57 protein-coding genes and 4 tRNA genes (2 of these 61 cut by a window edge) are annotated in these 56,039 nt (G+C 67.5%); 23 read left to right on the top strand and 38 right to left on the bottom strand.

What is annotated here, in order from left to right:
* The 16 genes from G6N26_RS18925 to G6N26_RS19000 all read right to left on the bottom strand — a co-directional run.
* Positions 1-2,238 carry the 5' portion of an arabinosyltransferase domain-containing protein gene (locus G6N26_RS18925; RefSeq protein WP_083016757.1) on the bottom strand. Its footprint begins 1,089 nt before the window's first position, so 2,238 of the gene's 3,327 nt are visible here — the first part of the coding sequence; the start codon lies at positions 2,236-2,238; its stop codon lies off the left edge, out of view.
* Positions 2,239-2,303: 65 nt separating this feature from the next.
* Entirely contained in the window at positions 2,304-2,927 is a 624-nt protein-coding gene (locus tag G6N26_RS18930) for a maleylpyruvate isomerase family mycothiol-dependent enzyme (protein ID WP_067173418.1), read from the bottom strand.
* A complete protein-coding gene (locus G6N26_RS18935) occupies positions 2,924-3,412 on the bottom strand; it encodes an SRPBCC family protein (protein WP_083016754.1) in 489 nt (162 codons plus the stop codon). The genes G6N26_RS18930 and G6N26_RS18935 overlap by 4 nt, the downstream gene beginning before the upstream one ends.
* The gene (locus G6N26_RS18940; RefSeq protein WP_067173412.1) at positions 3,409-3,732 is read right to left on the bottom strand and encodes an ArsR/SmtB family transcription factor; all 324 of its coding nucleotides are present in this window, start codon (positions 3,730-3,732) and stop codon (positions 3,409-3,411) included. The genes G6N26_RS18935 and G6N26_RS18940 overlap by 4 nt, the downstream gene beginning before the upstream one ends.
* Positions 3,733-3,787: 55 nt before the next feature.
* A complete protein-coding gene (locus G6N26_RS18945) occupies positions 3,788-7,066 on the bottom strand; it encodes an arabinosyltransferase domain-containing protein (protein ID WP_083016751.1) in 3,279 nt (1,092 codons plus the stop codon).
* Between the two features lie 6 nt (positions 7,067-7,072).
* Entirely contained in the window at positions 7,073-8,965 is a 1,893-nt protein-coding gene (locus G6N26_RS18950; protein ID WP_083016747.1) for a galactan 5-O-arabinofuranosyltransferase, read from the bottom strand.
* A gap of 2 nt (positions 8,966-8,967) precedes the next feature.
* On the bottom strand, positions 8,968-9,732 hold the full coding sequence (locus G6N26_RS18955) for a decaprenylphospho-beta-D-erythro-pentofuranosid-2-ulose 2-reductase (protein ID WP_067173406.1): 765 nt from the start codon (positions 9,730-9,732) through the stop codon (positions 8,968-8,970).
* Positions 9,733-11,115, bottom strand: a complete 1,383-nt coding sequence (locus G6N26_RS18960) for an FAD-binding oxidoreductase (RefSeq protein ID WP_067173403.1) — start codon at positions 11,113-11,115, stop codon at positions 9,733-9,735.
* A 32-nt stretch (positions 11,116-11,147) separates the two neighbouring features.
* Positions 11,148-11,570 carry a GtrA family protein gene (locus G6N26_RS18965; protein ID WP_067173401.1) on the bottom strand — a complete coding sequence of 141 codons (423 nt, stop codon included), beginning with the start codon at positions 11,568-11,570 and terminating at the stop codon, positions 11,148-11,150.
* Positions 11,571-11,621: 51 nt separating this feature from the next.
* Positions 11,622-12,101 (bottom strand): GreA/GreB family elongation factor, encoded by a 480-nt coding sequence (locus G6N26_RS18970; RefSeq protein ID WP_083016744.1) that lies wholly within the window; start codon positions 12,099-12,101, stop codon positions 11,622-11,624.
* Positions 12,102-12,192: 91 nt separating this feature from the next.
* Positions 12,193-13,653 (bottom strand): HNH endonuclease signature motif containing protein, encoded by a 1,461-nt coding sequence (locus tag G6N26_RS18975; protein WP_083016742.1) that lies wholly within the window; start codon positions 13,651-13,653, stop codon positions 12,193-12,195.
* 42 nt (positions 13,654-13,695) lie between these two features.
* Positions 13,696-14,526 carry a galactan export ABC transporter permease subunit Wzm/RfbD gene (gene wzm / locus G6N26_RS18980; protein WP_083016739.1) on the bottom strand — a complete coding sequence of 277 codons (831 nt, stop codon included), beginning with the start codon at positions 14,524-14,526 and terminating at the stop codon, positions 13,696-13,698.
* Positions 14,523-15,557, bottom strand: a complete 1,035-nt coding sequence (gene glfT1, locus G6N26_RS18985) for a galactofuranosyltransferase GlfT1 (protein ID WP_163648841.1) — start codon at positions 15,555-15,557, stop codon at positions 14,523-14,525. The genes wzm and glfT1 overlap by 4 nt, the downstream gene beginning before the upstream one ends.
* Complete coding sequence (gene wzt, locus G6N26_RS18990) at positions 15,550-16,377, bottom strand: galactan export ABC transporter ATP-binding subunit Wzt/RfbE (protein ID WP_067173388.1); 828 nt, start codon at positions 16,375-16,377, stop codon at positions 15,550-15,552. The genes glfT1 and wzt overlap by 8 nt, the downstream gene beginning before the upstream one ends.
* A 20-nt stretch (positions 16,378-16,397) precedes the next feature.
* On the bottom strand, positions 16,398-16,847 hold the full coding sequence (locus tag G6N26_RS18995; protein WP_225323312.1) for a bacterial proteasome activator family protein: 450 nt from the start codon (positions 16,845-16,847) through the stop codon (positions 16,398-16,400).
* An 82-nt stretch (positions 16,848-16,929) separates the two neighbouring features.
* On the bottom strand, positions 16,930-18,915 hold the full coding sequence (locus tag G6N26_RS19000; RefSeq protein WP_083016731.1) for a DUF6541 family protein: 1,986 nt from the start codon (positions 18,913-18,915) through the stop codon (positions 16,930-16,932).
* A gap of 129 nt (positions 18,916-19,044) precedes the next feature.
* Between G6N26_RS19000 and G6N26_RS19005 the strand changes: the two genes are divergently transcribed.
* Positions 19,045-20,241, top strand: a complete 1,197-nt coding sequence (locus G6N26_RS19005) for a cysteine desulfurase-like protein (protein WP_067173591.1) — start codon at positions 19,045-19,047, stop codon at positions 20,239-20,241.
* 75 nt (positions 20,242-20,316) lie between these two features.
* Here G6N26_RS19005 and G6N26_RS19010 read toward each other — a convergent pair whose 3' ends face one another.
* The gene (locus tag G6N26_RS19010; RefSeq protein ID WP_139799105.1) at positions 20,317-21,285 is read right to left on the bottom strand and encodes an NAD(P)H-quinone oxidoreductase; all 969 of its coding nucleotides are present in this window, start codon (positions 21,283-21,285) and stop codon (positions 20,317-20,319) included.
* Positions 21,286-21,322: 37 nt separating this feature from the next.
* On the opposite strand from G6N26_RS19010, the gene G6N26_RS19015 reads away from it, so the two are divergent.
* Positions 21,323-21,409 (top strand) — tRNA-Ser (locus G6N26_RS19015).
* 3 nt (positions 21,410-21,412) lie between these two features.
* Here G6N26_RS19015 and G6N26_RS19020 read toward each other — a convergent pair.
* The 4 genes from G6N26_RS19020 to G6N26_RS19035 are packed head-to-tail and all read right to left on the bottom strand — an operon-like array spanning position 21,413 to position 24,879.
* Entirely contained in the window at positions 21,413-22,534 is a 1,122-nt protein-coding gene (locus tag G6N26_RS19020; RefSeq protein ID WP_083016727.1) for an Rv2629 family ribosome hibernation factor, read from the bottom strand.
* 39 nt (positions 22,535-22,573) lie between these two features.
* A complete protein-coding gene (locus tag G6N26_RS19025) occupies positions 22,574-22,762 on the bottom strand; it encodes a hypothetical protein (RefSeq protein ID WP_038534797.1) in 189 nt (62 codons plus the stop codon).
* Between the two features lie 28 nt (positions 22,763-22,790).
* Positions 22,791-24,029, bottom strand: a complete 1,239-nt coding sequence (gene lipE / locus G6N26_RS19030; RefSeq protein ID WP_083016724.1) for a lipase LipE — start codon at positions 24,027-24,029, stop codon at positions 22,791-22,793.
* Positions 24,030-24,054: 25 nt separating this feature from the next.
* Complete coding sequence (locus G6N26_RS19035) at positions 24,055-24,879, bottom strand: crotonase/enoyl-CoA hydratase family protein (protein ID WP_067173370.1); 825 nt, start codon at positions 24,877-24,879, stop codon at positions 24,055-24,057.
* Between the two features lie 23 nt (positions 24,880-24,902).
* On the opposite strand from G6N26_RS19035, the gene G6N26_RS19040 reads away from it, so the two are divergent.
* Positions 24,903-25,487, top strand: coding sequence for a TIGR03086 family metal-binding protein (locus G6N26_RS19040; RefSeq protein WP_082991495.1), 585 nt, complete (start codon positions 24,903-24,905; stop codon positions 25,485-25,487).
* Positions 25,488-25,625: 138 nt separating this feature from the next.
* On the opposite strand, the gene G6N26_RS19045 is transcribed toward G6N26_RS19040, so the two are convergent.
* Both G6N26_RS19045 and G6N26_RS19050 read right to left on the bottom strand, forming a co-directional pair.
* The gene (locus G6N26_RS19045; RefSeq protein WP_083016721.1) at positions 25,626-26,087 is read right to left on the bottom strand and encodes a DUF4334 domain-containing protein; all 462 of its coding nucleotides are present in this window, start codon (positions 26,085-26,087) and stop codon (positions 25,626-25,628) included.
* 10 nt (positions 26,088-26,097) lie between these two features.
* Positions 26,098-27,165, bottom strand: a complete 1,068-nt coding sequence (locus tag G6N26_RS19050) for a pyridoxal phosphate-dependent aminotransferase (RefSeq protein ID WP_067173365.1) — start codon at positions 27,163-27,165, stop codon at positions 26,098-26,100.
* Between the two features lie 84 nt (positions 27,166-27,249).
* Here G6N26_RS19050 and G6N26_RS19055 point away from each other — a divergent pair.
* Positions 27,250-27,338, top strand: a tRNA-Ser gene (locus tag G6N26_RS19055).
* 42 nt (positions 27,339-27,380) lie between these two features.
* Positions 27,381-27,453 (top strand) — tRNA-Arg (locus G6N26_RS19060).
* A gap of 275 nt (positions 27,454-27,728) precedes the next feature.
* Here the strand turns inward: G6N26_RS19060 and G6N26_RS19065 are convergent.
* Both G6N26_RS19065 and G6N26_RS19070 read right to left on the bottom strand, forming a co-directional pair.
* The gene (locus tag G6N26_RS19065) at positions 27,729-28,220 is read right to left on the bottom strand and encodes a hypothetical protein (RefSeq protein ID WP_083016719.1); all 492 of its coding nucleotides are present in this window, start codon (positions 28,218-28,220) and stop codon (positions 27,729-27,731) included.
* An 18-nt stretch (positions 28,221-28,238) separates the two neighbouring features.
* Positions 28,239-29,237: a phosphotransferase family protein gene (locus G6N26_RS19070; RefSeq protein WP_263644052.1), complete on the bottom strand. Its 999-nt coding sequence runs from the start codon at positions 29,235-29,237 to the stop codon at positions 28,239-28,241.
* Between the two features lie 194 nt (positions 29,238-29,431).
* Between G6N26_RS19070 and G6N26_RS19075 the strand changes: the two genes are divergently transcribed.
* From G6N26_RS19075 to G6N26_RS19090, 5 genes are all read left to right on the top strand, one after another.
* Positions 29,432-30,376 (top strand): class I SAM-dependent methyltransferase, encoded by a 945-nt coding sequence (locus tag G6N26_RS19075; RefSeq protein ID WP_083016716.1) that lies wholly within the window; start codon positions 29,432-29,434, stop codon positions 30,374-30,376.
* A 277-nt stretch (positions 30,377-30,653) separates the two neighbouring features.
* Entirely contained in the window at positions 30,654-30,893 is a 240-nt protein-coding gene (locus tag G6N26_RS19080) for a hypothetical protein (protein ID WP_067173360.1), read from the top strand.
* 22 nt (positions 30,894-30,915) lie between these two features.
* Positions 30,916-31,071: a DUF6131 family protein gene (locus tag G6N26_RS25850; protein ID WP_008263106.1), complete on the top strand. Its 156-nt coding sequence runs from the start codon at positions 30,916-30,918 to the stop codon at positions 31,069-31,071.
* A gap of 153 nt (positions 31,072-31,224) precedes the next feature.
* Positions 31,225-31,929 carry a two-component system response regulator TcrX gene (gene tcrX, locus G6N26_RS19085; RefSeq protein ID WP_008263107.1) on the top strand — a complete coding sequence of 235 codons (705 nt, stop codon included), beginning with the start codon at positions 31,225-31,227 and terminating at the stop codon, positions 31,927-31,929.
* A complete protein-coding gene (locus G6N26_RS19090; RefSeq protein WP_083016714.1) occupies positions 31,907-33,421 on the top strand; it encodes a sensor histidine kinase in 1,515 nt (504 codons plus the stop codon). Before tcrX ends, G6N26_RS19090 begins: the two co-directional genes overlap by 23 nt.
* Here the strand turns inward: G6N26_RS19090 and G6N26_RS19095 are convergent.
* Positions 33,418-33,909, bottom strand: coding sequence for a lipoprotein LpqH (locus tag G6N26_RS19095; RefSeq protein WP_067173356.1), 492 nt, complete (start codon positions 33,907-33,909; stop codon positions 33,418-33,420). The genes G6N26_RS19090 and G6N26_RS19095 overlap by 4 nt on opposite strands.
* A gap of 163 nt (positions 33,910-34,072) precedes the next feature.
* Between G6N26_RS19095 and G6N26_RS19100 the strand changes: the two genes are divergently transcribed.
* A complete protein-coding gene (locus tag G6N26_RS19100; protein ID WP_163648940.1) occupies positions 34,073-35,953 on the top strand; it encodes an alkyl/aryl-sulfatase in 1,881 nt (626 codons plus the stop codon).
* 16 nt (positions 35,954-35,969) lie between these two features.
* On the opposite strand, the gene G6N26_RS19105 is transcribed toward G6N26_RS19100, so the two are convergent.
* The 6 genes from G6N26_RS19105 to G6N26_RS19130 form a co-directional block, all read right to left on the bottom strand.
* Complete coding sequence (locus G6N26_RS19105; protein WP_067173354.1) at positions 35,970-36,941, bottom strand: NADPH:quinone oxidoreductase family protein; 972 nt, start codon at positions 36,939-36,941, stop codon at positions 35,970-35,972.
* Positions 36,941-37,564: a TetR/AcrR family transcriptional regulator gene (locus tag G6N26_RS19110; protein ID WP_083016712.1), complete on the bottom strand. Its 624-nt coding sequence runs from the start codon at positions 37,562-37,564 to the stop codon at positions 36,941-36,943. The genes G6N26_RS19105 and G6N26_RS19110 overlap by 1 nt, the downstream gene beginning before the upstream one ends.
* Entirely contained in the window at positions 37,545-38,828 is a 1,284-nt protein-coding gene (locus G6N26_RS19115) for an acyl-CoA dehydrogenase family protein (RefSeq protein WP_067173348.1), read from the bottom strand. Before G6N26_RS19115 ends, G6N26_RS19110 begins: the two co-directional genes overlap by 20 nt.
* An 18-nt stretch (positions 38,829-38,846) precedes the next feature.
* The gene (locus G6N26_RS19120) at positions 38,847-39,611 is read right to left on the bottom strand and encodes an SDR family NAD(P)-dependent oxidoreductase (protein WP_083016710.1); all 765 of its coding nucleotides are present in this window, start codon (positions 39,609-39,611) and stop codon (positions 38,847-38,849) included.
* An 11-nt stretch (positions 39,612-39,622) separates the two neighbouring features.
* A complete protein-coding gene (locus tag G6N26_RS19125) occupies positions 39,623-40,681 on the bottom strand; it encodes a phosphotransferase family protein (RefSeq protein WP_083016708.1) in 1,059 nt (352 codons plus the stop codon).
* Between the two features lie 66 nt (positions 40,682-40,747).
* Positions 40,748-41,410 carry a class I SAM-dependent methyltransferase gene (locus tag G6N26_RS19130; RefSeq protein WP_083016706.1) on the bottom strand — a complete coding sequence of 221 codons (663 nt, stop codon included), beginning with the start codon at positions 41,408-41,410 and terminating at the stop codon, positions 40,748-40,750.
* A gap of 74 nt (positions 41,411-41,484) precedes the next feature.
* On the opposite strand from G6N26_RS19130, the gene G6N26_RS19135 reads away from it, so the two are divergent.
* Positions 41,485-42,123, top strand: coding sequence for a histidine phosphatase family protein (locus G6N26_RS19135; RefSeq protein WP_067173332.1), 639 nt, complete (start codon positions 41,485-41,487; stop codon positions 42,121-42,123).
* A gap of 63 nt (positions 42,124-42,186) precedes the next feature.
* Complete coding sequence (locus G6N26_RS19140) at positions 42,187-43,239, top strand: phosphotransferase family protein (protein WP_067173329.1); 1,053 nt, start codon at positions 42,187-42,189, stop codon at positions 43,237-43,239.
* On the opposite strand, the gene G6N26_RS19145 is transcribed toward G6N26_RS19140, so the two are convergent.
* The gene (locus tag G6N26_RS19145) at positions 43,236-43,586 is read right to left on the bottom strand and encodes a LapA family protein (protein ID WP_067173588.1); all 351 of its coding nucleotides are present in this window, start codon (positions 43,584-43,586) and stop codon (positions 43,236-43,238) included. The two genes, G6N26_RS19140 and G6N26_RS19145, sit on opposite strands and share 4 nt — an antisense overlap.
* Before the next feature lie 99 nt (positions 43,587-43,685).
* On the opposite strand from G6N26_RS19145, the gene G6N26_RS19150 reads away from it, so the two are divergent.
* Genes G6N26_RS19150 through G6N26_RS19170 form a run of 5 tightly spaced genes read left to right on the top strand, consistent with a single transcriptional unit; the run spans position 43,686 to position 47,728 of the window.
* Entirely contained in the window at positions 43,686-44,633 is a 948-nt protein-coding gene (locus G6N26_RS19150) for an ABC transporter substrate-binding protein (RefSeq protein WP_083016704.1), read from the top strand.
* A gap of 1 nt (position 44,634) precedes the next feature.
* The gene (locus G6N26_RS19155) at positions 44,635-45,729 is read left to right on the top strand and encodes an ABC transporter ATP-binding protein (protein WP_083016701.1); all 1,095 of its coding nucleotides are present in this window, start codon (positions 44,635-44,637) and stop codon (positions 45,727-45,729) included.
* Positions 45,729-46,415: an ABC transporter permease gene (locus G6N26_RS19160; protein ID WP_083016697.1), complete on the top strand. Its 687-nt coding sequence runs from the start codon at positions 45,729-45,731 to the stop codon at positions 46,413-46,415. The genes G6N26_RS19155 and G6N26_RS19160 overlap by 1 nt, the downstream gene beginning before the upstream one ends.
* On the top strand, positions 46,412-47,128 hold the full coding sequence (locus tag G6N26_RS19165; protein WP_083016693.1) for an ABC transporter permease: 717 nt from the start codon (positions 46,412-46,414) through the stop codon (positions 47,126-47,128). Before G6N26_RS19160 ends, G6N26_RS19165 begins: the two co-directional genes overlap by 4 nt.
* On the top strand, positions 47,129-47,728 hold the full coding sequence (locus tag G6N26_RS19170; protein ID WP_008263137.1) for a putative glycolipid-binding domain-containing protein: 600 nt from the start codon (positions 47,129-47,131) through the stop codon (positions 47,726-47,728).
* On the opposite strand, the gene G6N26_RS19175 is transcribed toward G6N26_RS19170, so the two are convergent.
* Positions 47,691-48,635, bottom strand: a complete 945-nt coding sequence (locus G6N26_RS19175) for a prephenate dehydrogenase (protein ID WP_232067614.1) — start codon at positions 48,633-48,635, stop codon at positions 47,691-47,693. The two genes, G6N26_RS19170 and G6N26_RS19175, sit on opposite strands and share 38 nt — an antisense overlap.
* A 129-nt stretch (positions 48,636-48,764) precedes the next feature.
* Here G6N26_RS19175 and G6N26_RS19180 point away from each other — a divergent pair, with 129 nt between their 5' ends.
* The 5 genes from G6N26_RS19180 (at position 48,765) to G6N26_RS19200 (ending at position 51,671) form a co-directional block, all read left to right on the top strand.
* Entirely contained in the window at positions 48,765-49,286 is a 522-nt protein-coding gene (locus G6N26_RS19180) for a tRNA adenosine deaminase-associated protein (protein ID WP_067173312.1), read from the top strand.
* Between the two features lie 43 nt (positions 49,287-49,329).
* Entirely contained in the window at positions 49,330-49,833 is a 504-nt protein-coding gene (locus G6N26_RS19185) for a nucleoside deaminase (RefSeq protein ID WP_083016690.1), read from the top strand.
* Between the two features lie 29 nt (positions 49,834-49,862).
* Positions 49,863-49,952 (top strand) — tRNA-Ser (locus G6N26_RS19190).
* 110 nt (positions 49,953-50,062) lie between these two features.
* Complete coding sequence (locus tag G6N26_RS19195) at positions 50,063-51,067, top strand: glycoside hydrolase family 6 protein (protein WP_067173306.1); 1,005 nt, start codon at positions 50,063-50,065, stop codon at positions 51,065-51,067.
* 130 nt (positions 51,068-51,197) lie between these two features.
* On the top strand, positions 51,198-51,671 hold the full coding sequence (locus tag G6N26_RS19200; RefSeq protein ID WP_179960232.1) for a CAP domain-containing protein: 474 nt from the start codon (positions 51,198-51,200) through the stop codon (positions 51,669-51,671).
* 42 nt (positions 51,672-51,713) lie between these two features.
* Here G6N26_RS19200 and G6N26_RS19205 read toward each other — a convergent pair whose 3' ends face one another.
* The 4 genes from G6N26_RS19205 to G6N26_RS19220 form a co-directional block, all read right to left on the bottom strand.
* Positions 51,714-52,235: a hypothetical protein gene (locus G6N26_RS19205; protein WP_139799104.1), complete on the bottom strand. Its 522-nt coding sequence runs from the start codon at positions 52,233-52,235 to the stop codon at positions 51,714-51,716.
* Between the two features lie 710 nt (positions 52,236-52,945).
* A complete protein-coding gene (locus G6N26_RS19210; RefSeq protein WP_083016686.1) occupies positions 52,946-54,436 on the bottom strand; it encodes a putative alpha/beta hydrolase in 1,491 nt (496 codons plus the stop codon).
* Positions 54,437-54,572: 136 nt separating this feature from the next.
* The gene (locus tag G6N26_RS19215; RefSeq protein WP_067173300.1) at positions 54,573-55,706 is read right to left on the bottom strand and encodes a cellulase family glycosylhydrolase; all 1,134 of its coding nucleotides are present in this window, start codon (positions 55,704-55,706) and stop codon (positions 54,573-54,575) included.
* 256 nt (positions 55,707-55,962) lie between these two features.
* A protein-coding gene (locus tag G6N26_RS19220; protein ID WP_083016684.1) for an NINE protein crosses the window boundary here: on the bottom strand, positions 55,963-56,039 show its 3' portion. The gene runs 409 nt beyond the window's last position; the window shows 77 of its 486 coding nt (coding positions 410-486); its start codon lies off the right edge, out of view; its stop codon occupies positions 55,963-55,965.

A 56,039-nucleotide genomic window follows, 5' to 3' on the forward strand; every position in this document is an offset into this window, starting at 1 on the left:
GCTGCTGGGCGACAGCCCGGAACTGAGGGCGGCGAGGTTGGCCTTGCCGGTGGTGTACAGGGGGTAGCGGAACACCGCGCCCTTAGTCAGCGACGCGACCTCGCCGACGACCATGATGGTCGCGACCACCAGCAGCGGGGTCGACGCCAGGACGCGGTTGCGCCGCTTGTCCTTGACCTCGGTGTGGCCGGCGTAGTCCATCCGGAAGTGCTGCCAGGCGGCCAGCAGGCCGGTGATGATCGACAAGGTCAAGAACATCGACGTCACCGGGTGGCTGGCGACGACGGGCTGGATGTCGTACCACGGCACCCCGTAGTTGCCCACGTAGAACCATCCGTTGATGCCGGAGGTGGCAACCGCCAGCACGAACAGCAGCGCCGTGACGTACAGCGTCAGGTTGCGGCGGTTGTGCAGGCCGATCCGCGAGCACGCGAATGCGGTGACCGCGCCCAGCGCGCCGGCCAGTCCGGCGAAGGCGCCGAACTGGATCGCCCACTTCGTCGGGGTGAACGTCAATAGCAACAGGCCGATCGCGGTGGTGCCGATCAGCCGCCAGGCCGGACCGCGGGCCACGCCGGGAACGCGGCCGCGGCGCAGCAGGATGACGAGCATCCCGAACAGGCACAGCAACAGGATCAGCACCGCGAACCGCCGCGCCATCGACCCGTCGGGGTTGGATTCGACGGTGAGGAAGTAGTAGCGCAGCCAGTCCTGATACCAGGCGATCGTCGGCCCGACCTTGTATTTGATGCGAGCGGACTCCAGCACCGTGGCCAGTGTCTGGCTGCGGAACACCACCACGAGGATCACCGCGAGCGACGCCGCCAGCACCGCCAGGGGTGCCAGCAGGCCGTCGGTGGCCCGGCGGCGGCGGATGGTCTGGGCGACGGCGCGCGCCCCGGTCAGCAGGGCGGCGACGGCGATCAACCCCTGCGGCGCCAGCGTCGCGCTCAGGAGCGCCACGATGATGGAGACCGCCGCCGGGGCGAGTCGTCGCAGCGCGATCGCGCGTTCCACCAGCATCCAGGTGACCAGCACCCCGAGGGCGATCAGCGGTTCGGGCCGCAGCCCGTTGTTGAACGGCAGCCAGGCCGCCACGAACACCGCGCCCGCCGTGAAGACGGCGACGCGGTTGGCCGCCAGGCCGCCCCTGCCGGGGCCCAGGCGGCGCAGCATCCAATGGCTGATGATCAGCCAGCAGGCGATGGCGGCCAGCGTGGCGGGCAGCCGCATCCAGACGCCGGCCGTGCTCACCGAGGCGAGCTTGGACAGCACCCCGAGATACCAGTCGAAGGGGGCATCGGTGGTGCCGAAGTAGCGGTAGTAGTTGGTGACGTAGCCGGCGCCGGGGGCGACGCGGGCAATGGTCAGGTTGTAGCCGTCGTCCGACGTGGTGGCGCCAATGATGTGCCACAGCAACAGGGTTGCGATCACCGCGGCGTCGGCGATCCACGTCGCCGGCCCGACGCGCCGCCAGTTGGCCAGGTGCGTGCCCGGTCGGTACCTGGACAACCAGGCGATGGGGGAGCGCCAGTTGAGCAGCGCGCTGCCGCCTCGGCTGCGGCGGTCCAGCACCGCGAGCGCGATGATGGCCGTCAGCACGGCCAGGACGCCGAGCACCATCACGATCTTCTTGGCGACGGTGGGCGCCGTGATGAATCGGGTGTCGATGTCGACGCGGGCCGATAGCCCCGGGCCCGCGGGCACCTTCAGATCGGTGAAGATCCCGCCGACCTGCGGCTTCTTCTCGGCCGGCAGGACCCCGGACGCGCCGGGAAGGCCGACGAACTCGGCGCCGGCCGCCCCGATGCCGGCCCAGGCGTGCAGCACGGTGCAGGCCCCGGCGGCGATGGCCGAACGCTGCGCCACCGCCGCGACGGTGTCGCGGAACGCCACGACGACGACGTCCTTGTTGGCCCGCACGAACAGCCCGTTCTTGCCGGCGTCCATCCCGCCGGGGGGCAGCGTCGAGACCACCAGGCCGCCGTCGGCGGGCAGGGTGGCGATGTCCGAGCAGGGAATGGAGATGTCCAGCGCGCGGGGCGCCCCCGACACCAGGGGCGCGGTGATCTGGCTGACGTGCCCGTCCACGGTGCCCTGCGGCCACAGCACCGTCGCCGTGGTCTGCCGTGCCGGAAGCACCGGCACGAGGAGGCACAACAACAGCCCCGCGATTCCCGCGACCGCGGCCACCGATCGTGGGATCCGCTGCGATCGCTCATTACGGTCGTGGGGCACGAGGCTCGATCGTAAGCGACGCGGCTATGTCCGATGAGGACGCGGGGCCGCGCAGCGGTCAGCCGCTATGCGCCGAGCCGGGCCGCGAAAGTGGCGTGCCCCGGGCCGGCGAGGTCGGCGAGTGCGGCCGGGCGCCCGGACATCGCCATGAGAAGCGCCTCGCCCGGCCCGGTCACTTCGGGCCCGTCGCCGTGCGTCCACTCGAGGTCGGTGGCGCGCAGGCGCAGACCCCTGACTCGCCGTCCGGCGCCGAGCCTGGGGTTCCCGGGCACGAGCGAGAGGACCCGCTGTAGCCGGTCGGGCGGGACCTGGCGGGGCCGGTCAAGCGCGCGGCGGATGTCCTGGTGGTGGATCGTGCCGTCGACGAGGGCGATCATTCCCCCGAAACCCGCTGTCAATCCGCGGGGTTGGAGGTGACTGCGCAGGAATTCCAGCAATTGCGGCGGGGTCAGGTTGGCGAATTCGTCGACGCCCACCTGGTTGGCCCGGACCACCCGGCCCTTCGCAAAGCGCTTCAGCAGTCCCACGGCGCCGAGCTCTTCGTAGCTGACCACATGTGCGACAACGTCTTTCACGCTCCACTGTGTGCAGAGGCTGGGCGCCTCCCAGTCCTGGGGCGCCAGCGTGGCCAAAAATTCCGCGAGGTCGGCCCGTTCCGCGCGGGCCATGGGCATCAGGTCGGCGGTCATCGCGGGTCACCACCGCTCAACAGGTCGGCGTAGCGCCCCAGGTAGAGCGGCCAGCCCGCGTCGCCGTCGACCCCGTCGGCCACGGATGGCCACCCCGGCCCGTGCCGGTCGAGATGGCGGTGTTCGAGGTCCACCCGGGTGCGCCGGTCGGTCTGCGCGGTAAAGCGGACTTCGACCTCGCTGGTCTTGACCGGATCGGTTTCCAGCTGCCAGGTCGGGCCGATGTCCCAGCTGAAGACGACCCGATGCGGGGGCTCGTAGACCAGGATTCGCGCCCATCGGCAGACGCTGCCGTCGACGCCGCGGTCGTAGATGTGGCCACCCACGCGGGGCTCGAACACGGTCTCGGCGATGGGGACCGCCAACAGATTGTGCTCGCGCGGCTTGAATGCGCCGAATCGTTGGGTGAAGACGGTGAACGCGCGCTCGAGCGGGGCGTTGACGACGACGTGGTGGGTGACGTTGGGCGTCCGCTGTGGTGTCATGTCGGTCCTTCGTTGGTTTCGTCGATGGTCTGCGCGTAGCCGGCGAGCGCTTGGGTCCAGAACCGGTCGAGGTCGGTGCGGAGTGCCTCGAGACCGGTGGGGTCGAGCTGATAGACGCGACGGGTTCCGACGGCGCGGTCGCGCACCAGCCCGGCGCATTTGAGCACCTTGAGGTGTTGCGACACCGCGGGCCTGCTGACCGGGAGGTCGCGCGCCAACTCGCCGACCGCCGACGGGCCATGCGCGAGGCGTTCCACGATGGCGCGTCGCGTGCCGTCCGCCAATGCCAGCCACACGTCACCGGTTTGGTAAGTGACCACGAACCGTAAGCATAGACTTACCGAATTCGGCCTTCAAGGGCCGCGGCCAGGGCGTCTAGGTCTTGCGCAGCGGCGCCGGGTTCCACAGACCGCTGCGCGTTGCCGTCCCCAGGAGCAGGTCGGCGGGCTGGGCGCCCGGGTAATAGGGCGTCAGCCGTTGCAGCGAGCCCCAGTCGCGGGACCAGTCGTCCTTCAAATAGGTGGCCACCGTGGTCGCTTTCACCAGCAGCTCGGTGACACCTAGCGGGCCACCGCCGTTGTTGTCCATCACGGGCGAGTTGGCCTCGGCGCCGAACCGGTCGGGCAGGATGCGCCATTTCGGTGTCTCGTCGACGCCGCTCTGATGGCCGAACGGCCGCTGACACGGGAACGCCAGCCCGACGAGCCAGTCCAAGAACACCGGGTCGGCCGAGCCCACCACGTCCTGCAGCGTGCGCAGCTGCGGAATGCGCGGCGACGTCAGCGCGATCCAGTGCTGCGGCGCCAGGTCTTCGTCGTCGGCGACCAACCGAATCTGGGTGGCGGAGCTGGGGATCGCCGACAGTGCCAGTCGCAGGTTGCGCCAGGCCGGGGAGGCCCCCACGTCGGCGAATTGGAACGAGCCGCCGGGGTGTCCACTGGCCGCCTGCTCGTCGGTGGCCCACTGCACCTGGACCTCGCGGGGGTCGAAGCGCCCGGACGCGCTGACCACCAGCAGCGGCCCCGCCTTGTCGCGCGCGGGCAGCCGATACCAGCCGGACCGCAGGTGCGCGGGAATCTGGATGCCCGAGCGCCAGCTGCCGAGCACCGGTGTGCGCGCGGGGTCGAGGTTGAAGGGCAGCTGGGCCGACGATCCGTTGATCCCCGGCGCGGGGGTGGTGCCGCCCTCGGTGCCCGGCTGGTTGCTGCCGGTCTTCTCCTCGTCGTTGACGAAGCTGCGGTCACCCGGCCGTTCCATCACCGGGTCGGCGCGGACGTCGGCGGGAATTCCGTTGGGCGTGAAGGCTTCCGACATGCCGGCGCCGAGGGCGTCCGCTGCCGAGCCGGTCACCGGCGACAGCATGCCCGCGTTCGGGTCCTGCTCCACGAGCACGTCCTCGGCCAGCCCGCACGACTTGCCGGTCAGAGCTTGCAGGTTGGAGCGGCCGACCGACCATGCCGGGTACTGGTCGGTCATCGCCAGAGTCAGCGACGCCACCTCGAATACCACCAGCACCCACGTCGCAATTGCCAACGGCGACTGGATGATTCCGGCCACCCCTGCGCCCAGACGGGTTTTGGGCGGCCCGTTATCGGGGGCGACGAAGTGGAACCATGCCGCCAGCAGCAACACCACCACGGTCAGCCCGAGCAGCGCGGTGGCAAAGGCGTAATGCCACGCCGGGAACGCATTCGACCATGGCACACCGAAATTCGACACGTACCACCAGCCGTTGACGCTGGCGAACGACAGCGCCACCAGGAACAGCACGACGGCGGCGTACACGGTGCGGTTGCGCCGCGACCGCATGGCCACCGCCGTCACGGCGACCGCGGCCAGCGCGCCCAGCGGCCCGGCCAACCCGGCGAACACGCCGAAGTGGTGGGTCCACTTGGTGGGCGTGAACATCATCGCGATGAAGGAGATGATGGTGATCCCGACGATGCGGCGGCTCGGCCCGGCGGCGGTGCCGGGAATTCGGCCCTTGCGCAACGACATTGCGACCGTGACCCCGAGCGCGAGCACCAGCGCCAGCACGGCGAACCGGCGGGCGACCGACCCGTCAGGGCTGGCCATGAACAGCCGCTCGTAGCGGATGTGTTCGTCGAACCAGCTCAGGCTGGGGCCGACGGCGCGCTTGAGCATGGTGGCCTGGACCTCGCCGGCCAGCGTCTGGTCGCGGAAGATCAGGATGGCGGTGACGGTGACCGCGGCCAGCAACGGCAGCACCAACGGCAGCGCGCCGAACCGTGTGATCCTGCGGTGCAGGATGGTGCGCAGCGGCCCGATCGCGACCAGCAGGGCGCCGATCGAGGCGATGCCCGTCGGCCCGGAGAACAGGGTCAGCGCCCCGATGATGCACGCGATCGCCACCGGTAGCAGCCGGCTGGTGGCCACCGCGCGCTCCACCGAACACCACGTCAGCAAGATGCCCAGGGCGATGATCGGCTCGGGGCGCAGGCCGTTGTCGAGCGGGAGCCAGACCGCCAGGAACGTGCCCGCCGCGGTCCAGGCCGCCGCGCGGTTCCGCTTGACCGCATGACCCAGGCGCGGCATGACTTCCCGGCTGATCACCCACCAGCACGTCAGCGACATCACCAAAGTCGGCAACCGCATCCAGATGCTGGTGGTGCTCACGTGGGCCCACAGCGCCAGCAGGTCGTAGTACCAGCCGAAGGGGGCCTCGGGCGTGCCGAACCAGCGGTAGTAGTTGGCCATGTAGCCGGCGTGCTCGGATACCCGGGCCATGGTCAGGATGTAGCCGTCGTCGGAGGTGTTGGCCCCGACGAAATGCCACCACACCAGTACCGCGATGACCAGGGCGTCCAGGCCACCGACGGACCACCAGCGCGCGGGCAGGAAGCGGCGGTGCCGGGTGCCGTCGGCGGTGTCGAGCCGGTGCAGCGCGATCAGGGAGGCGGCGGTCAGCACCAGCCCCAGGATCATCGCCGCCATCTTCAGCGGGGTGGGGCTGCTGCTGTAGCGGGTGTCGACGGTGGCCGAGAAGCTCAGCCCGGGTGGGGTCGGCCCACTCAGATCGGTGAAGACGCCGACGATCTGCGGGCGGAAGTCGTAGCCGCTCTTCTCCCCGCGCAGCGGCGAGCCGGGATGTTCGGAGTTGGGTCCCTGGGTCAGCCCGACGAACTCGGCGGTCACCCGGTCGGCGTGCGCGGTGAACGTCAGCCGCTGGCAGGCCGGGCTGAGCACCTGGCTCAGTGGGGCGCTGACCACCGGGACGTTGCGCACCACCAGCACCAGCTCGTCGTTGGCCCGCACGATCAGCAGGCCCCGGTCGACGGCCTTGGGCGCCTGTTTGGGCACCGTCGACAACAACACCGTCTTGCCCGCGTTGCCTCCTCCGGTCAGCCCGGCGGCGGCCTGACACGGGACGGTGATGTTCAAATCGGTGGCCACGTAGCCGATGAGGGGCGCCTCGACACTGCCGAAGGTGCCGTTCTGGGGCCAGTTCAGCTCGGCGGTGGTCTGGTCCACCGGCAGCAGCGGGGTGGCGATCGCCAGCAGCACGCCGAGCAGGCCGGCGACGGAAGCAACCAGCCGGGCGATCCGGTGATTGGCTTCCCTGTCTGGCACGGTGCTAGATGCTAGTTCTTCCGCCGGGTGCGGACCCGTTTGAGGCGTGGTCTCGGTGCTCATCAGCCGTTACGCCGCCGGTTTGCGGATGGCCAGCACGAAGGGGCCGACGCTGCGGACGTCGAAGCGCGGGCTGTCGAACAGGGCGCCGCGCAGATCGACGGTGTAGCGCCGCACGTTGGGCTGGTTGGGGTAGACGTCCTCGGCCAGCCGCAGGGTGTAGTTGCCGTTCGCGCCGCGGCGCATCAGGAAGACCGTCGGCGGCGGCCACGGGCAGGCGTCCAAGGCGTGCATCAACTCGTCGGCGGTCTTGAGCTTGGACCACTTGTTGATCTGTGCGGCCCGCAGGTCGAACTGCGCGAGCGGGTTGGCGTAGTGCGACGTGAGCCCCTGGAATCCCCAATAGGGGTAGAAGGACAAAAAGCTGTAGTCGGCCGTCATCACCACGGTCTGGTCGCGGGGCTTGCCCGTCACCTGCGTGATGGCGTGATCGATTGTGGCGTAGAACTTTTCGGCGCTGGGTGGCCGCCGGTCGCCGCGCTGGCCGTTGCCGTCGGTGTCGGTGTAGGCGATGGTGAGGTCGGGGCGCAGCACGTCGGGGATGTCCTGGCTGAACGCGATCGCGGCGGCCAGGCCGATGGCGCCGCCCACCGGGACGATCGCGCGGCCGCCACCCCAGTTTCTGCGCGCCAACGCGTGCAGGCCCTCGAGGAATCCGAACGCCCCGGCGGCCACCAGCAACACGCTCAGGGTCGGCTGCAGCCGGAACGACAACAGCGTGACGCGGGCCAGCGTGGTGAGCATCGACAGCAGCGACCACAGGTAGATCGCCAGCACCCCGATGGCCAGCGCGCCCGCCCGCACCGAGGAGCGGGCCCGCACCACCAGCCACAGGGTGCCGATCATGGCGACGACGCCGAGCAGCGTGAACTGCAGCATCGGGAAGGTCAGCTCGGCCCCGTCGGCCGGCAGGTAGTGGGCGGCGCCGCCGGTGTTGCTGATCGGGCTGCGGGCCGCCCGCACCAGGAACGGCAGCCAGGTCGTGCAGCCGATCACCACCGCGATGCCGGCGATGACCGCCAGCCGGCGCAGCGGATCGAGCGCGGCCTTCACGCCGTCTCGATGCCAGCGCACGCCGGCCAGCCACAGCGCCATCAGCCCGATCGCGAACGCGCTGAACCCGAACAGCAGCGTGTACCAGGTGGCCGTCCACCCCACGAAAATGCCGGCGCCGATCACCGCACCCCAGCCCGCCCGGCGGGCCGCGCCCGGACGGTCCGCGGCGCGCAGCCCCGACCAGGTCAGCACCAGCACCGGCGGCAACAACACCGTGATCATCGCCGAGTAGGGCTCGGGCGAACCGTAGGCCAACGTGACCGCGGCCGTCGCGGCGGTGACGATCAGCGCGTACTCGAACCGGACCATCCGCCACCACAGCACCAGCGCGACCGCCACGGCGATGGCGATCGACGTGATGGCCCACGGTTTGAAGATCTCCCACGCCGGCGTCCCGCTGAGCGCCGCCGCGCGCCCGCCGATCCAGAACCAGCCGGGCGGGTAGAACGGCGGCAGCCCCAGGTAGGTCATGTCCCGCAGGGCGGGGCTGTCCGCGAGGCGGGTGACGTATTCGGTGCGGAACTGCTGGTCGACGGAGATGCCGAACAGATACAGCTTGGTCGCCCCCAGCGGCATGCCCAGCGTGACGACGGTGAACGCGGACACGAACACCAGCCCGCCGAGCTGGGCGAGCAGCCGGCGTCCGCGCCGCCACACCCAGGCCACCGCGGCCAGACCGGCCAGGCAGCCGACCTGCCCAACGGTGGTCAGCGCGTGCAGTTGGTTGGACGAGGGAAAGGCCGGCCATTGCACGCGCGAAATGGCGATCAGCGACACCACCGCAACCAGCACCGCAACCAGCACCGCCACGGCCATCTGGCCGAGGGCGGCCAGCGCGTTACGCATGATCAGATTGGCAGCTTGCGGAAGATCGGACGCGGGACGTGTCGCAACACCATCATCACGTAACGGAATGCTGCTGGTGCCCAAACCAATTCCTTACCCTTTGCGGCAGCGGTGACCGCGAGGTTGGCGACGTACTCCTTGTCGACGGTCAGTGGCGCTTCCTTGACGTGCGCGCTCATCCGGGTGCGCACCTGGCCGGGGCGGATCACCAAAACGCGAACCCCGTACTCGCGCAAGGCCTCCCCGAGCCCCAGGTAGAAGCCGTCCAGGCCCGCCTTGGTGGAGCCGTAGACGAAGTTGGACCGCCGCACCCGCTCACCGGCCGCCGAACTCATCGCGATGATCTGGCCGAAGCCCTGGGCCCGCATCTTCTCGGCGAGCAGCACGCCCACCGAAACCGCTGCGGTGTAGTTGATTTCGGCGGCCAGCACGGCCTTATGCTGGTTCTGCCACAGCTCCTCGGCGTCACCGAGGATGCCGAAGGCGACGATGGCCACGTCGATGTCGCCGGCGTTAAACGCCTCGTCGATCATCTTCGGGTGGGTGTCGGGGTCGGTGGCTTCGAAATCGATCAGCTCCACCGACCGCGCACCGGCGGCCTTCATCTGCGCCACCGCGGCGTCGCGGCCCGGGTCGTTGGGCATGGCGGCCAGCACGATTCGCGCGTGCGCGTTCTGCAGGTAGCGTTCGCAGATGGCCAGCCCGATCTCGGACGTGCCGCCGAGCAGCAGAATGGTCTGCGGATTCCCCACGGCGTCTAAAACCATTTAGAGCAGCTCCAAACGTCGGGCCATGTCCGAGGCGAACACCCGTAAGGGGTCGACCTTGCGGCGCACCGCGATCCATTCGTCGATGCGCGGATACATGGCGTGAAATGTTTCTGCGCTAACACGGGAGTCTTTGGCGGTATAGACCCGCCCGCCGAATTCCAGTGCGCGCCGGTCGAGTTCGTTGAGGAACTCGTTGATCCCGGGCTTGTTGGGGAAGTCCATCGCGACGTTCCAACCGGCCATGGGGAAACTCAGAGGTGCGCGGTTGCCCGGGCCGAAAAGCTTGAAGACGTTCAGCGCCGAGTAGTGGCCGGTGGTTTGGATCCAGCGGATGATGGCCTTGAATTCGTCCATCGCGTTCGGCGGAACCAGGAACTGGTGCTGGGCGAAACCCCTTGGGCCGTAAGCATTGTTCCAGCCACTGACCAGGTCCAGCATGTGGTAGAACTGCGACAGGTTCTGGATCTTGCCCGAGTAGGTTCCGCCGAGGCGGTAATACGTCTCGCCGATGGCCATGAACGACAGCTTGTTCATCGCACTGACCGGAAACAGGTTCGGCACCGTCAACAGCTGCGGCGCATCGAATTTCAGCGGGTTCTTGGCGAGCTTCTTGGGCAGTTGGTCCAGCTTCGCCAGGCTGCCGCGGCTGACCGCGGCCCGACCCAGCTTCGGTGGCGGACTGATCAGGTCGAACCAGGCGCTGGAGTAGGTGTAGTTGGCCTCGCTGCCGTCGAGGTGGACGGCCACCGTCTCGTCGAGATCCTTGGTGGCCACGCCGTCGGCGATGAAGTACGCCGTCTCCGTCGGAGTCATGGCGATGGTCGCCCGCAGCACGATCCCGGTCAGGCCGTTGCCCCCGACGGTGGCCCAGAACAGCTCGGCGTCGTCCCCGTCGGGGGTGATGGCGCGCACGGAGCCGTCGGCCATGAGCAGGTCCATCGACCGCACGTGATTGCCGAAGCTGCCCGCGCTGTGGTGGTTCTTGCCGTGGATGTCGCAGGCGATCGCCCCGCCGACGGTGACCTGGCGGGTGCCCGGCAACACCGGGACCCACAGCCCGAACGGCAGCGCCGCCTTCATCAGCTGGTCCAGGCTGACCCCGGCGTCGACATCGACCAGCCGGGTGTCGGCGCTGATCGAGTGGATGCGGTTGAGCCCGGTCATGTCGATCACCAGGCCGCCGCCGTTTTGCGCGTTATCGCCGTAGGACCGGCCCAGCCCGCGGGCGATCACGCCCCGGCCGCCCGAGTCGGCCACCCGGGCCACCGCCTTGGCGATCTCCTCGGGATCGCGGGTGGACAGCACCTGGGCCACCGACGGTGCGGTGCGCCCAAAGCCCATCAACCGGGTGGGCTTGGTCACGGGATCGGTGCTCGACATCGTCAAAGAGGGTACCGCCTGCCGAAGGCGGCTCAGTGGATGCGGAAGATTACGGCCCGCTGGACGACGAAGTTGATCACCGTCGCGGTGCCCTGCGCGATCACGAACGCGACCGGGATCGCCCACGCTTGGTAGTGCAGAAACGCCAGGCACAGGTGGTTCAGCCCGACCTGCACGGCGAAGGTGATGGCGTAGAGGACCATGACCGCGACGAACCGGGCGGTGCTGGGGGGCGCCTGGAAGGTCCACCGGCGGTTGATCAGGTAGGCGGTGATGGTGCCGACGATGAAGCTGATGGACTTGGCCACGTCGACCTGTACGTGCGCCGCTTTGAAGAGCACCAAGTAGAGCCCGAAGTCCACGATCCCCGCCAGGCCGCCCGTGACGACGAAACGCGTGACCTGCGTCGTCAGACTCAGGCGCGCCGGCGCGGCCGGGGATTCGGGGGGAAGCATTGGGGGAGTCTAACGGGGTCGCCGGGCACTGGGGGGCAGCGTCGGGCTGGGTCAGTGGGGCAGTTTGACCGCGATCAACTCGACCTGGTTCTCGCCCTGCGGCGTCGAGTAGGTCACCGTGTCGCCGGGCTTGCGCCCGGCCAGGGCCTGGGCCAGCGGGCTGCGCGCGGTCAGCGTCTCGGCCTCCCGGCCGACGGGGGTCTCCTCGACGATGGAGATCACGTGCATCGTGACCACTTCTCCGTCGGCGAACCGCAGGGTCACCTCGGTGCCGCCGGGCAGCGTCTCCGACGAGTCGGAGTCCGGCGGCCCGGCCCGCAGCCGGCGGTCCAGTTCGTTGATCCGGTCGGAAAGGACCACGAGTTCGTCGGCGCGCTGGATCGCCTCGGCCGCGTCGCCGTGATCGCCCACCATCCCGCGGTCGTTCTTGACTTCGGCCTCGAGGCGGTCGCGCCGCTGCCGCAGCCGGTCCAGCTCCGCTTCGAGGTTGTTCCGCGCGGCGTCCGCTGCCGAGGGGGCTTTCTTGCTCACGTCCGTGGACCTTTCGCCCAGTGTGCTCAGGTGGCGTACCAGTGTGACACCACGATGAGCCAACCCGCCACCATCAGCGGGAGAACCGGAATCAGAAGGGCGGCGGATCGTCGATGTGGGGCGCCGACCGTTCGGCGCGACGTGCCGCCTCGGCGCTGATGCGTGCCTCGTTGATGCCGCGCTCCCAGCGGACCCGGGCGGCGTGATCCTCGGCCCGGGTTCGTTGCCGCACCGGCATCATGACACCGCGGTTCTGCCGGGGAGCGGGTGGGAAGGCCGGCAGTGTCAGCGTTCCGGTCGGGACCGCCAGCGCCGGAAAGTACTGGCTGCCACCAGGTTTGGTGGTGTACGTATGTCCCGTCGGGGACGTCCACACGACGGTGCCATCGGGCAGCTGGCGATCCCGCCAGCCATCGGAGCTCGTATAGAACGTCTTGAGCAGATGATGGTGGCGGCAGAGCAGCTTGAGGTTCGACGGGTGCGTGGGACCGAGCGGAAACGGCACCGTGTGGTCGATATCGCAGACATCGGCCGGGGCGTCGCAACCGGGGAATCGGCATGTCAGGTCCCGAAAGCGGATGAATTCGGCCAGCGCGGTCGACGGCCGATACCCGGCTTCCGCGCGATCCGGCGGCAGCGAAAGCGGCTTGGTCTTCGCGACGCCGGCCAGGTCGCGCAGCGACCCCGTCGGCAACGGACCGAACCCCGGTAGCAGCGCCGGCGCGTACGCCGCGCCGCCGACCGCGGCCGGCTCGGCCAGCACATGGATGACGACGTTGGTGCCCGTGGGCCGCTGCGCCGCAGGGCAATCCGGGCCGCCGCAGTCGCAGCGCAAAACGGTCAGCCCGGCGGCCATTGCGCCCATACCGTCGGCGCGACGCTGATCCTTGGTGCGGGAATCATTCCGGCACACCGAGTCGGCCAACGCATCGAGCACGCGGTCCACCGCGGCCGCATCGGCGGGACGCACCCGCGCCGAAATTTCCGCCAGCCCCGGGCTGATCGGTCCGATCTCGACACGGCGATCTCGGCTGCGCATTCCCGGCACCCGCACCCCCGCGGGATCGAAGCGTGCCACCCACATGTCGATACGCTCGGCCATCTTCGGCGCCGACAACCGCATCCACTTCGACGCGTGCCGGGCCACCGCGGCGTCCAGCTTGGCGATCAACTCGGGGTCCTCGATCAGCTCGGTGCGATACACCACCGCCGCCATCAGTCGGAAATCGATGCCACCCTGCGCGAAGACCTCAGCGACCCGGGGCAGTCGCTCACGCAACGCGATCGCATAGTGCAGCCGCCCCGCCGCCCTGCCGCGACTGATGCCCAGTGCGGCCGCCACCTCGGCGACCACGTTCTCGTGTCCGTCGACCGCCCAATTGAAACGCTCGGCGTCGTCGTCCGGGGCCCGGCGGGCATACAGCTCGCCGATCGCCGCCAACTCCCGCGCGCATTGCGCATTCTGCGCCCGGGCCGCCGCGGTGACCCGGTCCAGCACGCCGGCGTCGCCGACGCCCTGAAACGAGAGGTCACCCGGCATTGCTTCGAACATACGTTCGATATTAGCCGCGCCGTCTGACAAGTTCGGGGAACGTCAAACCCAGTAGGGCACCCGGGCGCGGTACTGGCGCATCGCGAAGGCCGCGAACACCCAGCCGACGACGGTCAGCACCAGCACCACCGCCCAGTGCCGCAGCTCCTGGTGCGCCCCGAGCAGCGGCGCGCGAACGATGTCGAGGTAGTGCAGCAGCGGGTTGAGTTCGACGATGCGGGACCACCGCCCGGCGCCCTGCTGGCGCAAGGTGTCGTCGTTCCAGATGATCGGCGTCATGAAGAACAGCAACTGCACGACGGAAAAGAGCAGCGGACCAATGTCGCGGTAGCGCGTGGCGAGGATGCCGAAACACAGCGACACCCAAATGCAATTGAGCACGATCAGCACCAACGCCGGGAGCACCGCAAGGTCGGCCCACGACCACGGCTTGGGATAGATCGCCGCGATTACGACGTAGATGACGATGTTGTGCGCGAACAGGATGACCTGCCGCCACACCAGCCGGTAGACGTGGACGCTCAGCGGGGTGGGCAACTGCTTGATCAGCCCTTCGTTGGCGACGAAAACGTCGGCGCCCTCCAGGATGGCGGCATTGATCAGGTTCCAGATGATCAGGCCCAGCGTCACATACGGCAGATGCACGGACAGCTCGAGGTGAAACAGCTTGGAGTACAAGCCCCCCATGGCCACGGCGGTGGTTCCCGTCGCGATGGTGATCCAGAACGGCCCCAGCACCGAGCGCCGGTAACGCTGCTTGATGTCCTGCCAGCCCAGGTGCAGCCAGAGCTCGTGACGACGGAAACCGTCGACCAGGTCGCCGCGGGCGCGGGTGAATGTCCGCGACTGCGCCGCCGCGTCAAAGAACGTCATCGCGGTCCTCCCGGTCTGGATGGTGGCGACCCGCTTCGCCCGGCTCCGCCGCGCTCGCGATCGCCACCGGTGGATGGTGGCGACCCGCTTCGCCCGGCTCCGCCGCGCTCGCGATCGCCACCGGTGGATGGTGGCGACCCGAATTGCTCACGACGGCCCAAGCGCCGCAACCGGATCCACTCGGCCAGACCGCGGGGGTCGCGACGGGTCACCAGAAAGAACCAGCCGAACCGAACCCATTCCTGCACCACCAGCTTGCGCAGGCCGGGCTGTGACTGCAGGTAGCCGCGGTTGCGGTAGGTGAAGAACCGCTTGGTGGCGTTGTCGGGATATTGGGTGTGCATGCGGCCGCCGAGGATCGGCCGGAATTCGTCGGATCCGCACGGATGCAGGTAGACCGCGTCCAGGCAGGTGCCGAACGGCAGGCCGGAACGCACCAGTCGCCGGTGCATCTCGACCTCGTCGCCGCGGATGAACAGCCGCAGATCCGGGACGCCGATCGATTCCAGCGTGGCGGCGCGGAACAGCGCGCCGTTGAACAACGACGCGATGCCACCCAACAGGTCCTGCCCGGCCTCGGTGCGCAATTCGCTTGCGCGCCTGCGCCATACCAGGCCGCGACGCAACGGAAATGCCAGCCGCGCCGCATCGTCGGAGTTGCACACCATCGGTGACACCTCGGCCAGGCCGTGCTTGTCCGCGCACGCCAGCAGGGTGGCCAGAACCTGCGAGTCCTGCGGGCGCCCGTCGTCGTCGGCCAGCCACACCCACTCGGCGCCCAGCGCCAACGCGTGCAGCATGCCCAACGCGAAGCCGCCGGCCCCGCCGAGGTTGCGGCGCGAGCCCAGGTAGGTGGTCGGGATGGGTTGTCCCGCAACCAGTTCGCGGACGCGGCCGTCAGCCGGGAAATCGTTGTCGACGACGATCAGGTGGTCGGGCGGCCGGGTTTGCGTGCTCAGCACATCGAGGGACTTGGCCAGCTCGTCGGGGCGCCGGTGGGTGACGACGACGGCGACGACGGTGTCACTCATCCCCGGATGCCTGCTGGGCAAAGGGTTTGTCGGCGGCCGTCTCGGCCAGCACCTCGCGCACGTGCCGGGCCGCGTCCTCCCCCTCGTACGCCCGCACGACGTCCTCGATGCCGCCGGTCATGCGAATGACACCGTGGTCGATCCACATCGCCGTCTTGCACAGCCGGGCCAGGAACTCGTTGGAATGGCTGGCGAACACCAGGATTCCGGACCGCTCCACCAGGCCCTGCAACCGCGACTGGGCCTTCTTCATGAAGTCGGCGTCCACCGCGCCCAAGCCTTCGTCGAGCAGCAGGATCTCGGGATCGATGCTGGTGACCACGCCCATCGCCAGCCGGACCCGCATACCGGTGGAGTAGGTGCGCAGCGGCATCGACAGGTAGTCACCCAGCTCGGTGAACTCGGCGATCTCGTCGACCTTGGACTGCATCTGCTTTCGGGTCTGCCCGAGGAACAGGCCACGGATGATGATGTTCTCGTAGCCGGAGATCTCGGGGTCCATCCCGACGCCGAGGTCGAAGATCGGCGCCACCCGCCCGGTGACCTGCGCCCAGCCCCGGGTGGGCTCGTAGATGCCCGAAAGTAGGCGCAGCAGAGTCGATTTGCCCGCTCCGTTGTGGCCGACCAGGCCGACGCGGTCGCCCAGCTCGAGGGACATGGTGATGTCCCGCAACGCTTCGACGACGACGACGTTGGAGTTGTTGCGTCCGATCGTGCCGCCCGCCTTGCCCAGGAAGGCCTTCTTCAACGAGCGCGACTTCGCGTCGAAGATGGGAAATTCGACCCACGCGTTGTGCGTCTTGATGTGAGGACCCGACACCGTGAACTACTCGAGGTCGCTTACAGGTACTGGCCGTGCCCGGGCGCGCCGCCCGGCTTGCCGATGCCCGGGGGAAGCGCGCCCTGGCGCATCTTCTCCAACTGGGCGCGGGCGGCCATCTGCTGGGCGAACAGTGCGGTCTGGATGCCGTGGAAGAGCCCTTCCAGCCAGCCGACCAACTGCGCTTGGGCGATGCGCAATTCGGCGTCCGAGGGCGCGGCGTCCTCGTTGAAGGGCAAGGTGAGGCGATCGAGTTCCTCGCGCAGTTCCGGCGCCAAGCCCTCTTCCAGCTCCCGGATGCTGGTCGCGTGGATCTCGCGCAGCCGGTTGCGGCTGGCGTCGTCGAGCGGCGCCGCGCGCACTTCCTCGAGCAGTTGCTTGATCATGGTCCCGATCCGCATCACCTTTGCCGGCTGCTCGACCAGATCGGTCAGGGAGCGCTCGTCGGCGTCATCGTCGGCGATGGCCATGATGCGCGGGTCGACGCCGCCGATGATTTCGACGTCGTCGTCATCGTTGCGGGTACTCAATACTTCACCATCCTTTTGTGGACTATGAGTGTGGCGTCGTGGCGTTTGGGCGCCATTCATAAATTCGGGCACCGCCATTGTCGTAGATCAGCGCCCACGACTTCGACTTATCCAGTGACACTAGTCCGTCGGGTACGGCGAACCCCCGGACAGTCGGCGAGCTGGTGTAGATGTACCGAATATTGAGCGCTTTAATCGCTTCGAGGACCCTCGGATCGGAGTCGCCCCGGCGGGCCGAGGTCCAGAAGATGTAGCGGTTGGGGCCCGGTCCCATCTGTTGCGGGTAGTCGTAGTGCGTCCACAGGGGATGCAGGTCGGCGACGGCGTACATCCACGCCGTGCCGTCGGTGTTGGCGTTGCCGATCATGGTCTGGCGGGCGCCGGGCAGCTTGGACAGATAGGCCATGGCCATCAGATCGCGTTCGTCGATCATCACCGAGTCGTATTTGTCGCCGAACAGCCACAGGTGCCGATAGAGGTAGTGATACGCGCTGAGCACCGTGGTCGCCACCAGCAGCACCGCGGTGACCGACACCCAGACCGGGGCGGGCAGCGGTTTGAACCGGTTGGCCAGCCGTCGGGCGCCGGCCACGACGCCCATCACGATCGTGAACAAGGCGATGCCGGCCATCGGCTCCAGCAGCAGCGTGGTGGCGGCCGCGATCCGGCGCGGATCTTTGTAGAAGAACTCGCCGAACATCCCGGCCACCGCCCCGATCGGGCCGCCGATCGGAGTCCCGGCGTCCACGTTCACCACGATCAGCAGCAGCCACAGGGCCAGCGGCCACCAGAGCCGCTTGACCAGCAGGATGACGCCGCCGAGGGCGGCCAGCGCGATCAGCCAGTACTGGACCGGGAAGTCGTTGAGGTGGCGGGAGTGCTGGAAGACGGCGTCGAAGAGCCCGCGCTTCTTGCTGAGGTAGGTGAGAAACGAGTGCCCGGCGATGATGTCTTCCTGCTCCTGGACGCTGATGAACTGCGGCAACAGGATCAACCCGGACACCACCGCGACGCAGGCCAGGGCCGCCACGTCGGACAGCCTGCCGCGCACCGGATGCCACAGCGCATCCAAGAGCCACCAGGCCAGCAGCAACAGCAGCACGATCACCCCGCCGGTGATGTGCACCGACATGACACCCACCAGCGCCAGCACCGCCGCGGGGATGCGGTCGCGGTGCCGCAACGTGGAGGTGATCAACACGAACGCCGGGACCGCGGCGCCGTAGGCCGCCAAGTTGGGCATCGCGGCGACGGCGAATTCGACGTAGGGGACCGCCGTGAACGATGCGGCCAGCATGGCGGCGGTCGCCGCGGCACCCGCGGTGCGCCATTCGCCCCAGGTAGTGCGCAACACCCGCCAGGTGAGCAGCGCCGCGCCGGTCGGAAACAGCCACACTGATGCGGCCACCGAGTTCAACGTGTAGCCCGTGGTCGGTGCGGCCCCGGTCAGTTGGCAGAACACCGCGGCCAGGGCGTGGAACACCGACGGGTAGTACAGCGTGTGGTGCGTCTCGACGTTGCGCAGCTCGCCCATGTGGGTGGACGACGCCTGGCCGGTGTCGAGGATGAATCGCACCTCGTTGGCGTGCCAGACCGCATCCCAGGTGCTCGGGATGGTCTGCCAATGGGCGTCCAGGCCGCGGTAGGCGGCCCACATGATGAGCAGGGCCCCCAGCGCCACCCCGGCCGCCACCGTGATGGCCGGCCAGCGGCTGACCCCGCGGGCCTCTTCTTCTTGCGCGGCCTCGCCGCGCTGGTAGCGGCCGAGCAGCAGCTGAAGGCCCGTCATCACCAGGCACATCACCGCCAGCGCGGCCAGCGCGGTCCAACCGTTCCACGGTATTCCGATGGCGCCAAACGGAATAATGGCGAGTGCCACCACGCCGTAGGTCAGCGCCGGGCCGACCGCAACAGCGACCGGCCAAGACAACTGACTGATACGTGCGATGATCGCCCCGGGCGCTATCAGCAAAAACAATGCAATGAGCGTTCCGAACCAGAGCCCCACTCGACTAGTATGGCTGGCCGGGTGCCCTGGCTCGGGAGGCCACCGACTGGCCGGAACGGCTTGGACCCTTTCAAGGCACCCGCTACCGTCACAGTTTCGCAAAAACGCGGAAGCTTTAAGGTGGCCCACATGGCATACGACGTCGCCCGGGTGCGCGGACTGCATCCGTCGCTGGGTGACGGGTGGGTACACTTCGACGCCCCCGCCGGAATGCTGATTCCCGACTCCGTCGCGACCACGGTGTCGACGGCTTTCCGCAGGTCTGGGCCCACCACCGTGGGGGCGCACCCGTCGGCGCAGCGCAGTGCCGCCATCTTGGAGGCGGCCCGGGCGGCGGTGGCCGACCTGTTCAACGTCGAACCCGCGGGCGTGGTGCTGGGCGCCGATCGCGCGATCCTGCTCTCCGCGCTGGCCGAGGCGTCGTCGTCGCGGGCCGGCCTGGGCTACGAGGTCATCGTCAGCCGCCTGGACGAGGAAGCCAACATCGCCCCGTGGCTGCGGGCGGCGCATCGGTACGGGGCCAAGGTCAAGTGGGCCGAGATCGACATCGAGACGGGTGAGCTGCCGACGTGGCAGTGGGAGGGCCTGATCGGGAAGTCGACTCGGCTGGTCGCCGTCGCCTCGGCGTCCGCGACGATGGGCACGGTCACCGACCTGCGGGCGATGACCAAGCTGGTGCACGACGTCGGCGGCCTCGTGGTGGTCGACCATTCCGCCGCCGCGCCCTACCGGCTGCTGGACATGAGGGAAACCGACGCCGACGTGGTGGCGGTGAACGCCGCCGCGTGGGGCGGCCCCCCGATCGGGGCGATCGTGTTCCGCGACCCGGCACTACTCAACTCGTTCAGCTCCATCTCGGCCGACCCCAAGGCCACCGGTGCGGCGCGCCTGGAGATCGGTGCGCACCAGTTCGGTCTGCTGGCCGGGGTCGTCGCCAGCATCGAGTACTTGGCATCGCTCGACGAATCCGCCCGCGGCACCCGGCGCGAACGCCTGGCGGTGTCGATGCAATCGGCCACCTCGTACCTGAACCGGATCTACGACTACCTGATGGTGTCGTTGCGCTCGCTGCCGTTGGTGATGGTCATCGGCCGCCCGGAGGTGCGCATCCCGGTGGTCAGCTTCGCCCTGAACGGTGTGCCCGCCGAACGGGTGGTGCAGCGGTTGGCGGACAACGGGATTCTGGCCGTCACCAACGAAAGCTCGCGCGCGCTCGACGTGTTGGGTGTCAACGACATCGGCGGCGCGGTCACCGTCGGGCTGGCGCACTATTCGACGACGGCCGAGGTCGACCAGTTGGTGCGCGCGCTGGCCTCCCTGGGCTAACGCTTTGGTCGCGAACTTAACGCCACGGCGAAAATCCGGCCCGAAAATCGCAGCCACGTTACGCTCGCGAATCCGCTAGACGGTCAGGACGATCTTCCCGGTCACCTTGCCGGCCACCAGCCGTTGATGCGCCTCGCCGGCCTGCTGGATGGGCAAGCGGGCGCCGATGATCGGCCGCACCCGGCCGTCGGCCACCATGGGCCACGCCGAGGCCGTCACCGCCTGCACGATCTCGCTCTTGCTGTTCGACCCGGCGGTCGGCCGCCCGCGCAGCGTGGTGCCGATGACCCGCGCCCGCTTGGCGAGCAGTTTGCCGATGTTGAGCTCGCCCTTGATGCCGCCCTGCATCCCGATGATGACGAGCTGTCCGTCGCTGGCCAGGGCGTCGATGTTGCGGTCCAGATAGGCCGCGCCCATGATGTCGAAGATCACGTCGGCGCCCCCGGACTCCTGTAGCCGCGCGACGAAGTCTTCGTGGTGGTAGTTGATGGTGATGTCGGCGCCCAGCTCGCGGCAGAAGTCGAGCTTCTCCGTCGAGCCGGCGGTGACCGCCACCCGGGCCCCGAGCGCCCGCGCGATCTGAATGGCGTGGCTGCCGATGCCGCTGGCCCCGCCGTGCATCAGCAGCAGCTGGCCCTCCCCCAGGTGCGCGGTCATCACCAGGTTCGACCACACCGTACAGGCGACTTCCGGCAGCCCGGCGGCGTCGACGAGGTCCACACCGGCGGGGATTGGCAGCACCTGCCCGGCCGGGACGGCGACATATTCGGCGTACCCTCCGCCAGCCAGCAGCGCGCAAACCTCTTGCCCCGCAGACCATTCCGTGACGCCGTCGCCGACCTCGGCGACGACGCCGGAGACCTCCATGCCGATGGTCTCGCTGGCGCCGGGCGGGGGCGGATACTTGCCGGCGGCCTGCAGCACGTCGGCGCGGTTCACACCGGCGGCGGCCACCTTGACCACGATTTCGCCGGGTCCGGCGGACACGTCGGCTACTTCCTGCCAGGACAGTTGCTCAGGGGATTCGGCGACGATGGCGCGCATGGCGGCCACGCTACCGGCCCCCGTTACCCTTGTCCGTGGTGGCGTGGCAGAGCGGCCTAATGCACTCGCCTTGAAAGCGAGAGACGGCTAAAACCGTCCGGGGGTTCAAATCCCTCCGCCACCGCTCTTATCGGTCGACGTTCTGGTGCAGCGTCGGCGCATAGCGCAGCACCGCACCGACCCCGTCGGCCGGCGAGATCCGCTCGTCGGTGCGCACCAGGGCCGCACCGACCGAAATCGCGGAGACCGGCAAAGCCTCGTCGGCCCGCAGCGTCTTGGCGGGAGCGGCGCCCTGCTCGGACAGCACGTTTTCGTCGGGCGCAATCGTCGTCAGGCCCTCGTCGGCCACCACGGTCGCGTCGCCGATGTCGCCGATGATCAGCGTCTCCACCGCGCCTTGGCGCAGCGCCGAGCACACCGGGCCGAGTCCCTCGGCCGCCAGTCCGGAATGCCGCCCGATCTCGGCGGTAAACCGTTGTGCCGCATCGTCGATCGTGCGCAGCTGGCGCTTCACGAACTCGTCCTCGATGGCCTGCTCGATCTCGCCGAAGTCATGGCCGCTGTGTCGCGCCCCGACCTCGAGCGCCACAGCGCGGTCGTGCAGCCGTTCCGGCAGCGCGGCCAGCAGATCGGAGCGCGACCGCACCTCACCGACCACGAAGATCACCTCGACCGCCTTGTCGTCGGCGAGCTCGGCGACGCGATCAGCGACCGCGCGCACGTTCTTGCGCGCGGCCTCGTCGGTGCGCAACTGAGGGTCGCCGTATCCGGCGGTCTCGGCCCCCGCGGCCTTGTGCACGGGGTAGCCGCCGCCGTCGACGGTCTCGGTGCGCAGCGTCCCGCCGATGTGGGTCGTGATGTCGGCGCCGCTGTGGTCGACGACCACCAGGACATAGTCCGGGTGATCGAAGCTCTGCTCGAGAATCGGTACCAGGTAAGGCAATTCGGACACCCGGGCGACGTTGACGGCGGGACCGCGGGCCAAGTGCTCGTTGATCACCACACCGTCGGCGCTGGCGATCACCGCCCGGCCGCTTCGGCCGATCGGGGGACGCAGGTTCATGACCGCGTCCTCGATCGCGTCGATCACCGTGGCGTCGGCGTGTGAGCGTTCGAGGTCTTCTTTGACCGCCCGCCACTTGAGCTCGAGCTGAGCCTCGGCGTCATGGGTGTCGTGCGAGTCGTCGAAATACACCGAAACGAACGGCCCCGGTGCGTCCAGCAGTTTGCGGAAGCGTTGCGAGTCCATGCCTTGTTGGTTGCCCCGCGAGCCGGAGGGCAAACACCTTTAGCTTCGATCGCCCTCGCTGTCGTCGAAGAAATGCCAGTCGCCGTCGTGCTCGACTTCCATGCGCCAGCCGAGCTCGCTGTTGTCGGCCTTGTTGTCGACGAACCATGCGTGTGCGTCGTCGGCGCTGTCGATGTCTTTGGTCGCGACGACCTCGCCCTTCGGATTTAGCACTCGATAGGTAGCCATGACGGCAGGGTTCCCACTGCCGTGGTCGTTAACCCGTGGGGATTTCGGCGGCGATCGTGTCCATCAGGGCCGTATACCGGCGGGCCTCCGGGTCCCGCCCGGGCTTGCCGCTGCTCACCACGCCGGCCGACAGCCCGCGGGCGGGGTCGGCCCAGATCGCGATGTTGACCAGGCCGAGGTTGCCGAACGCGTGCGGCGCGTTGCGCCCGAAGGGCCCCCACCGGTCGGTGCCGAGGATGTAGCCGGTGCCCCACCGGGCCGGTTGCAGCCCGACCGCGAAATCCGGTCGCAGCCTTCGGCATTCGGCTATCGCGCCATACATCGTCTCCGGACTGATGACCCGCACCCCGTCGAGTTCGCCTCCGCGACGCCAGATCTCGGCGAACCGCGACATCTCTTGGGCGTTCGACACCGTGTTGGACGACGGGATGATGGTGGTCAAGAACAGCTTGGAGTTCGTGTACGGAATGATCTCGTGCACGGTTCCGCCGATCGCTTTGCGGAAGATCTGGGCGACCACCGGCGGCAGCGTTCGCCCGGTGGCGTGACTCGGCGCGACCAGCGGCAGGTCCTGCTCGGCGACGCCAAAGTTGGTCCAGCGGAAACCGAGTGGATCGAGGATCTCGGAGCCCAGGATTTCGCGAATCTCCTTGCCGGTGGCCGCATACACGATCTCGCGCACCAGGGGACCCCACGTCAGCGCGTGATACATGTGAAACAGCCCGGGGCGGTACAGAGGGCGCAGTTCGCCGAGCTTGCGCTGCGCGTACTCGTGGTCGTCGGCGCGCGTGACGTCCGGCCGCGGACCCGTCGGGAACGGCAACCCGGCGCTGTGTGTCATCACGTGTCGGAGGGTGATCCGATGCTTGCCGTGGCTGGTGAAGGTGGGGATGTAGTCGCAGACCCGGTCGTCGAGTGAGAAGACGCCACGCTCAGCGAGCATGTGCACCACGGTCGCCGCCATCCCCTTGGCCGCCGAATACACGCAAAACGGCGTGTCGGGCGTGACGGGGATCTGCTCGGCGTCGGGCGGGTCGCTGGGGGCGTTGCCCCAGCCGTGCCCGATCGCGCGGTTGAGCACGACGCGCCCGTGGTGCCGCAGGCACAACTGGATCGCCGGATGAAAGCCGGCCCGGTACCAATGCCGCGTTGCCTGCCAGATCCGGTCTATCGCGGCGCTGTCGATGTCGGAGTGGTCTTCCGCGCCGATCGTCGTCACCGCGTCCAGGTCCGCCGGTAGACGGATCTTGCCGTCAGGAGTTGTCACCTCAGCGAGGGTACGTGTCGCCGGACTACTCCCCGGTGAACTGCGGCGGACGCTTGGCGAACGTCGCCGAGATGCCTTCGGCCAGGTCCTTGGACGGCAGGAAGGCCGCGTTCCAGGCCGCCACATACCGCAGGCTTTCTGAGACCGCCGCGATGCGCTGCTGGTCGAGGACGTCCTTGACGCCGTGGACGGTCAGCGGGGGATTGGCGGCGATCTCCGCGGCGGTGGCGTGGGCGGCGGCCAGGGTGGCGTCGGCGTCGGCGTACACGTCGTTGACCAGTCCGATCTTCTCGGCGCGGGCCGCGTCGATGTCCTTGCCGGTCAGCGCCAGCTCACGCATATGCCCGTCGTTCAGGATCAGCGGGAGGCGGGCCAGGCTGCCGACGTCGGCGACGATGGCGAGCTTGACCTCACGCACCGAGAACTTGGCGTCGGCGCTGGCGTAGCGGATGTCCACCGCCGAGATCAGGTCGACGCCGCCGCCGATGCACCAGCCGTGCACCGCGGCGATGGTGGGGGTGCGGCAGTCGGCGACCGCGCTGATCGCGCCCTGCATGCGCAGCACCGTTCGGTGAAATTCGGCCCGCGGCCGCGCGGAGGCGCCCTCACCCAGCACCCCGGACAGCGTCCCGCCCATCGCGGCCAGGTCCAGGCCGTAGCTGAAGTTGCGGCCCGAACCGGTCAGCACGATGGCCCGCACCTCGGGGTCGGCGTCCAGCTCCGGAAACAGCTCGGGCAGCTCGGACCAGAAGGCGGGCCCCATCGCGTTGCCCTTGCCCGGCCCGATCAGCGTCACCTGGGCGACGTGGTCTTTCTTCTCCACGGTGACGGATTCATATGCTTGCGCCATATCGAGACCGTAGCGTGGCGAATATGGCTCCTGACTTGCGACCCGGCCCGCATTCCCCGCCGACCGACGAGCTGCACAGCGCCGAAGACACCCTGGGGGTGCTGCAGCGAGTCCTGCACACCCTCGCCGACGACGACCTGTCTCGGCGGACGCCCTGCGCGGATTTCGACGTGGCGCAGCTGACCGGGCACCTGCTGAATTCGATCAAAGCCCTCGGGGGCATGGTGGGCGCCGACGCTCCCGAACCCGCCGAGGGCGATTCGGTGGAACGACAGGTGGTCGCCGCGGCGCGGCCCGCGCTGGACGCCTGGCACCGCCGCGGCCTGGACGGGTCGGTGCCGTTCGGCAAGGGCGAGATGCCCGCCAAGAGCGCGTGCGCCGTCCTGTCGATCGAATTCCTGGTGCACGCCTGGGATTACGCGGTCGCGACGCAGCGCACGGTCGATGCCCCCGAGCCGCTGGCCGAATACGTGCTGGGCTTGGCCCGCCACATCATCAGGCCGGAGCTACGCGGCGGCGCCGGGTTCGACGACCCGGTCGAGGTGCCCGCGGACGCCGGTGCGCTCGAGCAGTTGATCGCGTTCACCGGCCGCGACCCGGCGAGATAGTCGGCTCTTCGGCTTTCGCCCTGTCGAGTGTGAAGCCTGGGCTTTGAGTGTGAAGCCACGGCGGGTCCGCGCGGCGTGTTGGCGACCTGGACGCACAGTCAACGCCGTCGGTGCACACTCAACGCCGTCGCTCGGAAGCTAGACGCGCTCGAGGTAGAAGTAGTAGTACTTGCCGTTGTCGCGGACGCCCTTGCCGTTCATGATCCCCAGCACGGCGTTGTCGTCGATCTTCTTGAAGTGATCGTGCACGGGCTGGCCGTCGTAGACCATGGTGGCGGTGACCTCCCCGCGGAAGTCCTCCAGCCACAGGCTGGCCTCGCCCTTGCCCATTTCCACGTTCGAGAACTTGTTGCCGTCGGCGTCCAGGCAGACCAGCGGCTGCACGTCGCTGACCGACTTGAACGTCTTGCCGAACCACCCGGCCTTTTCCAGCTGACCGTTCATCTTGTGGCCGGTCGGGAACTCGCCGCCCTTCCACTCGCCCAGCATTTCCTCGATCGCCGCGGGCGAAAGCTCCGCCCAGAACTCGTCGAGCTCGGAATCCGCGATGTCGCCGCTGCGCTCTTTGAACTCGGTGAACTTCTTGCGGGCGAGGTCCACGGACGACTCCTTAGGGTTCGGTGCGGGCAATCCAGTCGCAGGCGAAACGCAGCAGAGCGTCGTTCTCCTCCGGCGCACCAATGGTGACACGGACGCCTTCGGCCGCGAACGGCCGCACCACCAGGTGTGCGTCGGCGGCCTGCTCGGTGAAGTCCATGGTGCGCGACCCGAGCGGCAGCCAGACGAAGTTCGACTGCGACGGCGGCAGCTCGAACCCGGCCTCGCGCAGGGCGTCGCTCACGCGGGTGCGCTCGACGACCAGCGCGTCGGTGCGGGCCATCAACTCGTCGGAGGCCTCCAACGATGCGATGGCGGCGGCCTGCGCGACGTTGGTCACCGCGAACGGCATGACGACCTTGTCCAGCGCCGTGATCAGGTCGGGGTGGGCGACGGCGTAGCCGACCCGCAACCCCGCCAACCCGTACGCCTTCGAAAAGGTCCGCAGCACAACGACATTGCTGTGGCCCAGCGCCAGCTCCAGGCTGTTGGGCAGCATGCCGTCGCGGACGTACTCGACATACGCCTCGTCGAGCGCGATGAGGATGTGCGGCGGCACAGCGTCCACGAAACGGGCCAGGGCGTCCGGGTCGACGACCGTGGACGTCGGGTTGTTCGGGTTGCAGACGAAAATCAGCCGCGTGCGGTCGGTGATCGCCGCGAGCATCGCGTCCAGGTCATGCGTGTGGTCGGTCAACGGCACCGGGACGGTGGTCGCACCGGACACCTGGATGATGGGCAGGTAGCACTCGAAGCTGCGCCAGCCGATCATCACCTCGTCGCCGGCCGCGGCGGTGATCTGAACGAGCTGCTGGCACAAGGTGACCGAACCGCTGCCGACCGCGATGTGCTCGGGGGCGACCGCGGCATCCAGGTGCATGGCCAGCGCCGCCTTGAGGTCCACGCTGGCGTTGTCCGGGTATCGGTTGACGACGGCAATGGCCCGCTCGATCGCCGCGTGCACGCTGGGCAGCGGGCCGTAAACGGTCTCGTTGCTAGCCAGCTTGATCGACCCCGGCACGTTCTTGCCGGGCACATACACTGGCAGTCCGGCCAGTTCGGAGCGGAGACGGGCGGTCACTTCGACAGTTTATGTCCCAACTGTGTACAGTATGGCCGGTTCCGCGAGACCGGAAAGGGGTCGGTACCCTCAGAAAGTCCAAAGGGAGGCGTGCCAGAGCGGCCGAATGGGGCTCACTGCTAATGAGTTGTCCCCCTCAAAGGGGACCGGAGGTTCAAATCCTCTCGCCTCCGCTGGGTCCTTGAACGGAACACGGAACGACAACTGAAGAACAGGCGCCCGTAGCTCAACGGATAGAGCATCTGACTACGGATCAGAAGGTTAGGGGTTCGAATCCCTTCGGGCGCGCTCTGTCATTTCGCGTGAAAACGCGTTCCGCGCGCGCCGGTCTGCGCGTAAAATCATCGGCCTCGGGCAACAGTTCAGTTCCGTGCGAACATCGGAGTTGAGTCATGTCCCGTGTCACCAAAATTCTCGCCGCCGTGATGATCGCCTCCAGCGCCCTCTTGCTGTCTGGTTGCGGTTGCAGCACAACCGGAGGTGTCACCACTTGCACCTTGTTGTAAGCGGCCGAATCCTGTTGCGCCCTCGGGTTTGACGGAACCCGGCGAGCGCCAACCCGGCTAGCGTCCGCCGAACGGCCCGCCGAATGGCCCCCTGCGGGGCGGCTCGGTCACGGTCTGCGTGACGGTGCTGGTCTCGGTGCTCGGCGTCACGGTGACCGTGCTTGGCGAGACGGTCGTCGTGGGAGTCTCGGTGCTCGGCGGCGGGACGGTCTCGGTGACGGTCTCGGTCGGACCGCCACCACCGCCCCCGCCGTGGTGCCGGGGCGCCTCCGTCGTCGTGGTCGTCATCGGCGCCGTGGTAGACGGTGCCGGCGTCGTCGTGGTTGGACTGGGCGCCGGCGAGTTGCTCGCCAGCTTGACCGCCGCGAAGACGATCGCGCCGAGCAGTAGCGCGCCGATGGCGCCGGCGGCGACCAGCGCCGCCGGGCGGCGGTACCAGGGCGTCGGGGGCTCGGGCGGCTCGGGCGCGGCGTCGTAGTAGCCGCCGCCGTACCGCGCGGCTGCGGTGGGCTCGGAGTAGTAATCCGGTTCCTCGGGATAGGGCGGCACGAGACGAATGTTAGTGGGTCAGCCCTCGTTGTCGATGAGGCGCAGCGCCCGCTCGAACAGATGCACGGTGGCGGCGTGCAATTGGTCGCCGACCTCCTTCTCCGCCTTGCCCGCGCAGGCCCGGGCCAGCGTCCCCTCGATCACGATCCCGAGCTTGAAGCAGGCCAGCACCGTGTACCAGGTGAGGTGTGACAGGTCGCGGGTCGTGTTGGCGGCGTACCGCTGGAACAGCTCGTCGGTGCTGGCCAATCCGTCCTGCCCGCCCAGGGCGTGGCTGAACACGCTGGACCCGTCGGGCTGGCGCCAGGTGGCCAGCAGCCAGCCGAGGTCCAGCAGCGGATCGCCGATCGTGCACATCTCCCAGTCGACGATCGCAACCACCTCGGGCCCCGTGCGGGAGAACATCACGTTGGCCGCGTGGTAGTCGCCGTGCATGATGCCCGGCGTCCAGTGCGCCGGCCGGTGCCGGTCCAGCCAGGTGGACACCTCCTCGATGCCGGGGATCTGCGGCCCGGGATATCCGTCGTAGTCGTTGTAGGACTCGAGTTCGGAAAGCCAGCGCGGCACCTGGCGCTCCAAGAAGCCCTCCGGCTTGCCGAATTCGGCGAGGCCGACGGAGACATGGTCGACGGCACCGAGCTTGGCCAACGCATCGGCCATCGACAGCCCCATGCCATGGCGGACCTTCGCATCGCCCGCATGCAAAGACGGCAGACCCTCGCCGGCGTTGAATCCGTCGACGGGATCCATCAGGTAGAACACCGCGTCGCCCAGGACGGCGGGATCCTCGCAGACGGCGATCAGGTGCGGATGGGGCACATCGGAACCCGCCAGCGCCGCAAGGACTTTCGTTTCCCGCAGGATCACGCTGTTGCTGCGCGGACGCAGGTGCCGCGGCCCGCGCCGCAACACGTAGGGCCGGCCGGCCCTGCTGAACCGCAGCATGACGTTCTGCGTTCCGCCGGTGACGTTGGAGACGTCTTCCAGCGGGCCCTCGCCGAGCCCCTGCCCAGACATCCAGTCCGCTACGGCTTCCAGATTCACGGAGTCCACTTGTCAGCCCTTCGGGTGTGGCGCGTATCGCACGGTCCGGGATAGCAACCTGTGGACCGTCTGGGAAAAAGACTAGGGCAGGGGCGACGGGAGGCGGCCGGTGGCGGCGGCTGGAAGAATAGTGTGCATAACTTACTTTCTGGGGAAGGGAACTGGCGATGCCGCGGACCGACAACGATTCCTGGGAAATCACCCAAAGCGTCGGCGCCACCGCGCTCGGTGTCGCCGCAGCCCGCGCCGCGGAAACCGAGAGCGAGAACCCGCTGATCAACGATCCCTTCGCGCGGGTGTTCGTCGACGCCGCGGGAGAGGGGATGTGGAGCATCTACGTCGACCCGGCGCTGCTGGCCAAGGCGGCCGACATCGAGCCCGATCTGCGGGCACGGCTGCAGCTGATGGTCGACTTCATGGCCACCCGCACGGCGTTCTTCGACGAGTTCTTTCTGGGCGCGGCCGACGCGGGCGTTCGCCAGGTGGTGATCCTGGCGGCCGGACTGGACGCGCGCAGCTGGCGGCTCCCGTGGTCCGACGGCACCGTCGTCTACGAGCTCGACCAGCCCAAGGTGCTGGAATTCAAATCCAACACGCTGCGCGACCACGGCGCCAAACCGACCGCGCAGCTGGTCAACGTCCCGATCGACCTGCGCCAGGACTGGCCGAAAGCGTTGCAGGACGCGGGGTTTGATGCCTCCCGACCGGCGGTCTGGTCGGCCGAGGGGCTCGTTCGCTACCTGCCGGCACAGGCCCAGGACTTGCTGTTCGAGCGGATCGATTCGCTGAGCGCCGAGGGCAGCTGGCTGGCGTCCAACGTGCCCGATTCGGGTTTCACCGACCCCGGCCGTGTGCAGCGCCAGCGCGAGGACATGCGGCGCATGCGGGCCGCGGCCGCCGAGTTGGTCAACGCGGAGATCACGGACTTCGACGACCTGTGGTACCCGGAGGAGCGCACGCCCGTCGACGGCTGGCTGCGTGGCCGCGGCTGGGACGTCGCGACCGCGACGTTCGCCGAGTTGATGGCCCGCTATGACCGCAGGATCCCGCAGGGAGCCGAGGATTCGATGCCGCCCACCCTCTATGTGTCCGCGCAGCGGCGGGCGGGCTGACCCGACGCCGAGATCGAATGTGCCGCTGACAATTTAGCGGCTCAGGCATGCCATTTCGGCTGGGAATGTCGCGAGACGGCTGGTCCTCGAGTTAGCTGAGCGACTCGAGCGGGCCCGCCCTTCCCGGCCGTGGGCGGCGCGGGTCGCCGGTCGCCGCGTCGACCACCTCTGACGTGCCGGGATGTGCCGACAAGCCCTGCCGCATAACCCAATGCATGTTTAGACATAAGTCGAATGGGTAACTTCAGGTCCACGAGAAAACTTCTTCTCGACCACAATGGAGGTCACGATGCGTGGCAGCGGGATCATCGGAACGGTTGCTTTGGTGTGGTTGCTGATCGGAGCCTTCGCGGCGTGGCAACGGGATTACTTCAAAAACGACCAGACGACATGCGCCTCCGCGGGCACGGTTGCGGTGACTGTGATCGCCGGACCCTTGAACTACTTCGGTGTCAATCCGAAAGTCGCGGATTGCCATCTGCCGCAACCAAGTTCAATGCAATCGGTCAACCTCTAACCCTCACCCGAAGGAAGTCGAAATGGTTATCTTAGGAATTGTCCTGCTTGTTCTCGGGTATTTCTTCCACGTACCCGTGCTGACCACGCTGGGAATCGTGCTGCTGGTGATCGGCGCGATCCTGTGGATCTTGGGTTCGATCGGCCGTCCGGTCGCCGGCCGCCGCTACTGGTATTAACCGCTTCGACCGGACACCGCGATCGCGCGACTGCTCAGGCAGTCGCGCGTTTCTTTTCACAGGGCGCGCATAGGTTCGTCATAGTCACGGCTCAGTCGGCAGCGGATACTGGAGCTTGTGACACAGCCCCGAGCCTCTGTAGAGCGGGTTGTTATGTGTCGTGCAGACGGCAACCCCATCAACGTGCTGGTCGTAGACGACGAACCCGTCCTGGCCGAAATGGTGTCGATGGCGCTGCGGTACGAGGGCTGGAACATCTCCACCGCCGGGGACGGGGAATCGGCCATCGCGGCCGCCCGTAACCAGCGCCCGGACGTGGTCGTCCTCGATGTGATGCTGCCCGACATGAGCGGCCTGGACGTCCTGCACAAACTGCGCGGCGAGATCCCACAGCTGCCGGTGCTGCTGCTGACGGCCAAGGATGCGGTGGAGGATCGCATCGCCGGCCTGACCGCCGGCGGCGACGACTACGTCACCAAGCCGTTCAGCATCGAAGAGGTCGTCCTGCGGTTGCGAGCGCTGTTGCGGCGCACCGGGGTGACGACCGTGGACAGCGGCGCGCAGCTGGTGGTCGGGGACCTGGTGCTCGACGAGGACAGCCACGAGGTCACCCGCGCCGGCGAGCCAATCTCGTTGACCTCGACCGAATTCGAGCTGCTACGGTTCATGATGCGCAACTCCAAGCGGGTGCTGAGCAAGGCCCAAATCCTGGACAGGGTATGGAGTTACGACTTCGGCGGCCGGTCCAACATCGTCGAGCTCTACATTTCCTACCTGCGCAAGAAGATCGACAACGGTCGCGATCCCATGATTCACACGCTGCGCGGCGCGGGTTATGTCCTCAAGCCGGCCCGCTGACCCGCGACGGGTCTGGTCCCTTCGGCTGCGGCTGCTGGTCGGCCAGATCGTCGTCTTGGCGATCGTGTGCGTCGGCATTACCGCGGTCACCGAACTGGCGCTGAACCATCACCTGGTGAAGCAGCTCGACGGCCAACTCGCCGGGACCTCGTTCCGTTCGGCACTGATGTACCCCGAGCCGAACCACCCCGGTTGGCACCATCACCAGCACTCCTACTATCCGAGGCCGGGCCCCGGCCCCCGGTTCCTGGATGCCCCGGGTCAGCCGGCGGGCATGGTGGCGGCGGTGGTCAGCCACGGTAAGACGGTTGACGCCGGCTACCTGACCAGCAGCGGCACCCGGGACGACCTGACACCGACCGCACAGACCCAGCTGGAACAGATCGCCGGCAACCGCGCGCCGGTCACGCTGAACCTGGACGGCCTGGGCCGCTACCGCGTCGTGGCGGCCCCGAGCCGCAACGGCAGCGACATCATCGTCACCGGTCTGTCGATGTCCAACATCGACGCCACCCTGATCCGGATGCTCGTCATCTTCGGGATCGTCACCGCGGTCGCGCTGGCGGCCGCGACGATCGCCGGGGTCGTGATCATCAGGCGGGCGCTGGCACCGTTGCGTCGCGTCGCCCAAACCGCGGGCCAGGTCGCCGATCTGCCACTGTCGCGCGGCGAGGTCGAATTGCCTGTGCGCGTCCGCGAATCCGACGCAAACCCCGCCACCGAGGTGGGACAGCTCGGGGCTTCGCTCAACCGGATGCTCGACCACATCGCGGAGGCGCTGTCGGCGCGGCAGGCCAGCGAGACCCGCGTCCGCCAGTTCGTCGCCGACGCCAGCCATGAACTGCGCACGCCGCTCGCCGCGATCCGCGGCTATACCGAACTGACGCAACGGATGGGTGACGACCGCGAGGCGGTGGCGCAAGCGATGAGCCGGGTGGCATCCGAGACCGAGCGTATGACGCGGCTCGTCGAGGACCTGCTGCTGCTGGCCCGCCTGGATTCGGGCCGGCCGCTGGAACGCGAGTCGGTCGATCTGTCGCGACTGGCGGTGGACGCGGTCAACGACGCCCACGTCGCGGGACCGGATCATCAGTGGGAACTCGACCTGCCCGAAGAACCGGTGGTTGTCACGGGCGACGCGGCGCGGCTGCACCAGGTGCTGACGAATCTGCTTGCCAACGCCCGCGTGCACACCGGCGCGGGCACCGTGGTGACGACGCGGTTGAGCACCGAGCCGTCACACACCGTGCTGCAGGTGATCGATAACGGACCCGGCATTCCGGTGGCGTTGCAATCGGAGGTCTTCGAACGGTTCGCCCGCGGCGACTCGTCGCGCTCACGCAAGGGCGGCAGCACCGGGCTCGGCCTGGCGATCGTCTCGGCCGTGGTGAGGGCGCACAACGGGACGATCGCGGTCAACAGCTCCCCAGGCCGCACCGAGTTCACGGTGCGGTTGCCACCCAACGGATGGCAACCGCCCGCGTCGGCCTAGCTGTTGCAGGTCACGTTGATTTCGAATGGCTTGTTCACCGGCTGCATGGGATTGGCCATGTCCACCCCGGTGGCGGTGCCGCTGATCTTGTAGCTGTTGCCGTCCTTGCTGGCGGTGGCATTGCCCTGGCCGGTGCCGGAGGTGTAACCGAGCGTCACGCCGTTGACGTTGCCCAGCCCAACGGATTTCACTTGCGGGGGGTTGCCGTCGCTGAGCACGGCGGCGATCCCGGTCGCTGTGCCGCCGATCGCGATGTTGATGGTGCCACCCGCGTTGGTGCACACGACCGAACCGGAGACGTTCTGGTCCTTGCCGTCGATGGTGACCTTCGTACCGGCGGCACCGCCGGAGCTTGCCGACGCGCTGGTACTCGAGCCACCGGCGGAACTGCTCGTGCTCGTACCCGATTTGTTACCACCCGAACAGCCGGAAATGCCTGCGGCAAGAATTGCCGCTCCGGCCACCGCGACCGCCAATTGACGCTTCACCTGTTCTCCTTTGCCCGATAGTTGCGGCCCTCGGCATTGAGGGCCGTCTGGGGCAGTATGCGGGTTAACTGGACCGAGAATCCAGAACCCGAGAAATTGTTGCTGTATTCATTATTTCGTCGGTGAATTCTCTTTCGTGGGCCGCCGCATCAATGGCAAGGTATTGGTGGTGGATCACAAGCCCCCGAGCCCTGTCATCGAGTCCGCCCACCGCGAACAGGCCCTGCCGTTCGAGGACGACAAGGATTTCCGGGACACGGACCGCGGATTCATTGCGGCCTTGTCGCCGTGCGTGATTCGGGCGGCCGACGGGCGAGTCGTCTGGGACAACGATGCCTACGCCTTCCTGGACGGTCCCGCGCCGACGTCGGTCCACCCCAGCCTGTGGCGGCAGTCGGCGCTGGCCGCCAAACACGGCCTCTACGAAGTGGTCCCGGGCATCTACCAGGTCCGCGGCCTGGACATCTCCAACGTCACGTTCGTGGAAACCGACACCGGGATCATCGTCATCGATCCGCTGATCTCCACCGAGGTGGCCGCGGCCGCGCTGGCGCTCTACCGCGACCATCGTGGCGGCGACCGGCCCGTCGTCGCGGTGATCTATACCCACAGCCACGTCGATCACTTCGGTGGCGTACTCGGGGTCACCTCACAGGCCGACGTGGATGCGGGCGCGGTGGCGGTGCTGGCACCGGAGGGCTTCATCGAGCACACGGTGCAGGAAAACGTCTATGCCGGACCGGCGATGACGCGGCGGGCCACGTACATGTACGGCACCCTGTTGCCGCGCGGACCGATGGGTCAGGTCGGCTGCGGGCTCGGCCAGGCGCCATCCACTGGCGAGGTCGCCGTCATCGTCCCCACCATCGACATCCGCGCCACCGGCGAAACACACACGATCGACGGCGTGGAGATCGAGTTCCAGATGGCTCCCGGAACCGAGGCGCCCGCCGAAATGCATTTCTATTTCCCACGTTTCCGCGCGCTGTGCATGGCCGAGAACGCCACCCACAATCTGCACAACCTGCTGACCCTGCGCGGCGCGTTGGTGCGCGACCCGCATGCCTGGTCGGGCTATCTCACCGAGGCGATCGACACCTTTGCCGACCGCGCCGACGTCGTGTTCGCCTCCCACCATTGGCCCACGTGGGGCAAAGACAGCATCGTCGAGTTTTTGTCGGTGCAGCGCGACTTGTATGCCTATTTGCACGACCAGACGCTGCGATTGCTGAACCAGGGATACACCGGCGCCGAGATCGCCGAAATGTTCCAGATGCCACCGGCACTCGAGCAGGCCTGGCACACGCACGGCTACTACGGCTCGGTGAGCCACAACGTCAAGGCGATCTACCAGCGCTACATGGGATGGTTCGACGGCAATCCGGCCCGACTGTGGCCGTACCCTCCCGAGGCGCTCGCGCCCCGCTATGTCGAGGCGATGGGCGGCATCGACCGGGTCGTCGACCTTGCGCGCCAGGCGTCCGACTCCGGTGACTATCGTTGGGCCGCCACGCTATTGGACCATGCGATCTTCACCGACAGCGAGCACTCCGGCACGCGCGCACTGTACTCGGACACGCTCGAGCAACTCGCCTACGGCGCCGAAAACGCGACCTGGCGCAACTTCTTCCTGAGCGGGGCGATGGAGTTGCGCGACGGGAACTTCGGCACCGCGACGACCACGGCTTCGTCGTCCATGCTGTCCCAGCTGACACCGGAGCAGATCTTCGACGGCCTGGCCATCCGGGTCAACGGGCCGCGCAGCTGGGATCTCGACATCGCCATCGACTTCACGTTGGATGACACGGCGGTCAGCTATCGGCTCACCCTGCGCAACGGGGTGCTCGTGCAACGCAAGGCGGCGCCGGACGCCGCGACGGCGTCCGTTACGGTCAAGCTGGCCAACAAGATTCGGCTGCTCGCCGTGGCGGTGGGCGACTTCGTCTCGCCCGGCCTGGAGCTATCCGGTGACCGGGGTGCGCTGCAGGCCCTGCTCGATGTGCTCGATGGGCCGGACCCGAATTTCAACATCGTGACGCCGTAGTCGGCATCGCGCGGTACTAAGGCGAGACATCGATCACCACCTTGCCCAACACCTTGCGGTCGGCGACATGTCGCAGCGCGGCCGCGGTCTCGGACAACGGGAATCGCGCGCCGATGTACGGCCGGACCGTGCCGGCGGCGAACATCTGCGATAACTCCGTCAGGTCGCGGACGGCGTCATCGGGGTAATCGCTCATGAAGGTGCGAATCTCCATGCCCCGCACGCAGATATCTTTGAGCAGAATGAGATTGAGCGGAATGGCCGGGATGGCGCCCGCCGCGTACCCCAGCGTGACAAAGGTGCCGCCACGCGCGAGCCCGCGCAGCGCCGGTTCCGAATACGATCCACCGACCGGGTCCAGGACGACGCGGGCGCTGTCCCCGGTGAGTTCACGGATCCGTGACTTGAGATCCTCCCGGTCGTAGTCGACGGTCGCCTCGGCGCCGCGCTGCCGGCACAGCTCCAGCTTTTCCGGACTCGACGCCGCGGCCAGCACCCGCGCTTTCATCGCCACCGCCAGATCGACGGCGGCCAGGCCCACGCCGCCCGCGGCGCCGAGCACGACGACCCAATCCCCCGCTGTGACAGCGGCCGTCGAGCGCAGCGCGTGATAGGCGGTGCGGTAGGTCACGCCGAACGCGGCGGCCGACGCGAAGTCGGCGTCGTCGGGCACGGGCTCGGCCTGGCTCGCGTCGAGCAGCGCCTGCTCGGCGAACGCGCCGAAGGTGGTCCCGGCGACGCGCTGTCCCGGGCGGAACGACACTCCGTCACCGGCGGCGACGACTTCGCCGGCGATCTCGTTGCCGGGGACGAACGGCGGTGGGATCTTCACCTGGTACTTGCCGGCGATGAACAACACGTCGGGGAAGTTGACCGCGGCCGCGCGCACCCGCACCAGCAGCTGGCCGGGCCCCGGGACGGGGTCGGGCACGTCGTCGATCACCAGGTCCTCAGGCGTGCCGTAGGAACGGCAGATCACCGCGCGCATCAATTGGCCCCCAGTCCACGTAAACAGAACCGCACCACGTGTGCGATGTCGTCGGGCGCCGGCTCCTCGGCCGAGCCCACATAGCGGCGCAGGGTCGCCGCCGTGCAGCTGAACACCGCCTCGACGTCGCGTTGGACATCGCTACTGCCCAGTGCCGCAACGGGTTCGACGAGCAACTCGCGAAGCGGCCGCATCATTTCCTGGTCGGCCGCGCGCCAACTCGTGCCGGCCGACATCTGTCCGGCCGCCGCTCGGGTCATGCTGATCAGATGCGGGTCGGCCACCTGCGCCAGCGTGCCCTCGATCCACCGCGCGACTTTGTCGTGCGGCGTGGGCTCCTTGGCCATCTGGTGTTCGAGGTAGGACACGACGATCGCCACCCCGCGTTCCATGACGGCCAGGATGAGATCGTCTTTGCCGGCGAAGTAGCGGTAGAACGCCTTGTTCGACGAACCCGCCTCGGCGACGATGTCGCTGACCCGGGGTGGCTCTGGAGCCACGCGTTCCATGACCCGCACCGCCGCGGCCAGGATGCGTTCCACCTCCTCGGTGGCCTCCCGCTGACGGTCGTCGAGCGCCCGCTCGACCGCGGCGGTCACCCTGTTAGAGGTCAACGAGGTCACCGTATTTGTCGCGGGCGGCCGCGCGCCGCACGTCGAGCATCTCGCTGGGCCAGTCACCTTCTTCGGCCTCATAGCCCTTGAGCAGCATCCGGGCCAGGTTGACCTTGTGCGCCTCGGTCGGACCGTCGGCCAGGCCGAGCGCGATGCCGCCGAGCAACACGTTGACCAGGGGCAGCTGGTCGGTGAGCCCGAGCGCGCCGTGCACCTGGATGGCCCGCAGAGCAATCGATTTGAGCACCTGCGAGGCCAGGATCTTGCACGCCGCGATCTCCGCGCGGGCACCGCGCTCGTCGCCCTGGTCGATCAGCCAGGCGGCGTGCAGTACCGTCAGCCGGAACGGGATCAACTCGGTGTAGGAATCGGCGACGAACTCCTGCACGAGTTGCTTGTCGGCCAGCAGACTGCCTTGGGTGAAGCGGCTTTTCGCCCGCCGCGACATGATCTCGACGGCACGCTGCGCCATCCCGATGGACCGCATCGCGTGATGCAGCCTCCCACCGGCCAGCCGGGTCTGCAGGATCAGGAAGCCCTGACCGGGCTCGCCCAGCAGGGCGTCGGCGGGCACGCGCACATCGTTGTAGTGCACCAGGGAATGGCCCGGTTCGTGCGGATCCGCGCCGACCAGGTGGTGGTTGGCCTCCAGGACCAGTCCCTCGGTGCCGGCCGGAATCAGGAACGTCGACGCGCCGGTGTGTACCGGCACATCGGGATCGGTGATCGCGACGACGATGAAGAAGGAGGCGACGGAGGCGTTGGAGGAGAAGTACTTTCGGCCGGAGATGACCCACTCGTCGCCGTCCCGGACCGCGCGGGTGGTGAACACCCGCGGGTCGGCGCCGCCTTGCGGCTCGGTCATCGAGAAGCACGAGAAGATCTCGCCGGACAGCAGCCGCGACAGGTAGCGGTCCTTCTGCTCCTGGGTTCCAAAGCGGGCGATGATCTCCGCGTTGCCGGTGTCGGGCGCTTGCGTTCCGAACACGATCGGCGCCCAGGGGCTGCGGCCCAGGATCTCGTTGATCAACGTCAGCTTGACCGCGCCGAAGCCCTGCCCGCCGAGCTCGGGGCCCAGATGCGGTGCCCACAAACCCTTGTCGCGCACCTGCTGTTTGAGCGGGTCGACGATCTTTCGCCGCTCGTCGTTGAGCGGGAGGAATTCGCAGCCGGGGAAGAGCACCTCCAGCGGTTCCACTTCCTCGCGCACGAACTCGCGGATCCACTCCAGCTTCGTTTCGAACTCCGGTTCGGTGGAGAAGTCCCAAGACATCGAATGCTCCTGCCTCTGTTAAGGAATGCCGCCGTCGGCGCGCAATATCGATCCGGTGGTGAAGCTCGAGGCGTCGGAGGCGAGAAACAGTGCGGCACCGACGATTTCGCGGGGATCCCCGGCGCGCTCCAGCGAGAGATGCCTGAAGGGCTTTTCGGGCGCCTGGTCGAGATTCCAGGCCTTGCTCACGTCGGTGAGGAACGGCCCGGCCATCAGCGTGTTGACCCGCACCGCCGGCCCGAGGCCCTTCGCCAGCGCTTCGGTCATGGCGTTGAGCCCGGCCTTGGACGCGGCGTAAGGAATGATGTCCGGCGTCGGACGCAGCGATCCGGCCGTGCTCACGTTGATGATCGACCCCCGGCCCGCGGCCACCATGCGCTCGCCGACCAGCGCCGACAACCGGAAGGGGCCCTTGAGATTCAGGTTGACCACCGCATCGAACAGCTTCTCGGTCACGTCGGTGAGCTTGTCGTACAGCGGTGACATGCCCGCGTTGTTGATCAGCGTGTCAACCTTGCCGAACCGCTCGTACGTCGCGTCGACCAAGCCGTCGAGCTGATCCCAGCGGCCCACGTGCACCTGATACGGCATGGCGGTTCGGCCGGTCTCGACCTCGATCTCTTTCGCCGTAGAGACGCAGTTGTCCATGTTGCGGCTGGCGATCACCACGTCCGCGCCGCAGCGGGCCGCCCCGAACGCCATCTCACGTCCCAGCCCGCGGCTGCCGCCGGTGATCAGGACGACCCGATCAGTCAGATCGAAAAGCTGGTCGGCATAACCCATTTCAGCAACCCCTAGGTCGTCAGCGATCGGGCGAGGTCGGCGGCGGTGCCGATGAGCTGAAGGATCATCGGCCCGAACGCGTCGGTGATCTTCGGGTCGACCCCTCCTTTTTGGTCTCCGGTGCGCACGCCGGCGGCATACGTCTTCTCTAGCACGATGCCGAGCTTCCAGTTGGCCAGCACCAGGTAGTAGTCGATGTTCTCGGTCGACAACCCACTGACGGATTCGTAGTGCTCCAACAGCTCGCTGCGCGATGGCATGCCGCGCATGTCGAGATAAAACCCGTCCTCGCGCGGGTTTTCACCGTCATAACCGAGCAGGCACCACGCCAGGTCGAGCAGCGGGTCGCCAACGGTCGTCATCTCCCAGTCCACGATCGCTGCCAAGCGCGCCGGCGAACCGTGGGCGAACATCACGTTGGCGAACTGATAGTCGCCATGCATGATGCCCGCCCGGTACTGCGCCGGGCGGTTGCGGCGCAACCAGTCCGAGGCCTCGTCGAGGCCCGGCAGTTCGCGCACTTTGTAGGCGTCCAGAAACGCCAGCCAGCGATCGACCTGGCGCTCGTGGAATCCGTCGGGGCGGCCGAAGCCTTCGAGCCCTTGCGCGCGCCAGTCCACCCGGCCTAGCCTGGCGGCGCCCTCGACCAGTTGGAAGGCCAGCCCGCGCCGGGCGGCGAGATCGGCGTCGAACGGCGGGGGCCAACCGCCGTCCATCGGGCTCCACCCGTCGATCGCCTGCATGACGTAGAAGGGCATGCCGAGCACGCTGCCGGTGTCGTCGGCGGCGATCAGCGCCGCATGCGGCACATCGGTGCCCGACAGCGCCCGCACCAACCGGATCTCGCGGAGCAGCCCGTCGATGCGCGCGGCGTCGGCCCGGGCGCCGGGCATCCGCAGCACCATCCGCTGCCCGCCACGCTCCACCAGATAGAGCGTGTTCTGGGAGCCGCCCTTCAGCTGATTGAGCTGCGGCCGTTCGCCGCCACCCGGTGCGTCGTTCGCGTCCAGCCATCGGGCAAGGACGTCCGCATCCAGCCCGGATTCGCCGTCAGTCACGTGCTCAGCCATCCCTGCACACCCCAATCTCCATGCGGAGAATAGCATTCTCCTCGGTCGTGGCAAGGGTGTGCGGGCTCAGCCCGACTTGTGGGCGCTCAGCAGAAAGCCGGGCGCCATGAAGTGGCCCTCGTGGTCATGTTCGAGGTGCGCCAGCGAGCTGTCCGAAGAGTCGTCGTTGCCGTAGACCTTGGCCACGCGTACGTCGTCGACCTGCCACAGCGTCGAAACGGCGTCGTGCAACTCGGTCTCGGTGAAGCCCGGCGGGCCCGGCCGGTCCGGGTGGGCCTGGTCCAACGCCCCGGCGGCGAAGGCCAGGATGTACAACGCCGCTCCGGGCGCCGCGGCCTGGAAGATGGACTGCACGTAATCCTGGCGCCGTTCGGGCGGCAGCGCGTGGAACAGTCCGCTGTCCAGGATGGTGGCGAAGCGGCCGTCATAGCCGCGGAAGTTGGTGACGTCGGCCTGCGCGAAGCTCGCGGTGCTCAGACCTCGTTCGGCGGCCGCGGCGGCCGCCTCCTGGACCGCGGTCGCGCTCGCGTCGAGCCCGACAACGATGTAGCCGCGGGCCGCGAGCGCCAGCGAAAGTGCGGCGTGGCCGCAGCCGGAGTCCAACACCTCGCTGCGGACCTTGCACTGATCGATGAGGCGCGCCAGCTCCGGCTGGGGCCGGCCGATGCTCCACGGGGGCGGCGCCGCCTGCCGGTAGGCGGCGTCCCAATCCCGGTTTGGTTCGGTCATCGATGCTCCTCGGGATCGGCGGCACAGGTGCGATGAGAAACTGGCGCTGCCACCTTCGAACGACAGGAAGAAATATGCAAGTGCTTCTGGTCCGGCACGCGCTGCCGCTGCGCAGCGAACACGGCCAAGGTTCCGATCCGGACCTGTCGGCAGAGGGGTTGGCCCAAATCGAGCGACTGCCCAAGGCGCTGGCCAGGTTTCCTATCTCACGGGTGGTGAGCAGCCCGCAGCGCCGCGCCATCCAGACCGCCGAACCGGTCGCGGCCGACCGGGGGCTGCCCGTCGAGATCGACGACCGCTTCGCCGAGTACGACCGCGACCTGCCGGTGTACATCCCCGTCGAGCAGATCCGAGCGGAGATGCCGGAGGAGTGGGCACGCTTGGCCCAGGGGCATTTGCCCAGCGCTGTCGACGAAGACGCGTTTCGTGCCCGGGTGCGCGCCGCGGTCGACGGCCTTGTGGCGAGCGCCGATCCCGAGGACACCGTCGCGGTCTTCAGCCACGGCGGGGTGATCAACGTGCTGCTGCACGAGATCCTCGGGACGGCGCGACTGCTGTCCTTTCCCGTCGACTACGCGTCGGTCACGCGGTTGTTGTTCTCCCGGTCCGGCCAGGCGACGGTGGCCTCGGTCAACACCACCGAGCACGTCTGGGATCTGTTGCCGCGAAACCAGCGGCTGCTCGACGACGAGGCGGGCCGCGGGAGGGCCTGACCTGGACGGGGGCAAATCGCAGGTGGTGAATGGGGTCGAAGCAGGCGATGGTAGACAAGTTCGGTGACTTCAGCTGACCAACTCGAGGGGCTCGACCTGGCCTCGCTGGACTCCTACCTGCGTTCACTCGGGATCGGTCGCGACGGCGAGTTACGCGCGGAGTTCATTTCCGGTGGCCGCTCCAACCTGACGTTCCGCGTCTACGACGACGCGACCAGCTGGCTGGTGCGGCGGCCTCCGCTGCACGGGTTGACGCCGTCAGCGCACGACATGGCCCGCGAGTACCGGGTGGTCGCTGCGCTGCAGGACACACCGGTCCCGGTGGCACGCACGATCGGGCTGTGCGAAGACGATTCGGTGCTGGGCGCCCCGTTTCAGATCGTCGAATTCGTTGCCGGTCAGGTGGTGCGCCGGCGCGCCCAACTCGAATCGTTCAGCCACACCGTCATCGGCGGCTGCGTCGACTCGCTGATCCGGGTGCTCGTCGACCTCCACAACGTCGATCCCAACGCCGTCGGCCTGGCCGACTTCGGCAAGCCCAGCGGGTATCTGGAGCGTCAGGTGCGGCGATGGGGTTCGCAGTGGGCGCTGGTGCGGTTGCCGGAGGACCGGCGCGACGCCGACGTGGAGCGGCTGCATTCCGGTCTGGGCGAGGCGATTCCGCAGCAGAGCCGCACGTCGATCGTGCACGGCGACTACCGGATCGACAACACAATCCTGGACGCCGACGACCCGACAAGGGTTCGGGCCGTGGTGGACTGGGAGCTCTCGACGCTGGGGGATCCGCTGTCCGACGCGGCCCTGATGTGCGTGTACCGCGACCCCGCGCTGGACTTGATCGTCAATGCGCAGGCCGCGTGGACGTCACCGCTGCTGCCGACGGCCGATGAGCTGGCCGACCGCTATTCGCTGGTGGCCGGTTTGCCGCTGGCGCACTGGGAGTTCTACATGGCGCTGGCGTATTTCAAACTGGCGATCATCGCCGCGGGCATCGACTTCCGCCGCCGGATGTCGGATCAGGCGCGTGGCGCGGGCGACGCCGGCGAGCACACGCCCGAGGTGGTGGCACCGTTGATCTCCCGGGGTCTGGCCGAACTGGCCAAGCTGCCCGGCTAGCGCGGGGTGGCCGCGTGGTGCTTTTTCGCCGCGCGGCGCAGTTGCAAGATCCGTGCGGTGCCGACGGCCACCGTGATCAGTCCGCCGACGACGGCGGCCAGCAAGATCGCCACACCCAGGGGCAGGCTCCAGTGCCAACCCAAGAACCGAAAGTCCGTCGGCACCGTGTTCTGGGTGATGAAAATCAGCAACAGAATCAGGATCACGAAGCCGGCGATCAGCGACGACCACAGCGCACCGGCGCGAGTGAACCCGATAGCGGGTTCCTTGGTGGATGCGCCGGTCTTGCCGCCGGGGGCGGGCTTGGGGGACGGCTGTCCGGGCGACGCAGGGTTGTGGCTGCTCATAGTGTCATCTTTGCCCGATCCGGCCCAGAATGAAACCGATTCGGGCAACCGATCCTCGCAGGCCAGCATGTGCCCGGTTCGGGCGTTAGGGTCGGCGGTATGACGCTACTGCCGCGCCGGCACGGCGTGATCGCGCACGCGGCAGTGCTGCTGACGACGATGTGCGTCGTTGCGGCGTGCAGCAATTCCGATCCACTGGGGGCGCAGGTCAAAAGCCCCACGTCCATCGTCGTCGGGTCCGGGGACTTCCCGGAATCACAGATCATCGCCGAGATCTACGCGCAAGCCTTGCAAGCCAACGGTTTTGACATCGGGAAGCGGATGGGGATCGGCAGCCGGGAGACGTATATCCCGGCGCTCAAGGACCATTCCATTGATCTGGTGCCCGAATACATCGGCAATCTGCTGCTCTATTTCGCGCCGCATTCGGAGGCGACCACGCTCGATGCCGTCGAGTTGGAACTCCACCGCCACCTCCCGGGCGACCTGTCGATCCTGACGCCCGCACCCGCGAGCGACACCGACACCGTCAGCGTGACCAGTCAGACGGCGCACGCGTGGAACCTGAAGACCATCGCCGATTTGACCGCACGTTCGGCCGAAGTGAGATTCGGTGCGCCCTCGGCGTTCGCGACCAGGCCGGCCGGGCTGCCGGGGCTGCGGCAAAAGTACGGTCTCGACATCCGGCCGGGTAACTTCGTCGCCATCGACGATGGCGGCGGCGCGGTCACCGTGCGCGCGCTGCTCGACGGAAGGGTGAACGCCGCGAACGTTTTCGCCACCTCGCCGGCCATACCGCGAGATCGCCTGGTGGTACTCGAAGACCCGGAGCACAATTTCCTAGCGGGAAACATTGTGCCGCTGGTCAATTCGCAAAAGAAGTCGGACCTGCTCAAGGACGTGCTGGATGCGGTGTCAGCGAAGCTGACTACCTCCGGCGTTGCCGAGCTCAACGCGGCAGTCTCGGGAAACTCCGGTATCGATCCCGATGAGGCGGCCCGAAACTGGATACGGGACAACGGCTTCAATCACCCGATCGGCGGCTGACGTGATCACCTTCGACGAGGTCAGCAAGGTCTTCGACGACGGAACCACCGCGGTGGACCGCCTCAGCCTGGACGTGCCCAGCGGCAAGCTGACCGTGTTCGTCGGTTCCTCCGGCAGCGGCAAGACCACGGCATTGCGCATGATCAACCGGATGATCCAACCGACGTCGGGCACCATCACGATCGACGGCGTCGACGTTGCCACCCGAGACCCTGTGAAACTGCGGCTCGGCATCGGCTACGTCATCCAGCACGCGGGGCTGATGCCCCACCAGCGGGTGATCGACAACGTGGCAACCGTTCCGGTGTTGCGGGGGCAGTCCCGCCGCGCCGCGCGCAGGGCGGCCTACGAGGTGCTCGCGCGCGTCGGGCTGGACGTCAAGCTCGCGCGCCGCTACCCCGCGCAGCTCTCCGGTGGTGAACAGCAACGGGTCGGCGTGGCGCGCGCCCTGGCCGCCGATCCCCCGATCTTGCTGATGGACGAGCCGTTCTCCGCCGTCGACCCGGTGGTCCGTCACGAGCTGCAGAACGAAATACTGCGGCTGCAAAGCGAACTGCACAAGACGATCGTTTTCGTCACGCACGACATCGACGAGGCGCTGCGGCTCGGCGAACGCGTGGCGGTATTCAAGGGTGGGTCCCTGCAGCAGTACGACGAGCCGGCGCGGCTGCTGTCGCGACCGGCCAACGACTTCGTGTCGAGGTTCATCGGCCTGGGCCGCGGCTATCGCTGGTTGCAGCGCCTCGACGCGGCCGGACTGCCGCTGCACGACGTCACCCAGGCGACGGCCGAGACCCTTTCCGCGGCAGTCCTTTCCGATGGATGGGCTGTCGTGGTCGACGACGGCGGGGCGCCGTTGGGCTGGATCGACGCCGACGGCGCGCATCGGCACCGCGACGGCACGCCGCTGTCGGAGTGCATGAGCGGGGCGGGATCGCTGTTTCGGCCGCGGGGCAATCTGAGCCAGGCACTCGACGCCGCGCTGTCCTCGCCGTCGGGGGTCGGCATCGCCGTCGACGACGGCGGCAAGGTGATCGGTGGAGTCCTGGCCGCCGACGTGCTGGCCGCAGTGGAATCCCAACGGGGGAGCCGTTAATGCACTATCTGCTCACCCATCTCGACGACGCCTGGGGGCTGACGATCGTGCACCTGCGGCTCTCGTTGGTACCGGTGGTGATCGGGTTGGCGATCGCGCTGCCGCTGGGCCTGCTGGTGCAGCGCACGCGCATCGCCCGCGGGCTGACCACGGCGGCCGCCAGCGTCGTGTTCACCATCCCGTCTTTGGCGTTGTTCGTGGTGTTGCCGACGATCATCGGCACGCGCATCCTCGACGAGGCGAACGTGATCGTCGCATTGACGGCCTATACCGCGGCGCTGCTGGTGCGGGCGGTGCTCGAGGCGCTGGACGCGGTACCCGCCCAGACCCGCGACGCCGCCATCGCCGTCGGCTACCCGCCGATCGCACGGATCGTGAAAGTCGATCTGCCGCTTGCGGTTCCGGTGCTCATCGCCGGGCTGCGCGTGGTGGTGGTGACCAACATCGCGATGGTGTCGGTCGGCTCGGTCATCGGCATCGGCGGGCTCGGCAGCTGGTTCACGCAGGGGTATCAAACCGACAAGAGTGATCAGATCCTGGCCGGCATTCTCGTACTGTTCGCGCTGGCGGTCGTCATCGATGTGCTCATCGTGTGCGCGGGGCGACTGGCCACACCCTGGGCCCGCGCCGCACGTGCCACCGGCCGCCGCTCGATCGTCGCGCCCGTCGTGGGTGGCGCGCGGTGAACTTCGTCGATCGGGCGATCTCCTACGTGTTGACGGTCGACAACTGGACCGGACCGGTCGGGCTCGCGGCCCGCATCCTCGAGCACCTCGAATACACCGCCATCGCCGTGGGCGCCTCGGCGCTGATCGCCGTTCCCGTCGGGCTCGTGATCGGGCACACCGGCCGCGGCACCCTGTTCGTGGTGGGTGCCGTCAACGGGCTGCGCTCCCTGCCGACGCTGGGCGTGCTGCTATTCGGGACGCTGCTGTTCGGGCTCGGCCTGGGGCCGTCGCTGGTGGCCCTGATGCCGCTGGGCGTGCCGGCGCTGTTGGCCGGCACGTATGCGGGGATCGCCAATGTCGACCCGACGGTCGTCGACGCCGCCCGGGCGATGGGCATGACCGAGGCCCAGGTGCTGTTGCGCGTCGAGGTGCCCAATGCGCTGCCGTTGATGCTGGGCGGGTTGCGCAACGCGACGCTGCAGGTGGTCGCCACCGCAACGGTCGCCGCCTATGCCAGCCTCGGCGGTTTGGGGCGATACCTGATCGACGGGATCAAGGAACGGGAGTTTCATCTGGCCCTGGTCGGGGCGCTGATGGTGGCCGCATTGGCGCTGGTGCTCGACGGGCTGCTGGCGTCACTGGTGTGGGCGTCGGTGCCCGGCACCGGTCGGCTGCGACGCACTTACCGGACACGTCCGCAGCGCTTCGCGGGGACGTCTTACGGTAGATGAGTGAACGCAGCCCCCTCCGACCCGTCTCGCCGCGTGTGGCAGGCGATGCTCACCTGGCGCGCGCAGGACGTCTCCCGGATGGAATCGGTACGACTCCAGGTGTCCGGCAAGAGAATCAAGGCCAACGGCCGCATCGTCGCGGCCGCGACCGAGGCCAACCCGGCGTTCGGCGCCTACTACGACCTGTTGACCGATGAAACCGGCGCCACCAAGCGGCTCGGGATGACCGTCACGCTGGCCGAGCGCGAACGCGTCTTCTCCTTTGCCCGCGACGAAGAGAACATGTGGTTGGTCACCGACCACCAGGGCGAGCACCGCGCGGCCTACAACGGCGCCCTGGACGTCGACGTCGAATTCAGCCCCTTCTTCAACGCGCTGCCGATCCGGCGGCTCGGCCTCCACGAGCAGGCGGCGTCGGTCACGCTGCCCGTCGTCTACGTGAACGTGCCGGAGATGTCCATCATCGCGGACACGGTGAGCTACAGCAGTGCGGGCAGTCGCGGCGAGATCAAGGTGCACACACCGATCGCCGACACCACGGTGAGCGTCGACGACGAAGGATTCATCGTCGACTATCCAGGCTTGGCAGAGCGGATCTGATCACCCCGCCCGCACGTCCCGCGGCGGCTAATTCCTGACGCCAGTTCTCCGCGCCGACGACGACGTGGAAGATGTCGGTGCGCGGGAAGCTGTCGTAACGCGTTCGCGCGGCATGGCCCGCTTCGATGAGATCGGCGACCGAGTTGTGGTGCGCCAGCGAGTCGCGGGCGCGGCTCAGCAGTTCGATGACGCGGTCGGCCGTCGGCACCAGTTGGTCGCAGTTGCCCTCGCACATCGCCCGCACCAGATCCGGGGCGGTGCCCGCCACCCGGGTGCCGTCGCGGAAAGACCCGGCGGCCAACGCGAATGCCAACGGGACGTCCCCGGCGACGACCGCCAGAGCCTCGGCGAGCAGGTGGGGCAGATGCGAGATGGCGGCCGCGGCTGCGTCGTGTTCGTCGGATCTGGCCGGCACCACCACCGCGCCGCAGTCCAGCGCCAACGTCATGACCATCGACCAGATCGTCGGGTCGACGTGATCGTCGACGCTCACCACCCACGGCGCCCCGGCGAACAACCCGGCATAGCCGGCGCTCCAGCCCGAATGCGCGGTGCCCGCCATCGGGTGGCCCCCGACGAAGCGTTCCTGCAGACCCGCCGCGACGACCTCGTCGAGCACCGCCTTTTTGACGCTGGTGACGTCGGTCAACGGGCACGCCGGGGCCGTGTTCTTGATGTGGGCGAGCATGCCCGCCATCGCCGGCATCGGTACGGCCAGCACGATCAGTGCGGCTGAGTCGGCGGCGCGGCTCAGGGTCGCGGTCAGGTCCGTGGTGACGTCGAAGCCGTCGGCGGCCGCGGCCTGCGCGCCCTCCACCGAGCGGTTGTAGCCGAACACGTCCCGGCCGGCCGCCGTGGCGGCCCGCATGATCGAGCCACCGATCAGCCCCAGCCCGAGCACACACACCGGTGTCTTTGAAGAAGGGCTTGCCACATTCCAAGGTTGGCACATCTGCTCGGAAACGTCGTTGTCAGATGTCGCCCCTACCAGGCTCCATCTGGTCAGGGGCCTGGTCAGGGACTACCGTAAGCGGCCATGGGAGCAACTCGGGCCTCTGCCCAGGGCCTGTCCGCGGATACGCCGGACGGCTTCGGCGTCGCGGTCGTGCGCGAAGAAGGACAGTGGCGCTGTGCTCCGATGGCCCGCAAATCCCTGACGAGCCTGGCGGCCGCCGAGACGGAGCTGCGTGAATTGCGCAGCGCCGGGGCGGTCTTCGGCCTGCTCGACGTCGACGACGAGTTCTTCGTCATCGTGCGGCCTGCGCCCTCGGGGACGCGGCTGCTGCTCTCGGACGCCACCGCCGCGCTGGACTACGACATCGCCGCGGAAGTGCTCGACAAGCTCGACGCCGACATCGATCCCGATGACCTCGAGGATTCCGATCCCTTCGAAGAGGGCGACCTGGGGCTGCTGTCCGACATCGGGCTGCCCGAGGCGGTCTTGGGGGTCATCCTTGACGAGACCGACCTGTACGCCGACGAGCAGCTGGGCCGCATCGCCCGCGAGATGGGCTTCGCCGATCAGCTGTCGGCGGTGATCGACCGCCTCGGTCGGTGATCGCAAGCGCGGCGGAGCCGGGCGCAGCGGGTCGCCACCGCTGATGGAGCCGGGCGCAGCGGGTCGCCGCCATCAGGGATCGGTCGGTGAGGTGAATGACGAGGAGCTGATCCGCTCCGCACTGTCGGTCGCCGCGACGGCGGGTCCCCGCGATGTGCCCATCGGCGCGGTCGTGATCAGCGCCGACGGAACCGAGCTGGCCCGCGCCGTGAATGCCCGCGAGGCCCTGGGCGACCCGACGGCCCACGCCGAGATCCTCGCGCTGCGGGCGGCCGCCGAGGTGCTCGGCAACGGGTGGCGGCTCGAGGGCGCCACGCTGGCCGTCACCGTCGAACCGTGCACCATGTGCGCGGGTGCGCTGGTGCTGTCGCGCATCGGTCGGCTGGTGTTCGGCGCCTGGGAGCCCAAGACGGGAGCGGTCGGATCGCTGTGGGATGTGGTCCGCGACCGGCGACTCAATCATCGCCCGGAAGTGCGCGGCGGCGTGCTGGCGCAGGAGTGCGCGGCGCCGCTGGAGGCCTTCTTCGCCCGCCAGCGATTGGGGTGAGGGGCATGCGGTTCGGTAAGCTGCTCGGCGGTGGCGTGTCCGAGCGGCCTAAGGAGCACGCCTCGAAAGCGTGTGACGGCTAAAACCGTCCGAGGGTTCAAATCCCTCCGCCACCGCCAAAAACTACCGGCGAGAAATCGCAGGTAGGCAGTACTTGTGTGATGCGCCCACCGTTTCGAGCGCCACCATCGATTGGTGCTGAATGCTTTGGAGCACTAATTTTCCTCAGGTGACCTTTTCAGCTGCTGGCGCGCTCGCGCGGTGGATCACCCCCTTCCTGACGATTACAGCCGTCACCGGCATGGGTCTTGTCGCCGATCCGGGGCAGGTCCGTCCCGCCCCGACGGTGCGTTTGGCCGCCGATGGCAACCCATTGGACGGGGCGCCGTTCTACGTGAATCCCACGTCGGCGGCCATGCGCGCTGCGCAGCATGCCGATCCGCCGAGCGCCGAACTGACCGCGATCGCCAACACGCCGCAGGCGTACTGGATCGTGCCGGGCGGTTCCGCGGGAACGGTCGGGAAGTATGTCGGCGACGCGGCCGCCGCCGGCGCCATCCCGGTCCTGGCGATCTATGGAATCCCCCATCGCGACTGCGGCAGCTTCGCTGCGGGTGGCATGGGCTCGGGCGCCGACTACCGGAGCTGGATCGATGGCATCGCCGGCGGGGTGGGCACCTCGCGGGTGGCCATCATCGTCGAACCCGATGCGCTCGCCATGGCCGACTGCCTCTCGGGTGATCAGCGCCAAGAGCGGTTCGACCTGGTTCGCTACGCCGTCGACACGCTGACCAAGGATCCGAACGCGGCGGTATACGTCGATGCGGGCCACCTGCGTTGGCACAGTGCCGAGGACATGGCCGCCAGGCTCAACCAGGCCGGCGTCGGCCACGCGCGGGGCTTCAGCGTCAACACCGCGAACTTCTTCACCACCGATGACGAAATCGGTTACGGCGAAGCGATTTCGGGGCTCACCAATGGTTCGCACTACGTGATCGACACGTCCCGCAACGGTGCCGGACCCGCACCCGACTCCGAGCTCAACTGGTGCAATCCCAGCGGCCGCGCGTTGGGCGCCGCGCCCACCGCCGCTACCGCGGGCGCACATGCCGACGCCTACTTGTGGATCAAGCGTCCCGGCGAATCCGACGGAACGTGCGGCAAGGGTGATCCGCCGGCGGGCAACTTCGTGAATCAGTACGCCATTGATCTGGCCCACAACACCGGCCACTAGCAGGGCCTTTGGCCTGTCCTCGCCGTCGGCAGCTGCCGAACGGATTTGGGATTCGCGACCTTTGATGGTTGCGACTGGGTAACATTTCGTTATCGAAATCAGATAAGCCAGTATGCGGTACGAGGCAAACATGACGAGGAAAGTGGCGTTCTTCGCGGTCTTCTCGATCTGCACTGCCTTCATCACTGTTTCCGGTGCGGCTGGGCCCGTTGCGCACGCCGACGACGCGGGGACCGCGGTATACAACGGCATCAACCAGCTCCGCCAGGCGTGCGGGCCGATCAGCGACGACCCGCGTTTGACGGAAGCGGCCCAGCGGCACGCCGACGACATGCTGCGCACCGGCGTAAGCGGGCACATCGGCTCGGACGGCACGTCACCGCAGGCGCGGATCGCGCAGGCGGGCTACCGGAGCCGTTCCACGGGTGAAATCGTCTTCTGGGGCACCGGATCCGCGGCGAATCCCCGTGAGGCCCTGGACATGTGGATGCAAAGCCCCCCACACCGGGCGATCATCCTGAATTGCGCATTCAACGCGGGCGGCTTCGCCACCGCACGGGACGGCAACAAAATGACCGTGGTCGGTGACTTCGCGGCTTCGTAATCCCTTTTAGCTCAAGCGGTTTCGGATCGTCACCGTCGGCACTCACACGTGGGGAAGCCAGCCGGAGCCATGCGGTGACAGCACGAAGCCACGGCCTTGCGGGTCTTTGCATGCGGTCGTGCCTGAGTTATCGACCCCGCAGATGATGCCGTCGACTGTGATGGAATGCAGCGGAGGAAGTGTTTTGATTGGTTGTCCGCCAATCACCTTGGATTGTTCGCCCTCGTTCGTCTGCTTTAGGCCCGATGTTGTCCCTATCCAGTTCACTCCCGTGATTCCGGCGGCGGGATTTGACGGCGCTGGCGGTATCGCGGGCAAATTATTACCCCTACACAGTGCTTCATTGGCAATAAAACTGCAGATGATGCCATCTGGAGTAAGGAAATAGACCGTTGGCAGGGGTGGCCGGCCGGGGTTGGGAACGTCGATCGCGTAGTCGCGGACGTTCACGGGGGCGTCTGCGCTTAGGTCTGGGAAGTATGGAGGGTCCGCATGGGCTTCGACCGGCACGAGCAGAGCAAGGCCGCCGAGCGCTCCAATCCAGGGGAGCTTGTTAACGCCCATATCGTTCCTCTCGGTTCAAGCAGCGCGCAATGTCATCTGCCGTCCGTATTGCACTCGAAGGCAACACCTTCCGAACTTCCAGGTTTGAGCGAGAACGGCAGGAGACTTCCCATTCAACTGTGAGATGCAGCCGCGTCTCTCCGACATAGTCGAACTTTCAAAAAGCCACGCTGCCAGAGGGTTTGAGCACGAATCCGTGCTGGCCGCGTGTGGTGTCCAGGCATGCGACGAGGTGGTCTGACCCTACTGCACATGTCGCATTTAGGGCGGTCACCTTCTGTCCGACATTTAAAAGCTTTCCGTGTGAGAATTGCGCGCCACACGCTTCGCCTGTCCGGCTCAACCCGTAGGCCGGCCCCATACCGGCCGCCGCTGCTCTGCCAACAACGCACGATCCGTTGTCCATTCCCGGAAACTCGCCATTGCAAGTAATCCCTTGCCCGGCCCACGCCGGTATAACCTCGCTTGCCTCGAAGAAGCACGCAATGTTGTAAGGAGTCGAAAAGTACGCGAACGACGGGCCTTTCTCAGGTGGTTCGATGTAACCGTCGACCGGGACAGGCGCGAACCCGCCGAGGTCGGGGAAGCCGGGCGGCTGTGCGGCGGCGTGTTGCGGCGCCGACGTACACGACATGGACAGCAAGGCCGCCATTACGGCCACCAACCGCTTGGTCACACTTGCGACGGCGCGCATTCGAATCCTCCTCAAATCATGGGGTGACTGTAAACGTCGTTGTGTAGGTACGCGGGTCGTAGTGGCCGTCACCATAAGTGCTGACCCGCATCGAAATCACTTCCTTGCCGTTGATCTCTTGTATGCCGGTGACCGTCGGCCCGTAAACCTGTGGCAGATCCTTTGGATTTACGAGCGCCGTCGGTGCGGCGGCCAACAATCCTTGCGGAGTACTGGCAGTGACGGCCTGAATCGGTAAGGTCTGGTGATTGGGAGTCTCACCGGCGCCGACTACCATGAAACCCCCCTTGGGTAGAGCGACAATCTGGCTTTCGCGGTTCCCATTCATCGCGCCGGAGAACGTTCCCTGCTGCTGCAAGGTGTTGCCCCACGCAGAATTCTGGTTAACAGGGGCGGATTGCCAGAGCGCACGTTGTCCGTTCTGCGTGTTGCCTAGAATTACCATCCGCCCGGACTTGGGGTCATACGCTCCGCTCGCTTGCGAGACACCCTGCAGCGTGAACAGAGGCGTCTCTGGGTGGCGCAAATCCACCACAACCGTATCGGGAGATGTATAGCTCTTGTTGGGACTGCCGTCTGGGTTGTGGTACGGCACAATGGCATAGAACGCATATTGCTCGCCGTTTGGTCCTATGGCGGTACCGGTCGGTAGTGGCCTACTGTCCTGGGGAACCGGCAACGGATTCTTGCCGTCATACACACCTGGCACATGGATATGCGGAAACCCATGTTTGCCGTCCCCACCCAGAGCGATACCCGTCCCGGGAATCGACACATCTAAGTCGTCCTGTTCCCCGGTGTTCTGACCCTCCATCTTGGGTGGTGTGGCAGGCCCGTCGATGCTCGGTCCTGCACCATGCGGAGCGGGCCTTTGAGGTTGGTGTCCGTCAACACCCCATATGAGGGAAGGGTCATATCCGTCCCGCGCCAACGTGCCCCGCGAGGCGTCTAGGAGATCGGTATACATGCCGCGGATCAGATGCATCTGCTTGAGAGCATCTCGAACGTCGTCCACGGCGTCGGCGTGAGCGTCGTTGATCAGTTTCTCCAGTTTGTCGCGTTCGTTCGCGGGAAGGGCGAGCGTCAAATCTTTCTGCGCTGCGCCGATCAATACGTCGAGCACATGTAGCTGGTGATCTAACGTGGCGATTTCGTCGGCGCCCGCTCTTTGCGCCGCGGCCAAGGCCGTCGCGACGTTTTCCAAATCAAGACCTATCTTTGGCAACTGCTCGGACTGGTAGCCCAACGCCTTAGTTACCTGCTGCACCTCTTCGGACTCGTTGATCGGATGGGGACCTTCCTGGTGGGTCCAGGCCGCCTCGAAACGTTTCTGTGCTTGCGCAAACTCCTCGCTGGCCGCAGCGGTGCACCGGCCCGCGCCATGAAAGGCCTCCGCCAACCTCGAGATCTGAAACGGATTACCCGCCTGCAAGCTCTGGTTGATCGCCCACGGATCGCCGCCGGCCGACGCGATCAGTTCCGCTTCGCTCAGGTTTGTCAGCGTCATGGCGTCGCGGGCGGATGGCCAACACCGACGATCATCGCCGCCCCCTTCTGAGCTGGCAATAACCCTACTACTGGCAGCGTGGCGCACGAGGTCGTTGGTCAAAGCCAAGACGGGTCGGTCGGACCGCCACTACTTGTCAGGCTTGGCTTCCGGCTAGCTTCCGGACGGTCAGGACCTCGATGTCTTGGAACGGCCGTCCCTCGGGTCGGATCAGGTCGTGGAACCACACTTTCGGAACCGTGGTGTACGGATGATCCCAGGAATCCCAGGGGAAGTAGGTCTGGGTCTTTCCGGCGACCAGGCCCCAGTTGATCGCGCCGACGTTGTGCCGCTTCGCGACGGGCAGGATGTTCTGCACGGTGCTGCCCCGGGGCCGAGCCATGTACTCCGTGCACAGGATCGGCCGGCCCAACGGGGTCAGCTCGTTGATCCGCGACTCGAACCCGGCGGGCTCAGCGTAGGAATGAAAGGTCACCACGTCGGAGTTGGCGAGCTGGATGTCGCTGATTGCGCTGCGGCCCTGGGGTTGTCCCCAATCGCCGCGCCACACCCCACTCGTGAGCGGCTGACTGGGATCGACCGCGCGCGCCCACCGAAACACCTGGGGGAGCAGGTTGGCGACCAGTTGATCCTTGTCGCTTCTTTCGGTTTTGCGGTATTGGTTCGCGGGGTTGTCGGGTTCGTTCCAGAGGTCCCACCCCAAAACCCGATTGTCGTTGCGGAATTGGGTCATCACCGCGGTGACGTAGTCGCGCATGACCGGAACGTAGCGGGGGTCGCCGAGGCGTTCGGCGCCCGGGCTTTGCGCCCAGCCCGAGTTGTGCACACCGGGGCGCGGCGCGCGTTGTCGACCAGCCCGGGGTTGCGGGTCCCAGCAGGAGTCGAAGAAGACGAACAGCGGCTTGATGCGATGACGAGCCGCGATGTCGACGAATTGTCCTAGCCGCGTTTGGAATCCGCGCTGATCGGCGGCCCACAGCTGATCGTGGAGGAACACCCGCGCGGTGTTGTGCCCATAGAACTGAGCCCAGCCGAGCTCGGTGTCGATGCGTCGCGGGTCGAAGGTGTCGGCCTGAAACATCTCGAACTGGTTGATGGCGCTCGCCGGAATATAGTTTGCTCCGACGAGCCAGCCCTGCGCTTGATACCACCGGTTGGCGCGGTCGGGGGACCACCGGCCCGCTTCCTCCGCAAAGGCCCGAGGAACCCGGGTAACTGCGGCGCCAGCCGCCAGCAGCAGAGGGAGTTTCAGGGCCGTTCGTCGTTCCACGATGTGACGATAAGTTTCCGGGGCCATTTCCCTGGGATTTGCTCAGCGCGTCGCGAGAGCTTCAGATAACAATTGCTCGCGGGTCGTCTGTGGTGCCGCCAAGAGTCAGCACCCGCCTGTCATCGTGACCAATCCGTAACCATCCGCTCCGGCGCGCCCCGGGGGTCACGAATGCCGCCCGGGTTAAAATGGGCCCAGGCTGTGCGCTAAAACCGTTGTCGGCCAATCGAAATCGATCTGCCCCGTTATCGATGGGCTAGCGCAGCTTGCGACCGTGGTTGTCTTTGACGCTGCCGGTGAACATCAAGATCGCGTCGACGATCGCCCAGATGA

Origin of the sequence: Mycobacterium marseillense (assembly GCF_010731675.1) — a bacterium.
GTDB classification, from domain to species: domain Bacteria; phylum Actinomycetota; class Actinomycetes; order Mycobacteriales; family Mycobacteriaceae; genus Mycobacterium; species Mycobacterium marseillense.

What these genes read in the sequence shown, in the direction of transcription:
- G6N26_RS18930 (WP_067173418.1), bottom strand. Translation starts at nt 2,927, where the DNA reads ATGACCGCCGACCTGATGCCCATGGCCCGCGCGGAACGGGCCGACCTC.
- G6N26_RS18935 (WP_083016754.1), bottom strand. Translation starts at nt 3,412, where the DNA reads ATGACACCACAGCGGACGCCCAACGTCACCCACCACGTCGTCGTCAAC.
- G6N26_RS18945 (WP_083016751.1), bottom strand. Translation starts at nt 7,066, where the DNA reads ATGAGCACCGAGACCACGCCTCAAACGGGTCCGCACCCGGCGGAAGAA.
- G6N26_RS18950 (WP_083016747.1), bottom strand. Translation starts at nt 8,965, where the DNA reads ATGCGTAACGCGCTGGCCGCCCTCGGCCAGATGGCCGTGGCGGTGCTG.
- G6N26_RS18955 (WP_067173406.1), bottom strand. Translation starts at nt 9,732, where the DNA reads ATGGTTTTAGACGCCGTGGGGAATCCGCAGACCATTCTGCTGCTCGGC.
- G6N26_RS18960 (WP_067173403.1), bottom strand. Translation starts at nt 11,115, where the DNA reads ATGTCGAGCACCGATCCCGTGACCAAGCCCACCCGGTTGATGGGCTTT.
- G6N26_RS18965 (WP_067173401.1), bottom strand. Translation starts at nt 11,570, where the DNA reads ATGCTTCCCCCCGAATCCCCGGCCGCGCCGGCGCGCCTGAGTCTGACG.
- G6N26_RS18975 (WP_083016742.1), bottom strand. Translation starts at nt 13,653, where the DNA reads ATGTTCGAAGCAATGCCGGGTGACCTCTCGTTTCAGGGCGTCGGCGAC.
- wzm (WP_083016739.1), bottom strand. Translation starts at nt 14,526, where the DNA reads ATGACGTTCTTTGACGCGGCGGCGCAGTCGCGGACATTCACCCGCGCC.
- glfT1 (WP_163648841.1), bottom strand. Translation starts at nt 15,557, where the DNA reads ATGAGTGACACCGTCGTCGCCGTCGTCGTCACCCACCGGCGCCCCGAC.
- G6N26_RS18995 (WP_225323312.1), bottom strand. Translation starts at nt 16,847, where the DNA reads ATGGCCATCGCCGACGATGACGCCGACGAGCGCTCCCTGACCGATCTG.
- G6N26_RS19005 (WP_067173591.1), top strand. Translation starts at nt 19,045, where the DNA reads ATGGCATACGACGTCGCCCGGGTGCGCGGACTGCATCCGTCGCTGGGT.
- G6N26_RS19010 (WP_139799105.1), bottom strand. Translation starts at nt 21,285, where the DNA reads ATGCGCGCCATCGTCGCCGAATCCCCTGAGCAACTGTCCTGGCAGGAA.
- G6N26_RS19020 (WP_083016727.1), bottom strand. Translation starts at nt 22,534, where the DNA reads ATGGACTCGCAACGCTTCCGCAAACTGCTGGACGCACCGGGGCCGTTC.
- G6N26_RS19025 (WP_038534797.1), bottom strand. Translation starts at nt 22,762, where the DNA reads ATGGCTACCTATCGAGTGCTAAATCCGAAGGGCGAGGTCGTCGCGACC.
- G6N26_RS19035 (WP_067173370.1), bottom strand. Translation starts at nt 24,879, where the DNA reads ATGGCGCAAGCATATGAATCCGTCACCGTGGAGAAGAAAGACCACGTC.
- G6N26_RS19040 (WP_082991495.1), top strand. Translation starts at nt 24,903, where the DNA reads ATGGCTCCTGACTTGCGACCCGGCCCGCATTCCCCGCCGACCGACGAG.
- G6N26_RS19070 (WP_263644052.1), bottom strand. Translation starts at nt 29,237, where the DNA reads ATGTCTGGGCAGGGGCTCGGCGAGGGCCCGCTGGAAGACGTCTCCAAC.
- G6N26_RS19075 (WP_083016716.1), top strand. Translation starts at nt 29,432, where the DNA reads ATGCCGCGGACCGACAACGATTCCTGGGAAATCACCCAAAGCGTCGGC.
- G6N26_RS19080 (WP_067173360.1), top strand. Translation starts at nt 30,654, where the DNA reads ATGGAGGTCACGATGCGTGGCAGCGGGATCATCGGAACGGTTGCTTTG.
- G6N26_RS25850 (WP_008263106.1), top strand. Translation starts at nt 30,916, where the DNA reads ATGGTTATCTTAGGAATTGTCCTGCTTGTTCTCGGGTATTTCTTCCAC.
- tcrX (WP_008263107.1), top strand. Translation starts at nt 31,225, where the DNA reads ATGTGTCGTGCAGACGGCAACCCCATCAACGTGCTGGTCGTAGACGAC.
- G6N26_RS19090 (WP_083016714.1), top strand. Translation starts at nt 31,907, where the DNA reads ATGTCCTCAAGCCGGCCCGCTGACCCGCGACGGGTCTGGTCCCTTCGG.
- G6N26_RS19105 (WP_067173354.1), bottom strand. Translation starts at nt 36,941, where the DNA reads ATGCGCGCGGTGATCTGCCGTTCCTACGGCACGCCTGAGGACCTGGTG.
- G6N26_RS19115 (WP_067173348.1), bottom strand. Translation starts at nt 38,828, where the DNA reads ATGTCTTGGGACTTCTCCACCGAACCGGAGTTCGAAACGAAGCTGGAG.
- G6N26_RS19120 (WP_083016710.1), bottom strand. Translation starts at nt 39,611, where the DNA reads ATGGGTTATGCCGACCAGCTTTTCGATCTGACTGATCGGGTCGTCCTG.
- G6N26_RS19125 (WP_083016708.1), bottom strand. Translation starts at nt 40,681, where the DNA reads ATGGCTGAGCACGTGACTGACGGCGAATCCGGGCTGGATGCGGACGTC.
- G6N26_RS19130 (WP_083016706.1), bottom strand. Translation starts at nt 41,410, where the DNA reads ATGACCGAACCAAACCGGGATTGGGACGCCGCCTACCGGCAGGCGGCG.
- G6N26_RS19135 (WP_067173332.1), top strand. Translation starts at nt 41,485, where the DNA reads ATGCAAGTGCTTCTGGTCCGGCACGCGCTGCCGCTGCGCAGCGAACAC.
- G6N26_RS19145 (WP_067173588.1), bottom strand. Translation starts at nt 43,586, where the DNA reads ATGAGCAGCCACAACCCTGCGTCGCCCGGACAGCCGTCCCCCAAGCCC.
- G6N26_RS19150 (WP_083016704.1), top strand. Translation starts at nt 43,686, where the DNA reads ATGACGCTACTGCCGCGCCGGCACGGCGTGATCGCGCACGCGGCAGTG.
- G6N26_RS19160 (WP_083016697.1), top strand. Translation starts at nt 45,729, where the DNA reads ATGCACTATCTGCTCACCCATCTCGACGACGCCTGGGGGCTGACGATC.
- G6N26_RS19180 (WP_067173312.1), top strand. Translation starts at nt 48,765, where the DNA reads ATGGGAGCAACTCGGGCCTCTGCCCAGGGCCTGTCCGCGGATACGCCG.
- G6N26_RS19185 (WP_083016690.1), top strand. Translation starts at nt 49,330, where the DNA reads ATGGAGCCGGGCGCAGCGGGTCGCCGCCATCAGGGATCGGTCGGTGAG.
- G6N26_RS19200 (WP_179960232.1), top strand. Translation starts at nt 51,198, where the DNA reads ATGACGAGGAAAGTGGCGTTCTTCGCGGTCTTCTCGATCTGCACTGCC.
- G6N26_RS19205 (WP_139799104.1), bottom strand. Translation starts at nt 52,235, where the DNA reads ATGGGCGTTAACAAGCTCCCCTGGATTGGAGCGCTCGGCGGCCTTGCT.
- G6N26_RS19210 (WP_083016686.1), bottom strand. Translation starts at nt 54,436, where the DNA reads ATGACGCTGACAAACCTGAGCGAAGCGGAACTGATCGCGTCGGCCGGC.